The 53,829-nt window shown below is 64.5% G+C and carries 61 protein-coding genes and 1 riboswitch (1 of these 62 only partly in view); of the genes, 21 read left to right on the plus strand and 40 right to left on the minus strand.

The window, feature by feature from the left end; all coding sequences use genetic code 11:
* Positions 1-296 (minus strand): DinB family protein (locus FJ423_RS13145; RefSeq protein ID WP_140842285.1); only part of this gene is annotated, 296 nt, incomplete at its 3' end.
* Positions 297-357: 61 nt separating this feature from the next.
* Between FJ423_RS13145 and FJ423_RS13150 the strand changes: the two genes are divergently transcribed.
* Together FJ423_RS13150 and FJ423_RS13155 are read left to right on the plus strand one after the other, a co-directional pair.
* Complete coding sequence (locus FJ423_RS13150) at positions 358-1,050, plus strand: glutathione S-transferase family protein (RefSeq protein ID WP_140842287.1); 693 nt, start codon at positions 358-360, stop codon at positions 1,048-1,050.
* Between the two features lie 24 nt (positions 1,051-1,074).
* Positions 1,075-1,371: a DUF1905 domain-containing protein gene (locus tag FJ423_RS13155; protein ID WP_140540923.1), complete on the plus strand. Its 297-nt coding sequence runs from the start codon at positions 1,075-1,077 to the stop codon at positions 1,369-1,371.
* A gap of 53 nt (positions 1,372-1,424) precedes the next feature.
* Here the strand turns inward: FJ423_RS13155 and FJ423_RS13160 are convergent, their stop codons facing one another.
* Entirely contained in the window at positions 1,425-1,658 is a 234-nt protein-coding gene (locus tag FJ423_RS13160; protein WP_140842289.1) for a hypothetical protein, read from the minus strand.
* A 158-nt stretch (positions 1,659-1,816) separates the two neighbouring features.
* Here FJ423_RS13160 and ndk point away from each other — a divergent pair, with 158 nt between their 5' ends.
* Both ndk and FJ423_RS13170 read left to right on the plus strand, forming a co-directional pair.
* Positions 1,817-2,239, plus strand: coding sequence for a nucleoside-diphosphate kinase (gene ndk / locus FJ423_RS13165; protein WP_027165590.1), 423 nt, complete (start codon positions 1,817-1,819; stop codon positions 2,237-2,239).
* A gap of 163 nt (positions 2,240-2,402) precedes the next feature.
* A complete protein-coding gene (locus FJ423_RS13170) occupies positions 2,403-2,651 on the plus strand; it encodes a hypothetical protein (RefSeq protein WP_140842291.1) in 249 nt (82 codons plus the stop codon).
* Here FJ423_RS13170 and FJ423_RS13175 read toward each other — a convergent pair.
* The 10 genes from FJ423_RS13175 to FJ423_RS13220 all read right to left on the minus strand — a co-directional run bounded on the left by FJ423_RS13175 (position 2,626) and on the right by FJ423_RS13220 (position 9,789).
* Entirely contained in the window at positions 2,626-2,970 is a 345-nt protein-coding gene (locus tag FJ423_RS13175) for a DUF190 domain-containing protein (protein WP_140700021.1), read from the minus strand. The genes FJ423_RS13170 and FJ423_RS13175 overlap by 26 nt on opposite strands.
* A 32-nt stretch (positions 2,971-3,002) precedes the next feature.
* Positions 3,003-3,425, minus strand: coding sequence for a fluoride efflux transporter CrcB (gene crcB / locus FJ423_RS13180; RefSeq protein WP_246680161.1), 423 nt, complete (start codon positions 3,423-3,425; stop codon positions 3,003-3,005).
* Between the two features lie 18 nt (positions 3,426-3,443).
* Positions 3,444-3,899 (minus strand): fluoride efflux transporter CrcB, encoded by a 456-nt coding sequence (gene crcB / locus FJ423_RS13185; RefSeq protein ID WP_140842293.1) that lies wholly within the window; start codon positions 3,897-3,899, stop codon positions 3,444-3,446.
* A 98-nt stretch (positions 3,900-3,997) separates the two neighbouring features.
* Positions 3,998-4,060: riboswitch (Fluoride riboswitch) on the minus strand.
* Between the two features lie 222 nt (positions 4,061-4,282).
* Positions 4,283-4,552 (minus strand): hypothetical protein, encoded by a 270-nt coding sequence (locus FJ423_RS13190; protein WP_095767050.1) that lies wholly within the window; start codon positions 4,550-4,552, stop codon positions 4,283-4,285.
* A gap of 181 nt (positions 4,553-4,733) precedes the next feature.
* Positions 4,734-5,144 carry a YbaY family lipoprotein gene (locus FJ423_RS13195; RefSeq protein ID WP_140842295.1) on the minus strand — a complete coding sequence of 137 codons (411 nt, stop codon included), beginning with the start codon at positions 5,142-5,144 and terminating at the stop codon, positions 4,734-4,736.
* Positions 5,145-5,278: 134 nt separating this feature from the next.
* Complete coding sequence (locus tag FJ423_RS13200) at positions 5,279-5,758, minus strand: molybdenum cofactor biosynthesis protein MoaE (protein WP_140842297.1); 480 nt, start codon at positions 5,756-5,758, stop codon at positions 5,279-5,281.
* 1 nt (position 5,759) lies between these two features.
* Positions 5,760-6,017 carry a molybdopterin converting factor subunit 1 gene (moaD, locus tag FJ423_RS13205; protein ID WP_095767047.1) on the minus strand — a complete coding sequence of 86 codons (258 nt, stop codon included), beginning with the start codon at positions 6,015-6,017 and terminating at the stop codon, positions 5,760-5,762.
* Positions 6,018-6,026: 9 nt separating this feature from the next.
* Positions 6,027-6,623: a CDP-diacylglycerol--glycerol-3-phosphate 3-phosphatidyltransferase gene (gene pgsA, locus FJ423_RS13210; protein WP_095767046.1), complete on the minus strand. Its 597-nt coding sequence runs from the start codon at positions 6,621-6,623 to the stop codon at positions 6,027-6,029.
* Between the two features lie 314 nt (positions 6,624-6,937).
* Positions 6,938-9,028, minus strand: coding sequence for an excinuclease ABC subunit UvrC (uvrC, locus tag FJ423_RS13215; RefSeq protein ID WP_140842299.1), 2,091 nt, complete (start codon positions 9,026-9,028; stop codon positions 6,938-6,940).
* A complete protein-coding gene (locus tag FJ423_RS13220) occupies positions 9,025-9,789 on the minus strand; it encodes an SDR family oxidoreductase (RefSeq protein ID WP_140842301.1) in 765 nt (254 codons plus the stop codon). Before FJ423_RS13220 ends, uvrC begins: the two co-directional genes overlap by 4 nt.
* Positions 9,790-10,202: 413 nt before the next feature.
* Here FJ423_RS13220 and FJ423_RS13225 point away from each other — a divergent pair, with 413 nt between their 5' ends.
* Positions 10,203-10,856: an outer membrane protein gene (locus FJ423_RS13225; RefSeq protein WP_095767043.1), complete on the plus strand. Its 654-nt coding sequence runs from the start codon at positions 10,203-10,205 to the stop codon at positions 10,854-10,856.
* Positions 10,857-11,009: 153 nt separating this feature from the next.
* Here FJ423_RS13225 and FJ423_RS13230 read toward each other — a convergent pair whose 3' ends face one another.
* The 5 genes from FJ423_RS13230 to FJ423_RS13250 form a co-directional block, all read right to left on the minus strand.
* Positions 11,010-11,423: a GFA family protein gene (locus FJ423_RS13230; protein ID WP_095767042.1), complete on the minus strand. Its 414-nt coding sequence runs from the start codon at positions 11,421-11,423 to the stop codon at positions 11,010-11,012.
* Positions 11,424-11,509: 86 nt separating this feature from the next.
* Entirely contained in the window at positions 11,510-11,881 is a 372-nt protein-coding gene (locus FJ423_RS13235; protein ID WP_140842303.1) for a TfoX/Sxy family protein, read from the minus strand.
* Between the two features lie 256 nt (positions 11,882-12,137).
* Positions 12,138-12,734, minus strand: a complete 597-nt coding sequence (locus tag FJ423_RS13240) for a glutathione S-transferase (RefSeq protein ID WP_095767040.1) — start codon at positions 12,732-12,734, stop codon at positions 12,138-12,140.
* A gap of 273 nt (positions 12,735-13,007) precedes the next feature.
* A complete protein-coding gene (locus FJ423_RS13245) occupies positions 13,008-13,385 on the minus strand; it encodes a hypothetical protein (protein ID WP_181174787.1) in 378 nt (125 codons plus the stop codon).
* A gap of 411 nt (positions 13,386-13,796) precedes the next feature.
* Positions 13,797-14,327, minus strand: a complete 531-nt coding sequence (locus tag FJ423_RS13250) for a DinB family protein (RefSeq protein ID WP_140842305.1) — start codon at positions 14,325-14,327, stop codon at positions 13,797-13,799.
* A 104-nt stretch (positions 14,328-14,431) separates the two neighbouring features.
* Between FJ423_RS13250 and FJ423_RS13255 the strand changes: the two genes are divergently transcribed.
* Positions 14,432-15,022, plus strand: a complete 591-nt coding sequence (locus FJ423_RS13255; protein WP_095767038.1) for a TetR/AcrR family transcriptional regulator — start codon at positions 14,432-14,434, stop codon at positions 15,020-15,022.
* Positions 15,023-15,303: 281 nt separating this feature from the next.
* On the opposite strand, the gene FJ423_RS13260 is transcribed toward FJ423_RS13255, so the two are convergent.
* The 3 genes from FJ423_RS13260 to FJ423_RS13270 form a co-directional block, all read right to left on the minus strand.
* Positions 15,304-15,756, minus strand: coding sequence for a hypothetical protein (locus tag FJ423_RS13260; protein WP_095767037.1), 453 nt, complete (start codon positions 15,754-15,756; stop codon positions 15,304-15,306).
* 164 nt (positions 15,757-15,920) lie between these two features.
* Complete coding sequence (locus tag FJ423_RS13265; protein WP_140842307.1) at positions 15,921-16,283, minus strand: DoxX family protein; 363 nt, start codon at positions 16,281-16,283, stop codon at positions 15,921-15,923.
* Positions 16,284-16,319: 36 nt separating this feature from the next.
* Positions 16,320-16,742, minus strand: a complete 423-nt coding sequence (locus FJ423_RS13270; RefSeq protein ID WP_140842309.1) for a VOC family protein — start codon at positions 16,740-16,742, stop codon at positions 16,320-16,322.
* Between the two features lie 181 nt (positions 16,743-16,923).
* On the opposite strand from FJ423_RS13270, the gene FJ423_RS13275 reads away from it, so the two are divergent.
* On the plus strand, positions 16,924-17,679 hold the full coding sequence (locus tag FJ423_RS13275; RefSeq protein WP_140842311.1) for a helix-turn-helix domain-containing protein: 756 nt from the start codon (positions 16,924-16,926) through the stop codon (positions 17,677-17,679).
* A 13-nt stretch (positions 17,680-17,692) separates the two neighbouring features.
* On the opposite strand, the gene FJ423_RS13280 is transcribed toward FJ423_RS13275, so the two are convergent.
* From FJ423_RS13280 to FJ423_RS13290, 3 genes are read right to left on the minus strand one after another with little or no spacing between them, the layout of a single operon-like run.
* Positions 17,693-18,541: a 23S rRNA (adenine(2030)-N(6))-methyltransferase RlmJ gene (locus FJ423_RS13280; protein WP_140842313.1), complete on the minus strand. Its 849-nt coding sequence runs from the start codon at positions 18,539-18,541 to the stop codon at positions 17,693-17,695.
* A gap of 58 nt (positions 18,542-18,599) precedes the next feature.
* On the minus strand, positions 18,600-19,226 hold the full coding sequence (locus FJ423_RS13285) for a hypothetical protein (protein ID WP_140842315.1): 627 nt from the start codon (positions 19,224-19,226) through the stop codon (positions 18,600-18,602).
* Positions 19,227-19,877: a TetR/AcrR family transcriptional regulator gene (locus FJ423_RS13290; RefSeq protein ID WP_224627610.1), complete on the minus strand. Its 651-nt coding sequence runs from the start codon at positions 19,875-19,877 to the stop codon at positions 19,227-19,229.
* 132 nt (positions 19,878-20,009) lie between these two features.
* Here FJ423_RS13290 and FJ423_RS13295 point away from each other — a divergent pair, with 132 nt between their 5' ends.
* The 4 genes from FJ423_RS13295 (at position 20,010) to FJ423_RS13310 (ending at position 24,071) form a co-directional block, all read left to right on the plus strand.
* Positions 20,010-20,483 (plus strand): carboxymuconolactone decarboxylase family protein, encoded by a 474-nt coding sequence (locus FJ423_RS13295; RefSeq protein ID WP_140842319.1) that lies wholly within the window; start codon positions 20,010-20,012, stop codon positions 20,481-20,483.
* Positions 20,484-20,821: 338 nt separating this feature from the next.
* Positions 20,822-21,739, plus strand: coding sequence for a lysylphosphatidylglycerol synthase domain-containing protein (locus FJ423_RS13300; RefSeq protein WP_140842321.1), 918 nt, complete (start codon positions 20,822-20,824; stop codon positions 21,737-21,739).
* Between the two features lie 5 nt (positions 21,740-21,744).
* Positions 21,745-22,821, plus strand: a complete 1,077-nt coding sequence (locus tag FJ423_RS13305; RefSeq protein ID WP_140842323.1) for a glycosyltransferase family 2 protein — start codon at positions 21,745-21,747, stop codon at positions 22,819-22,821.
* A gap of 92 nt (positions 22,822-22,913) precedes the next feature.
* Positions 22,914-24,071 carry a hypothetical protein gene (locus tag FJ423_RS13310; protein WP_140842325.1) on the plus strand — a complete coding sequence of 386 codons (1,158 nt, stop codon included), beginning with the start codon at positions 22,914-22,916 and terminating at the stop codon, positions 24,069-24,071.
* A 222-nt stretch (positions 24,072-24,293) separates the two neighbouring features.
* Here FJ423_RS13310 and FJ423_RS13315 read toward each other — a convergent pair whose 3' ends face one another.
* The 7 genes from FJ423_RS13315 to FJ423_RS13345 all read right to left on the minus strand — a co-directional run bounded on the left by FJ423_RS13315 (position 24,294) and on the right by FJ423_RS13345 (position 31,362).
* On the minus strand, positions 24,294-25,289 hold the full coding sequence (locus tag FJ423_RS13315) for a Rieske 2Fe-2S domain-containing protein (RefSeq protein WP_140842327.1): 996 nt from the start codon (positions 25,287-25,289) through the stop codon (positions 24,294-24,296).
* On the minus strand, positions 25,286-26,431 hold the full coding sequence (locus FJ423_RS13320; RefSeq protein ID WP_140842329.1) for a GNAT family N-acetyltransferase: 1,146 nt from the start codon (positions 26,429-26,431) through the stop codon (positions 25,286-25,288). The genes FJ423_RS13315 and FJ423_RS13320 overlap by 4 nt, the downstream gene beginning before the upstream one ends.
* The gene (locus FJ423_RS13325; protein ID WP_140842331.1) at positions 26,428-27,684 is read right to left on the minus strand and encodes a F390 synthetase-related protein; all 1,257 of its coding nucleotides are present in this window, start codon (positions 27,682-27,684) and stop codon (positions 26,428-26,430) included. Before FJ423_RS13325 ends, FJ423_RS13320 begins: the two co-directional genes overlap by 4 nt.
* The gene (locus tag FJ423_RS13330; protein ID WP_140842333.1) at positions 27,681-28,505 is read right to left on the minus strand and encodes an MBL fold metallo-hydrolase; all 825 of its coding nucleotides are present in this window, start codon (positions 28,503-28,505) and stop codon (positions 27,681-27,683) included. Before FJ423_RS13330 ends, FJ423_RS13325 begins: the two co-directional genes overlap by 4 nt.
* Positions 28,502-29,485, minus strand: a complete 984-nt coding sequence (locus FJ423_RS13335; RefSeq protein ID WP_140842335.1) for an NAD(P)-dependent oxidoreductase — start codon at positions 29,483-29,485, stop codon at positions 28,502-28,504. The genes FJ423_RS13330 and FJ423_RS13335 overlap by 4 nt, the downstream gene beginning before the upstream one ends.
* 3 nt (positions 29,486-29,488) lie before the next feature.
* Positions 29,489-30,478: a 3-oxoacyl-[acyl-carrier-protein] synthase III C-terminal domain-containing protein gene (locus FJ423_RS13340; protein WP_140842337.1), complete on the minus strand. Its 990-nt coding sequence runs from the start codon at positions 30,476-30,478 to the stop codon at positions 29,489-29,491.
* 86 nt (positions 30,479-30,564) lie between these two features.
* Positions 30,565-31,362 carry an alpha/beta fold hydrolase gene (locus tag FJ423_RS13345; protein WP_140842339.1) on the minus strand — a complete coding sequence of 266 codons (798 nt, stop codon included), beginning with the start codon at positions 31,360-31,362 and terminating at the stop codon, positions 30,565-30,567.
* Between the two features lie 114 nt (positions 31,363-31,476).
* Here FJ423_RS13345 and FJ423_RS13350 point away from each other — a divergent pair, with 114 nt between their 5' ends.
* Complete coding sequence (locus FJ423_RS13350) at positions 31,477-32,373, plus strand: LysR family transcriptional regulator (protein ID WP_140842341.1); 897 nt, start codon at positions 31,477-31,479, stop codon at positions 32,371-32,373.
* Here FJ423_RS13350 and FJ423_RS13355 read toward each other — a convergent pair.
* Both FJ423_RS13355 and FJ423_RS13360 read right to left on the minus strand, forming a co-directional pair.
* Positions 32,370-32,819, minus strand: coding sequence for a DNA polymerase III subunit chi (locus tag FJ423_RS13355; protein WP_140842343.1), 450 nt, complete (start codon positions 32,817-32,819; stop codon positions 32,370-32,372). The genes FJ423_RS13350 and FJ423_RS13355 overlap by 4 nt on opposite strands.
* Before the next feature lie 9 nt (positions 32,820-32,828).
* Positions 32,829-34,331 (minus strand): leucyl aminopeptidase, encoded by a 1,503-nt coding sequence (locus tag FJ423_RS13360; protein ID WP_140842345.1) that lies wholly within the window; start codon positions 34,329-34,331, stop codon positions 32,829-32,831.
* Positions 34,332-34,360: 29 nt separating this feature from the next.
* Between FJ423_RS13360 and FJ423_RS13365 the strand changes: the two genes are divergently transcribed.
* The 8 genes from FJ423_RS13365 to FJ423_RS13400 all read left to right on the plus strand — a co-directional run bounded on the left by FJ423_RS13365 (position 34,361) and on the right by FJ423_RS13400 (position 42,961).
* Complete coding sequence (locus FJ423_RS13365) at positions 34,361-34,723, plus strand: hypothetical protein (protein ID WP_140842347.1); 363 nt, start codon at positions 34,361-34,363, stop codon at positions 34,721-34,723.
* The gene (gene lptF / locus FJ423_RS13370; protein WP_095767018.1) at positions 34,710-35,906 is read left to right on the plus strand and encodes an LPS export ABC transporter permease LptF; all 1,197 of its coding nucleotides are present in this window, start codon (positions 34,710-34,712) and stop codon (positions 35,904-35,906) included. Before FJ423_RS13365 ends, lptF begins: the two co-directional genes overlap by 14 nt.
* Before the next feature lie 2 nt (positions 35,907-35,908).
* Entirely contained in the window at positions 35,909-36,991 is a 1,083-nt protein-coding gene (gene lptG, locus FJ423_RS13375) for an LPS export ABC transporter permease LptG (protein WP_140842349.1), read from the plus strand.
* Positions 36,991-39,405: an LPS-assembly protein LptD gene (locus FJ423_RS13380; RefSeq protein ID WP_181174789.1), complete on the plus strand. Its 2,415-nt coding sequence runs from the start codon at positions 36,991-36,993 to the stop codon at positions 39,403-39,405. Before lptG ends, FJ423_RS13380 begins: the two co-directional genes overlap by 1 nt.
* Before the next feature lie 236 nt (positions 39,406-39,641).
* The gene (locus FJ423_RS13385) at positions 39,642-40,562 is read left to right on the plus strand and encodes a peptidylprolyl isomerase (protein ID WP_140842353.1); all 921 of its coding nucleotides are present in this window, start codon (positions 39,642-39,644) and stop codon (positions 40,560-40,562) included.
* Positions 40,563-40,690: 128 nt separating this feature from the next.
* Entirely contained in the window at positions 40,691-41,746 is a 1,056-nt protein-coding gene (gene pdxA, locus FJ423_RS13390) for a 4-hydroxythreonine-4-phosphate dehydrogenase PdxA (RefSeq protein WP_224544069.1), read from the plus strand.
* Positions 41,747-41,753: 7 nt separating this feature from the next.
* Positions 41,754-42,599, plus strand: coding sequence for a 16S rRNA (adenine(1518)-N(6)/adenine(1519)-N(6))-dimethyltransferase RsmA (rsmA, locus tag FJ423_RS13395; protein ID WP_140842357.1), 846 nt, complete (start codon positions 41,754-41,756; stop codon positions 42,597-42,599).
* A 68-nt stretch (positions 42,600-42,667) separates the two neighbouring features.
* Positions 42,668-42,961, plus strand: a complete 294-nt coding sequence (locus FJ423_RS13400; RefSeq protein ID WP_140842359.1) for a DUF1330 domain-containing protein — start codon at positions 42,668-42,670, stop codon at positions 42,959-42,961.
* 455 nt (positions 42,962-43,416) lie between these two features.
* Here FJ423_RS13400 and gmk read toward each other — a convergent pair whose 3' ends face one another.
* The 7 genes from gmk to fabD form a co-directional block, all read right to left on the minus strand.
* The gene (gene gmk / locus FJ423_RS13410) at positions 43,417-44,091 is read right to left on the minus strand and encodes a guanylate kinase (protein ID WP_095767013.1); all 675 of its coding nucleotides are present in this window, start codon (positions 44,089-44,091) and stop codon (positions 43,417-43,419) included.
* 4 nt (positions 44,092-44,095) lie between these two features.
* Positions 44,096-44,986: a YicC/YloC family endoribonuclease gene (locus tag FJ423_RS13415; protein WP_140842361.1), complete on the minus strand. Its 891-nt coding sequence runs from the start codon at positions 44,984-44,986 to the stop codon at positions 44,096-44,098.
* A gap of 247 nt (positions 44,987-45,233) precedes the next feature.
* On the minus strand, positions 45,234-46,424 hold the full coding sequence (gene mltG, locus FJ423_RS13425) for an endolytic transglycosylase MltG (protein WP_224709854.1): 1,191 nt from the start codon (positions 46,422-46,424) through the stop codon (positions 45,234-45,236).
* Positions 46,425-46,665: 241 nt separating this feature from the next.
* A complete protein-coding gene (fabF, locus tag FJ423_RS13430; RefSeq protein ID WP_095767010.1) occupies positions 46,666-47,928 on the minus strand; it encodes a beta-ketoacyl-ACP synthase II in 1,263 nt (420 codons plus the stop codon).
* 34 nt (positions 47,929-47,962) lie between these two features.
* The gene (locus FJ423_RS13435; protein WP_006203723.1) at positions 47,963-48,199 is read right to left on the minus strand and encodes an acyl carrier protein; all 237 of its coding nucleotides are present in this window, start codon (positions 48,197-48,199) and stop codon (positions 47,963-47,965) included.
* Positions 48,200-48,397: 198 nt separating this feature from the next.
* Positions 48,398-49,135 carry a 3-oxoacyl-[acyl-carrier-protein] reductase gene (gene fabG, locus FJ423_RS13440; protein ID WP_140783695.1) on the minus strand — a complete coding sequence of 246 codons (738 nt, stop codon included), beginning with the start codon at positions 49,133-49,135 and terminating at the stop codon, positions 48,398-48,400.
* A 302-nt stretch (positions 49,136-49,437) separates the two neighbouring features.
* Positions 49,438-50,391: an ACP S-malonyltransferase gene (fabD, locus tag FJ423_RS13450; protein ID WP_140842368.1), complete on the minus strand. Its 954-nt coding sequence runs from the start codon at positions 50,389-50,391 to the stop codon at positions 49,438-49,440.
* 277 nt (positions 50,392-50,668) lie between these two features.
* On the opposite strand from fabD, the gene FJ423_RS13455 reads away from it, so the two are divergent.
* A complete protein-coding gene (locus tag FJ423_RS13455) occupies positions 50,669-52,594 on the plus strand; it encodes an LTA synthase family protein (protein ID WP_181174790.1) in 1,926 nt (641 codons plus the stop codon).
* 205 nt (positions 52,595-52,799) lie between these two features.
* Here FJ423_RS13455 and FJ423_RS13460 read toward each other — a convergent pair whose 3' ends face one another.
* Positions 52,800-53,829 carry the 3' portion of an NAD(P)/FAD-dependent oxidoreductase gene (locus FJ423_RS13460; RefSeq protein ID WP_246680162.1) on the minus strand. It continues 233 nt past the right edge of the window, so the window shows 1,030 of its 1,263 coding nt (coding positions 234-1,263); its start codon lies off the right edge, out of view — the gene reads right to left on this strand; the stop codon is at positions 52,800-52,802.

The raw sequence follows: 53,829 nt of genomic DNA on the forward strand, positions 1-53,829 counted from the left end.
ATCCCGCCCACCCAGTCGACGATCCTCCTGTCCTCGGCCTCGCGCGCCAGCCTCAGGGCCGGCAAGGCGTGGTAGAGCATGGCGGCGGTGTTCGAAGGCGCGTCGCCCTCGCCGGTGAAGCGCTTCATCCATACGCGGTCGACGGCGAGCAGATGGTTGAGCGTGCCGAGCATCGAGCCGAAGACGGCGCCGACGTCGCGACCGAGCTCTTCTTCGGCAAGATCGGCGGCGGCATCATAGAGACGGCCATTGGCCCATTGATTGTAGGCCGCAAACATCATGAAATGCTGCTTCATTCTTCCCACCCGGCTTGACCCGAATCCGGGCCCTTCGTAACCCGCAGCAACGGACCCGCCAATGACCATTCTGCTCTATGACCTCGTCGGCCATGACGTCGCCCGCCCGTTCAGCCCGCATTGCTGGAAGACCAAGATGGCACTGGCGCATAAGGGACTTGCCGCCACCGACGTGCCGACGCGCTTCCTGGAGGTGCCGAAAGTCGAAGGCGGCGTGTCGAAGACGGTGCCGGTGATCCGCGACGGCGAGCGGGTTGTCGCCGATTCCTTCGCCATCGCGCTCTATCTCGACGAAGCCTATCCGGAACGGCCGACGCTGTTTTCCGGCGAAGGCGGCAAGGCGATGGCACGCTTCATCGAGCGCTGGTCGCAGCTCACCATACACCCCTACATCGCGACGGTGGCGCTGACCGATCTGCATGCGATGCAGGACGAACCGAACGCTGCCTATTTCCGCGAGAATCGCGAGCAGCGCTATGGCAAGCGCCTGGAAGACGTCGTGGCCAACCGCGATGCCGGGCTCCCGGCCTTCCGCGCTGCGCTGGAGCCGCTGCGCTCGACCCTCGCCTACCAGCCTTTCATCGGCGGCGAGGCGCCGCTGTTTGCCGATTACATCGTGTTCGGCGCGCTGCAATGGGGCCGCATCGCCTCGCCTTTCCGGTTGCTCGACGACCGCGATAGTATCGCCCGCTGGTTCGAGCGCTGTCTCGACCTGCATGGCGGGATCGGCCGGCAGGTCGCGGCGGCGGCGTGAAGTCTACGAGTGTTGGGGGCTGGCATGTTGCGCTATGAGATGCGAGCCGAGATTTGGGTCTACCCGGGCAAGGGCGGCTGGCATTTCGTGACACTACCGGTGGAGTTCGCGGCACGGATCAAGGCGGCGATGGCGGGGCTGGCGCGCCCTTGGGGCTCGCTCGGCATCACGGCGGCGATCGGCAAGACCAGGTGGCAAACATCGCTCTTTCCCGACAAGGCGTCCGGCAGCCTTCTGTTGCCCGTCAAGGCCTCGGTGCGCCAGCGCGAAGGTCTCAAGGCAGGGGATTCGCCGACGCTGACCATTGAGGTCGAGCTTTAGATCAGAGCCGACTGAAGCCGACCGGTCAAAATCCTGTGCAGTGCCATTCGCGTCTACTTTGACGTGTCCTTGTCGCGCGCGTCCCCGTTCGGCGCATTGCCGTCGGCCAGCCTCACGCAGATCGGATCGCCCTGTTCCATGCGCACGCACTGCCATTCCGGGCCGAAGCCGAAATTCTGCTCCGCGCGCTGCGGGAAGAACAGCAGGGCGAAGACAGCCAAGGCAAGAACCACGGCCACTAAGACAATGCCCGCCATGTCGCCGCGACTGAGGTAGGGCCAGTTCATTTGCCTCAGCTCCAAGCTGCGTCCAGCGCGTTCGCAGCCGTCCAATTATCCCGCAAAGCGCTCGCCTTGACCAGAAGCCGCCTCCCCTTGGCAAGCCGCCGGGCGGCTTGTATAGAGCCCGCCACTCCAGTTTCCATTCCCACAACAAGGACGACCCTATGGCGATCGAACGCACCTTCTCCATGATCAAGCCGGACGCGACCAGGCGCAACCTGACGGGCGCCATCACCAAAATGCTGGAAGACGCCGGCCTGCGCGTCATCGCATCGCGCCGCGTGTGGATGAGCCGCCGCGAGGCGGAAGGGTTCTACGCCGTCCACAAGGATCGCCCGTTCTTCGGCGAACTGGTGGAATTCATGTCGTCGGCGCCGACCATCGTGCAGGTGCTGGAGGGCGAGAACGCCATCGCCAAGAACCGCGAAGTGATGGGCGCCACCAATCCGGCGAACGCCGCCGAGGGCACCATCCGTAAGGTACATGCACTGTCGATCGGCGAGAATTCGGTGCATGGCTCGGACGCGCCCGAAACCGCCGCGCAGGAGATCAAGTACTGGTTCTCGGACACTGAGATCGTCGGCTGAGGCGCAAGCTCGAGTTTCACGGAACGGCCCGCTCCAGCGGGCCGTTTTTGTTTGCAACGGGTGGTCACATCCGCCGCCTGCCCTAGGTTCAGCGAAATTGGCAAAGTAGCGCTGGGCGTCGACGGCTGTGAGCCGCGCTTCCGCCGAACCGAGGGAGGGAGGCATGATCAAGCCTCATGTTTCTGAAAGTGGCCTTGCCTATCCGGATGACCTCGCCCTGTTGAAGCGTATTTATGACGAGGTCTGCGAGGAGCGCGGCATCGTCTTAGGCAGTCCCGAGGCGTCGGACTTGGCGATAGAGGCGATGAGACTGTTTTCCGCCGGTGTCTTCGATGAAGCTGCGATCGGCCGCCGTCTCCGAGGCGGTGACGGGGAGACCGGGGAGTTCAATCCCCGTCACCGTAGCGGATGACTTCCACCTTCTCCCGGGTGATCAGGCAGCTCTTCGTCCTGGTCAGTGCCTTGATCTCTGGGATCAGCGCATCGATCTTCTCCGGCGCGTCGACGATCTCGACGACGATGGGCAAATCCTGCGACAGGCGCAGGATCTTGGCGGTGTGGAGCACGCTGGAGCGGCCGAAGCCGAGTGGGCCCCTCAGCACCGTGGCGCCGGCCATGCCGGTCTCGCGCGCCTTGATGACGATTGCTTCATGCAGCGGCTTGCCGTCGGCCGCCCTGTCGTCCTCGCCGAAGAAGATCCTGAGCAGCGCGCATTGCGCGGGAAGTTCCATGTTCTCTTCTCCCTGATCACCTGTGTGGCCCATCACCTATTGGCCGACTGCCTGTCGACCGGCAGGCGATTGAGCCTGGACGCCATGAGATAGCCCAACCACGCGGCGGCGAGCGACAGGCCGACCACACTGATGAGATAGGTCGCGGCCAGCGGCAAGTCGCCCTCGAACAGCAGAGTGAAGGTGTCGAGGCTCATCGCTGAAAAGGTGGTGAGGCCGCCGCAGAAGCCCGCCATGACGAAATTGCGACTGGCGGGACCGACCATCATGCGGCCGTCCGGCCCGGTCAGCGTGGCGAAGACCATGATGACCCAGGAGCCGACGACATTGACGAAAGCGGTCGACCACAGCGCATTCAGACCGAGCAGCGAGACGATGACATAGCCCGACAGGAAGCGGGCCAGCGAGCCGATCGCCGCGCCGCAGCCGACCGCCAGATAAAGTCGCATTGCCATCTGTCTATCCACCATCGCTCAGCCCATAGCCCCGGTGGTTGAGCCAACCACCCAGGTGGTTGACCCAACCACCCAGGTGGCTGACTCAGCCACCCAGACCACCGCCCAAAAGCCGAGTGCGACGAACAGCACGCACAGCACCGACGAAGCGACGATGTTGAAGGCGGCGAGCCGCCCCTCACCGTCGACCGCAAGGTTGACCGTCTGTAGGCAGAAGGACGACACCGTGGTGTAGCCGCCGAACAGGCCGACGACGATCAGGTCGCGCACGAGATCGCTGGCGAAGACGCCGCCGACCGAGCGTGCCGCGCCGGCGAAGGCACCGATGGCCAGGGCGCCGGAAACATTGACCAACAATGTACCCCAGGGAAAGGTCTCGCCGATGGAACGGCCGACCACGCCGGAGAGGAAAAAGCGGGAAATGCCGCCGAAGAAACCGCCGATCAGGACCAGGGCGCAAGCCGCAAGGGTCATCGCTTCAAAGCCTTTCCAAACGCGATCCCAAGCCGGAATCACTTCATAAGAACAGGCACGAAGCGAAGCGGAAAAACAAATCCTGCCGCGCGAGAGCACGCCTGGCAGGAGTCATCAGCCCATAAGGGCGGTTTCGGGGGAACCCCATCCCCATTTTCGAGGGAACCTAGGCGGTCGCAACAACGCGGTCAATTGCGACGTGCTTGAATGACGGGCAGAACCGTCGAGACGGTCAGGCCAGCCAGAGCATGATGCCGAAAAGCGTGAAGCGGCTTTCGGACGACATCATGCTCTGTTGTTTTCGACGCAATTCGGGACGGAAAACCGCGCCCCGTTTTTCCCGGAATTGCTCATAAAACCCGCCGCCCCCCGGCGGGCAGACGTCATTTGGCTTGACGGTCTTTCACATTCGCATGGGCGTTCGCTGCCTCGGTATCGGTAGACGGCGTCTTCGTCTCCTCACCGGTGAACGGACTGCCCTGTCCAGGCGCAAGGTCGCCGCTGTGGCCGGCCTTGTTGGTCTGGAACGGCTGGCTGTCTGGGCTGAGGCCATGCTGCTCGGCATTGAACAGATGATCGTCCGCCCGGGCAACGCCGGCAAAGGCAATCAGCGATACACCCGCGGCTGCGAGGATAAGCGTGCGCTTTTTCATGTCTGGTCTCCTTTGAGTGGCCAGATCGAGCCCGCGCATTCGGTCTGGCGGCTTAAGTGAAGGGACATTGTCCCTTTGCCTGCCCGCCATCTGCATAAGTCAACGCCCGGCGTTGCTGGTTTATTCCGGAGAAAACGGTGTCCAGGCGCAAAAGTTGCGCGGTCGGGGTCGGCGCGCGACGTCAGCGCGCCATTTTCAGCAGAACCGTCTGAGGCTTACCCGCCAGCGGATCGACCTGATGACTTGTAGCGGTGAACATCAGCCGTTCGCCAACGGTAATACGCGCCTGCAGCGTATAGGTCCGGCCCTTCTGGATCGCCTTGGGATCGAAACCGAATTCGAACCTGATCGGCACTTGGCCGGTGGGCGCTATCCTGCGCCTGGCGACAACGGTTGCCGGCGCATCGGCCAGCGAAACATCGGCGAGCTCGACCACGAGCACGGCATCGGGCGGCAGCGCGATGCGCTCGCGGTAAGTCACCTCGCCCGCGATCGTCATTTCGCCGGCGTTGGTCGCTTCCGGCACGGCAAGCACGCCGACCACCAGCGGCACCAGCCCGAAGATGAAGAATTCCGCGATGCGGTCCAGCATGAGATTGCTCCCGCCAAGCAAATCAAACCACCCGGCAGGCTTGGGAAGGATTGCGGTCGTTCGATGGCCGAACGGGAGTTTTTTCTGATGCATGTCGTTGCCCAGAGCTGCTGCACAGTTCTGGGCGACATGCATTATTCGCCCTGTTTCTTCCAACGGTCCGCAGCTTGATCGTCAGCCTCCTTGGCCTCGACCCAGCCGCCCTCGGAGCCGTCGGCGCGGTGTTCCTTCTTCCAGAAGGGCGCACGCGATTTCAGGTAGTCCATCAGGAAATTCGCCGCCTCGAAGGCCGCCTGGCGGTGCGACGAGGCCGCGACCACCAGCACGATATTCTCGCCCGGCGCTATCTTGCCGTGGCGGTGGATGACGGTGAGCCCCTGCAGGGGCCAGCGCCCGGCGGCCTCGGCGGCGATGCGGCCGATCTCGGCCTCCGCCATGCCGGGATAGTGCTCGAGCTCGAGCGCCGAGAGCGCGCCCTGTTCGTCACGGCAAAGGCCGGAAAAAGTGACCACGGCGCCGATATCGGTCCGGCCTTTGGCCAGGCCGGCGATCTCGGCGGCGACGTCGAAGTCCTCGCGCTGGATGCGGATGCCGGGCACGACCGCGCCGGCCATGTCAGCCCCCGGTCATCGGCGGAAACAGGGCGATCTCGCGCGCGCCTTCGATCTTCTCGCGATGGCCGACATGCTCCTGGTTGATGGCGACGCGGATGACGTCAGGGTATTGCAGCGCGTTCTCATACTCCTCGCCGCGCGACTTCAGCCAGCGCAGCAGATCGGCGACCGTCTCGATGCCGGCAGGCAAGTCGACGTCCTCTTCCGGCTTGCCGATCCGCTCGCGCACCCAGGCGAAATAGATGAGTTTCGTCGACATCCGCGCTTCCTACTCGTCCATGATGTGCTTGAGGCCGGCGCGGAAATAGTCGTAGCCGGTGTAGAGCGTGACAAGTGCCGCGACCCACAGCAGCACGAGGCCGATCTGCGTGGTCAGCGGAAAGATCTTGTCGCCGGCCGGGCCGACCAGCAGGAAGGCGATGGCGACCATCTGTATGGTGGTCTTCCATTTGGCGAGCTGGGTCACCGGCACCGACACCTTCAAGGCGGCCAGATATTCGCGCAGGCCCGAAACCAGGATCTCGCGGCACAGGATGATGATTGCCGCCCATAGCGACCAGCCGGCGATGCCGCCATGGCGGTCGGTGTCGGCGGCAAGCAGGAGCAGGCAGGTGGCGACCAGCAATTTGTCGGCGATCGGGTCGAGCATCTTGCCGATGTTGGAAGTCTGCTGCCAGGCGCGCGCGAAATAGCCGTCAAAGTAATCGGTGATCGAGGCAAGCAGGAAAATGACCAGCGCCGACCAGCGGGCGAAGTCGGACGACTTCAGGTGGCCTTCAAGAAAAAAGCACAGCACGACCAGCGGCACCGCGATGATGCGGGCATAGGTAAGGATGTTCGGCAGGTTGAACGCGCGCTGTGCCATGTCGTCTCGGGAAATCTCCACCGCCAGACGTACTCAAATCAGAAGCCAATGTAGGGGGTCAACAGCCGAGATTCGATTGACCAGGGAAAAATGGCGCGAAGGTCGGCGTGAAGCACCCGCTCTGGTCTGGGCATTCCACGTCAGAGGCAGAGATTGGCAACTTCGATGTATACTCTTCTTGCAACGTTGGGATTGGCGAAGCCTAAGCAACTTCGTCATCCACGGGCGGAGCGGGAGCGAAGCGGACGCTCCAAGGTATGGCACCCCTCACCACACCGACGCCTTGGTCAACCTTCCATGCTCGCGACCAGCCCTCAGCTCTCGTGGAAGTGATTGTAGACCAGCTTCGCCACGTGCTCGGAAATGCCGTCGACCTTGACAAGGTCCTCGACCGCGGCGCGGCTGACTGCCTTGGCGGTGCCGAAGGCGTGGAGCAGCGCGCGCTTGCGGCCGGGACCGATGCCGGCGATCTCGTCGAGCGGGCTTTTGACCATCTCCTTCTTGCGGCGGGCGCGGTGGGAGCCGATGGCGAAACGGTGCACCTCATCGCGCAGGCGTTGGACGAAATAGAGCACCGGATCGCGCACCGGCAGCATGAAAGAGTCCCTGCCCTTGACGAAGAAGCGCTCGCGGCCGGCGTCGCGGTCCGGGCCCTTGGCGATACCGATGGCCACCACCCTGTCCTCGACGCCGAGATCGGCAAGAATCTGGCGCACGGCCGTCATCTGGCCCTGGCCGCCGTCGATCAGGATGACATCCGGCCAGGCCGGGAAGCCGCCATTGCCGGCGACCAAATCCTCCTCGCCGGCTTCGTCCTCGACGGCCGAGCCGGGCTGGACGTCCCCATGCTCCTTGAGCAGCCGCGAAAAGCGCCGCTGCATCACTTCGCGCATCATGCCGAAATCGTCGCCCGGCGTGATCTCGGTGGAGCGGATGTTGAATTTCCGGTACTGGTTCTTCACGAAACCTTCCGGTCCGGCGACGACCATGGCGCCGACCGCGTTGGTACCCATAATGTGCGAGTTGTCGTAGACCTCGATGCGCACCGGCGGCTTTGCCAGGCCGAAGGTCTCGGCGAAGCCGGCGAGCAGCCGCGCCTGCGTCGAGGTCTCGGCCAACCTGCGGCCAAGCGCCTCGCGCGCGTTCTGCAGCGCGTGGTCTGTCAGTTCCTTCTTCTCGCCGCGCTGCGGCACCGAAATCGTAATCTTGCGGCCGGCATGTGTGGAGAGCGCCTCGGCGAGCAGTTCCTGTTCCTGCGCGGCCTGGGAAAGCAGCAGCGTGCGCGCCGGCAGCTTGTCGTCATAGAATTGCGCCAGGAACGAGCCCAGCACCTCCGCCGGCTCCAGCGCCGGATCGGCCTTGGGGAAATAGGCGCGGTTGCCCCAGTTCTGACCGGTGCGGAAGAAGAATACCTGGATACAGGTCTGGCCGCCCTCCTGGTGGATGGCGAAGACGTCGGCCTCCTCGACCGTCTGCGGGTTGATGCCCTGATGTGCCTGGACATGCGAGAGCGCCGCAAGACGGTCGCGGTAGATGGCGGCGCGCTCGAAATCGAGTTCTTCGGAGGCCTGCTGCATGGCGGCCGAGATTTCGGTCTTTACCTTCTGGCTGCGGCCGGAGAGGAAGTCCTTGGCCTCGGCGACCAGCTCGGCATAGCCCTGATGCGAGATCTCGCCGGTGCAAGGCCCGGCGCAGCGCTTGATCTGATAGAGCAGGCACGGCCTTGTGCGGTTCTCGTAGAAAGAGTTGGTGCAGCTTCGAAGCAGGAAGGCGCGCTGCAGCGAATTGATGGTGCGCCCGACGGCGCCGGCGGAAGCGAAGGGGCCGAAATAGTCGCCTTTTCGCGAGCGCGCGCCGCGATGCTTGTAGATGCCGGGCGAGACATGGTCGCCGGTCAAGAGGATATAGGGGAAGGACTTGTCGTCCCGCATCAGCACGTTGAAACGGGGCCGCAGCCGCTTGATGAGGTTGGCCTCGAGCAGCAGGGCCTCGATCTCGGTGCGGGTGACGACGAATTCCATTGTCGCCGTCTCGCGCACCATGCGGCCGATGCGGGCGGTGTGGAAGCGCCCCTGCGCGTAATTGGTGACGCGCTTCTTCAGGCTGCGCGCCTTGCCGACATAGAGAACGTCGCCGGCGGCGTTCATCATGCGATAGACGCCGGGCTGGTTGGGCAGCCGCTTGACCAGGGTCTGGATCACCTCTGCGCCGACCATGCCGTCGGCGTCGCCGGCATGCGGCGTCCAGTCGATGGCCGTGAAGGCGACCTCGGGGCCGGACGGCAAAGGCTCGGCCTCGACGATCTCCTCCGTCGCCTCGTCCTCAACGTCCATCTCGGGGTCGATATCGGGCGGCAGATCGTCGGCGGCGCCGTTTCGTTTGTCTCTTTGGGCTACGGGACTCATTCCACCATGCCTGTCACATCGGGCGTCTGCCACGCAAGATGCTGGCCGCCATCGAGCGCGATCATCTGGCCGGTCACCGAGCGCGCTTGCCACAGATAGCGGATCGTGGCGCCGAATTCGGGCAATTGCGGGCCGCGCTTCAGGATCAGGCCCTCGATCTGGCTCTCGAAATCATCGTCATCCTGGCGCTTGTTCTTCAGTGTCGGGCCGGGGCCTATGGCGTTGACGCGGATGCGCGGCCCGAGCGCCTGTGCAAGCATTTGCGTTTGCGTCCACAGAGCCGATTTCGACAGCGCATAGGAGAAATAACGCGGCGTCGGCCGCCAGACGCGCTGGTCGATGATGTTGACGATCAGCCCCTCCCCGTCTTGCGGCAGCGCGCGAGCAAGGTTCTGCGCCAAAAGCGCCGGCGCCTTCACATGGATGGCGAAGTGGCGGTCCCAGGCTTGCCAGTCGAAATCCTCGACGCGATCGTCGACGAACAAGGAAGCGTTGTTGACCAGCAGCGTGACGGGTCCGAGCGCCGCCTGCGCGCGACCGACAAGATCACCCACGGCATCCATGTCGGTGAGATCGGCGGCGACAACGGCGGCGCGGCCGCCACCGGCCACGATCTTCTTCGCCAGCGCCTCGGCCTCGTCGCCGGAGCGATTGGCGTGGATGGCGACCGCAAAGCCATTGGCGGCCAGATCCTCGACGATCGCCTTGCCGATCCGCCTTGCTCCACCCGTCACCAGCGCGACGATCGTGGCTTGTCTCATGGTGTCAATCCTCAATCGGCTTCACGATTCCGGGAAGCCGGCACAATGTGACGGGCCAAGCGTTAAATGCCATTTCCACCTGGGGCAGGAATGTGGCGAAGCGGCCCGGACGCGCCTCCGCCCCATCGGATTCGGGGCGCCGTTCCCGGCAATATATGTCGCCGGACCCCTTGAACCAAGCGGTCTGCGGCGCAACATGACTAGCCTGCTGACATTCGCTGTTGCGAAGATGCAACGTCAACTTTCGGCCTTATTCGCGCCGGGGAATGACCCAAGTTCAGGTTCGCTTCAGCCGCATTTCAGCACGACATTCGGAACCGTTGAGCGCCAAGCCCGTTTATCCCCCCGGACGGGCCGGGGCGTTTCATGAACAAAAAAGCCTAAGTGTCTTGTGGCTTAAGGAGAGTATAACAATGAAGACCAATCTCAAATTCGCGCCGCTTGCCGCTGCGCTCGGGCTGTTCGCCTTTGCTGGCACCGCCTTTGCGGCCGACGTCGTTTCCGAAGAGCCGCCGGCTCCCGCCCCGGTTGCCGAGCTTCCGGTCGCTTCCTGGGCTGGCCCCTATGCCGGTATCAGCCTCGGCTACGGCTTCAGCGGCCATGCCGATGCTCGTGACGCCGGCGTCAATGTGAAGACCAAGGGCTTCATCGGCGGCGTGTTCGGCGGCTACAACTGGCAGCAGGATAACTTCGTCTACGGCGCTGAAGCCGATCTCGGCTACAACGGCGTCAAGGGCGACAGCGCTGGCATCAACGCCAAGGGCGGCCTCGAAGGCTCGCTGCGCGCTCGCCTCGGCTATGCCGTGACCCCGGAAATCCTGCTTTATGGCACCGGCGGTCTCGCCGCCAAGAACCAGAAGATCACGGATAGCGTCACCGCCACTGACGAGAGCAAGGCAATGCTCGGCTGGACGGCCGGTGTCGGCACCGACATCAAGATCACGGACAACGTGTTCGGCCGCGTCGAGTACCGCTACACCGACTACGGCGACAAGGACTTCGGCGCCCTCGGCAACGTCAAGTCGAAGGACAACCGCGTCACCTTCGGCGTCGGTATGAAGTTCTAAGTCGTAGAAGCCACGACACGAAAAAGCCGGGCCTTGAGCCCGGCTTTTTTTGTGTTTGCAATCCTGTCCTTCTGCCCTTGTCGGGAGCTTGCCGGTTTCGAGAAGTTTGAGCGAGCAGGCGACAAAATTCACGCGAGCCGTATCGCCCTGACTTCAGGGAGTCGGCGTCGACGGCGCCTGCTGGAAATCCTCATGGACTGGAATCGACTGCAGCCGGTCGAGCCATTTTGCTCTTGAGCGCATCATGACTTGCGCATCCGCACGGTACTCGCCCGGGTCGTCCAGCGTGGCGGCGTGGACATGGATCTCGGCAGGCCATCGGTCGGAGCGGAAGTAGAGCCTCGCGCCGCAGGACGGGCAGAAACCGCGAAAAGTATTCGGGCTGCTTTCATAGTGCCTGATGTCGCCACTCCAGCTCAGCTTGTCCGGCCTCATTCCCAGAAAGGCCGTGAAGGGGGCGGATGTCGCCCGCTGACAATCGGTACAGTGACAGACCAGGTTGCGCGTGATCTCGCCTGAATAGGTCCAGGCCACAGCACCGCACATGCAATGCCCATTGAGTGCCATTGCTTCCTCCCCTGGCCGTTCGTTCCTCGAGGCCAGCTCAACAACACTGACCCATCGCGGTCCGCAAGGCCGATGCGACGAGCGGCTTACGCGCGTTTCTTTGCGACCTTGGCGGGTTTCGGCGGCAAAGTTTCGACGAATGCCAGCGCAAGGCCGAGCCAGCCACGGAGATCCGCCTCCGTGGCTGTGCCTTCCGGCGCGACATGGACATACCCTTCCATCGAGCGCCCGCCCATTTCCATCGGGCTTGCACGGGGCCGTGCGACTGCGGCCGCATGCGCGGCCTTGCCGACACGCACTAGCAAGCCGCGCTTCGACGTGCCAATCAGCATGTTGCCGTCGATCATGAAGCAGGTGCCGCCGAACATTTTCTGCTCGGTGAAGGCGCGCCGGTCGAGCGCCGCACGCAGACGCTCGACCATAGGGTCGGGCGCGAGGCTGGTTGAGGGCTTTGCCATGTCTCCACTCCGACTTGGGCGGTGTCAGGCAAGCATGGAAACGGACGGGGTTCAAGGCGGTCTTCCCCTTCTCCCCTTGTGGGAGAAGGTGGCCGAGCGAAGCTCGGACGGATGAGGGGTGCTCCAGCTTGACGCATTCATCAGCGATGGACGGCACCGGGTTCGCCAGAGTCCCACTCCGTCCAACACCCCTCATCCGTCTCGGCGCTGCGCGCCGATCCACCTTCTCCCACAAGGGGAGAAGGAGGCGCCGCCGTCACCCCGGCACGCTGCCCTTCAGCTCCGGAAACTTCTCATCAAACCTCGCGGCCCAGCGCACGAGCCGGCTGCGGCCCTTCTCCCATTGGCCGGGAAAGCGCAGCGCCAGATAGCCGAGGCAGGCGCGCAGCGCCATATGGCCGGCGGTGATCTTCTTCGGCAGCTTCGGCGGGTTGGCGTTGATGAGGTCGAGCGCGGCGGTGACCTTCGCCCACTGGCGATCGAGCCAGGGCTGGTAGACCATCGTTTCCGGACGCGTGCGTCGTTCATAGACCATCGACAGCGCGCAGTCGCAGATGCCGTCGGCCAGTGCCTCGAGAACTTCCGCTTCGAGCCGCTTGTCGGGATTGCGAGGGAACAGCGCATTCTTCGACAGCCGGTTGAGATGTTGTGTGATGGCGCGGCTGTCATGGACCGACCGGCCGTCCTCCAGCACCAGCACCGGGATCTTGCCGAGCGGATTGGCCGAGATCAGCTCGGCCGGCTTGTCCTCCGTCTTGACCGGCACGAGATCGATGGCGATCCCGGCATGGAGGGCCGCCATGCGGACCTTCGAACTATAAGGAGACGTGGGCGCGTAAAGCAGCTTCGGCATGATCGGCTTTCCAGTTTGTCTGCGGCACTGTTGACCGAATGGGTCTCCAGGGCAACGGCCCAGCAAGGCCGATCCAGCTTGGCCAATGCATTTTTGACGCCCGGGCGCGGCAACAAAAAAAGCTCCCGGAAGTTTTGCCTGGCAGCAAAATTACCGAGAGCTTTAGGAGGAGCGTGCGCTCCGACTCCGCTCGCCGTGACACCGAATTGGCGAGAGGGGTGCCTGAGTGGCACCCGCCCTCACCTGTTGCGGTTCGCGAGCGAAGCTACGCGATTACTTCTTGGCAGCCGGCTTCTTGGCCGGAGCTGCCTTCTTCACGGCTGCCGGTGCCTTGGCGGCGGCGGCCTTCATCGGAGCCTTGGCGGCGGGCTTGGCCGCGGCCTTCGCTGCCGGCTTCTTGGCGGCGGGCTTGGCCGCCGGCTTTGCCGCTGCCTTGACGGCGGGCTTGGCCGCAGCCTTCGCTGCCGGCTTCTTGGCGGCGGGCTTAGCCGCAGCCTTCGCTGCCGGTTTCGCTGCTGCCTTGGCCGGGGCCTTGGCGGCTGCCTTCGGTGCGGCTGCCTTCTTCACTGCTGCAGGTTTCGCGGCAGCCTTAGCTGCCGGCTTCTTTGCCGGCGCTTTCGCCGCCGGCGCCTTGGTTGTCGTCTTTGCCATGCGATGCCCCTTGCGTTTTGCCAATGGTCGTGAGTGACCCGGCGTGTCTATGCATATCTGACTCGCGACTGTCTAGCCAGCGAAGCAACACAATGATTTTCAGTTATTGAATTTTGGTTACACGAAACGCTTTAAGATGCATCTCATGGAAAAATTGTGAGCGAATCTATCACTTTCGACGTGACGGCCTGGCGCACAGATTTTCGCGCGGCTTCTATCGCCTGATCCTCCATCGACCAGCGGCATAACCTTGCATCACAATGTGAGCAGAGTGCTCATAATAGACAAGAGGCCGTCGAAAGTCGACTTCATCTTGTCCAGCAGAAACATCTACAGACGAACCGGCCAGATGCGACGACCAAAGCTTGAGCGCTTTAAAGTGAGCTTAAAGCTCATATTCACGCGCCGCATTCAAACGCCCGCCGGGTGGCGTCCGCGCCGCAGGCGGCGCGCCGGCTCGGCCTGGTGCAGATGGACGGCGTAGGTGTCCCAGGGCGGCGAGAGCGCGATGGCGGCCAGCATGCGGCCGATTTCGCCGCGATGGTAGCTGCCGTGCAATACGATATGGATCAGCATCTCCTGCCTCGTCATGCAGCCCCTGTCGCCGTCAGTGAAGGTGAAAGCGACAGGATCGGCAAGCCTTTGCTCCGAAACGGCTTCGAGATAGTCGAGATACCAGCCGTCGATCTCGGCCAAGGCGGCGCGCAACGCGCGTGGCTCGGGCGTGTCCGGCGTATTGTCGCTCGCATAGCCATGGGCGACTCCCTTCAGATGCGCGGCAAAAATCCGCGCCACGACATGGATATGGTTCATCAGGCGGATCGCGGCGTGGCGTTCCCCGGCGTCGCGAGACGGATCCATCCCGGCAAGCTTCTCCACCAGCTCGTCGTTCGCCCGGGCCTGGTAGGCGAGCATGCCCTTCAGCAAGGTCTTGGCACTCATCTTTGCCGCCCCATTTGCGTTGGTGAATTGAATGTGAGTATCCTGTCTATATTCTCGGGAGACGGGCCAGCATGTCTACTCGCGTTGCAAAGCCGGCCGCACGCATGCGCAAGCAGCCGCGCCAGGCGCGTTCGATCGCTACCGTCGAGGCGATCATCGAAGCCGGTGCTCACGTTTTGAGCGAGCTCGGCTGGGCAGGTTTTTCCACCAACAAGGTGGCAGAGGCCGCGGGCGTCAGCATCGGCTCGCTCTATCAATATTTCCCCGACAAGCTCGCCCTGGTCGAAGCGATCCGGCGCCGCCACTTCGATCATGTGCTGTCGGTGATTCGCGAAGCGGCGGCCGACGAGAAGCCGCTCAGGCAATTCGCGCGCGAGCTGGTGCGCGGCATGATCGGCGCGCACTCGATCCATCCGACGCTGCACCAGGTGCTGCTGGACGAGGCGCCCGGCGACCGCGGCTCGCGCGCCGCCCATGCCTCGTTCCAGGCGCGCTATCTCGAACATTATGCGGCTGCCGTCGCGCAGTATCGCAAGCGCCGCAAGGATACCGAGACGATGGCGCGCGTGCTCTCCTCGGCGATCGAGGGCGTGATCCACAACGCGGCACGGCGCAACATGCTCGACGCGCCGGAATTGCAGAAGCAACTGGTCGAGCTGATCGAGGCTTACGTATCGGGCCACAAGGCAGCCTGAGTGAGCGGCAGCGGAGCTGGCTGTGAGCGGGAGCTGCTTGCATGGCTCCGGCGGCGACCTCTGAAAACCAGAAGCCAACTTCCGACAGGTCGGCGGGACAGCGCCCCATCTCCCCACAAGGGGGGAAATCAGATGGCGCGCCGGCTTTCGCCAATCACCAAGGCTGCAGAATGCAGCTGGACGCCGAAGCCGCTAATCTCCCCTCTTGTGGGGGAGAGGCCGGCAGGCCAGAGGGGGGCGCCGTAGAGCGCCGACCTCAATGTCTACCAGCCCGCAAAATATTATCGCAGCACGCGGCAGCGGCCGTTGTACACCAGCCACCGGTCGAAGCCGGAGACGCAGAATTCGACATTGTCGCCGATCGAGGCAAAGCCCTGGCCTTCCTCGATCAGGTAGAAGATCGAACGGTCGCGGCCGTCCGTCAGGTTGACGGTGGCGCGGCAATAGTGGCGGCCGATCGGCCATTCATCGCTCGCCGGCTCATAACGATGCTGGCGGATGTTGCGGAAATCAGTGATCGCGACGTCCGGCAGATGCGGCACGTGATGCACCTGATAAGAGAAGCGGTCGGTGATCTTGTTCAGCACCCAGGCCTCGCCGCAGACGCTGCCGTCATCCTCGGTGTAGATGGACAGGTCGGCGGCATGCGCTGCCTGGCTGAAGCCCAGCGATGTGGCCAACGGGGTGCATAGCGAAATCAGCGCGGCAAGGGCGGAATGGGCGAAGCGAGTCATGACAGCCTCTCAAGGTCGGTTCCGCACACTGTGCGGGAGCACTTGGCGGCGGTCAAGCGGTTGCGAAAACAATGGTTTCCGTAAAACTTCGTTCCAGACTTCACCGGCTAATTGGGTTGCATGGAGATTTAGGTCAGCCGGCCTGATCTGAAACCCCATCCAACCTAAACTGTGCCGGCAAGCAGCAGCCCGCCGATGACGGCAATGTTGATCAGGAATGCGTTGCGCAGGACCTGCCTCGCGGGCTCCTCCACGGCCCAGAAGCGTAGCAGCATGACGTTCGTCGCCAGCGTGAAGGTGGCGAGCGCACCGGCGGCAAAGGGCCGAGTTATGCCAACGGCAAGCAGGAAACCGGCAGCGACCTCGACCGTCGAACCGACGGCCAGCATCAAGGCCGGAGCCGGAAATTTCTGCGCGGCCAGATAGTCGCGCATCGCGCCGAATTTCAGGAAATGCTCGATGCCGGCGAAGACGAACACGCCGCCGATGAGGAGAGCGCCAAGCGCTTGAACGGATTGAACGGGCATGACGGCCTCCTCTCTCGACGACGCGCTTCGCTTTGCTCAATCCAGCGGAATGAAGGCCGGGTTGTAGACGACCTCCCACAGATGATCGTCGGGATCCTGGAAATAGCCGGCATAGCCGCCCCAGAAAGTCTTTTGCGCCGGCTTGACCACGCGTGCGCCGGCCTTGACGGCCTCGGCCATCACGGCATCGACCTCGGCCTCGCTGCCGACATTGTGGCCGATGGTGAGCTCGGTCGGGCTGCGGCCGCTCTGCGGCACCGTCGCGTCATGGGCGATGCTGGACCGTTCGAAGATGGCGAACTTCAAGCCGCCGGCGAGTTCGAAGAAAGCGACGGCGCCATGCTCGAATTCCCGGCCGATGATGCCTTCCGTCGGCAGGCCGAGGCCGTCGCGATAGAATTTGAGCGACACTTCCAGATCGTCGACGCCGAGCGTCAATACGGTGATGCGAGCTTTCATTTTCTCTCACTCCTTTCTATATTCGTGACCACAGCCGCAAACGGATGCGGTCTGAGAGCGCGTGAAGCGCGGTGAAGTTGCGTCCGTTTTGCCATGGATGACGTGGCCGGCCTTGAAGATTTCGGCCAAAATGACCGTCACACCGATCCGGCAACTCCCGCTGGAGCAGATCGGAGAGAGAATGGAACCGGTCCTGGCGCAGACCACCGGCTTCTTTCGCGAGCGGCCCGTCGCTGGCGGCCTTGCCGCTGCCTTCTGCGCGGTCTGGGTCCACCGCATGGACAACCGCGCCGTTCCGCCCATCGTCATCACGCCGGATGCGACGATCGACCTGCAATGGATCGACGGCCGCTTCCGCGTGGCCGGCCCCGACAAGGAGCCGCAGATCGAGCGGCCTGCCGCGGGCGCGGTGATCGTCGGCTTCCGCTTCCGGCCCGGCGCCGCCGCCGGTTGGCTGGGCGTGCCGGCCAGCGAAATCGTCGGCGGGCGGCTCGATCTCCAGAAATTATGGGGTACGCGTGCCCGCGAACTATCGGATCGCATCAAGGCTGCGACCGATCTGCCGGCCATGCTGCGGCAGTTGGAAGAGACGGTCGGCATACGCACCGAAGGCCGCGATGCGCTCGACCCGCAGATGGGCCGGGCCTTCGACGTCATCCACAAAGGTTTGCCGCCGGAAACGCCGCTGGTTCCCTTCCTGCAGCGCCAGCTGCATATGAGCGAACGGACGCTGCGGCGCCGCTTCGAGGACGCCTTCGGTTATGGCCCCAAGACGCTCGACCGCATCCTGCGCTTCCATCGGTACCGGCGCTTGCAACGACAGCAAGGCGACGCCTCGACCGCGCTGCTCGCAATCGAGGCCGGCTATGCCGACCAGGCGCATCTGATCCGCGAAAGTCGGCGGCTGACCGGTGTTACGCCCACGGCGCTGGTTTAGGCGATGCGGTCGCCTACTTGCCCGCCAGCCACTCGAGCGACCAGAGCGACTGTTGCCGGAGGGCGAGAACCTTGTGGAGGGCCGGCAACAGGACCTTCAATTCGCTCTCCAGCGTATAGGGAGGATTGACCACCACCAGCCCGCTGCCGTCGAGGCTGGGCTCGTTCGAGGCGGGCCGGATCTCGAAGGCGATGTCGAGCAGCTTCGGAATGCCGGTCTCCGTCAACGCCGTGCGGAAAGCGGTGACCGCCTTGCGGTCCTTGATCGGATACCAGAGCGCGTAGATGCCGCCCGGCCAGCGCCGATGCGCCTTCTGCAGGCCTTCGACAAGCCTGGAGAACTCGCCCTCCTCCTCGAAGGGCGGATCGATGAGGACGAGGCCGCGCTTTTCCTTCGGCGGCAGTTGCGCGCCGAGCGCCAGCCAGCCGTCGAGCTCGATCACCCTTGTCTGGAAATCGCCGGCAAAGACCGATTTCAGCCGCGCGGCATCCTCGGGATGCAGCTCGATCGCCGTCAGCCGGTCCTGGCTGCGCAGGAGATGGCGCACGATCAGCGGCGAGCCGGGATAATGCTTGAGGCCGCCGTCGGGATTTCGCGCGCGTACCGCTTCCAGATAGGGCTGAAGCAGCGCCGCCGCTTGCGGCTCGAGCGCGGACTCTACCAGCCGGCCGATGCCGGTCTGCCATTCGCCGGTCTTGCCGGCCTCGACCGAGGCAAGATTGTAGCGGCCGATCCCGGCATGGGTGTCGATGACGCGAAAAGCCTTGTCCTTCTGCTTGAGATATTCGACGAGGCGCGCGAGCACGGCATGCTTGACGACATCGGCGAAATTGCCGGCGTGGTAGGCGTGGCGATAGTTCATGCGCGCTTATCTCCAGAGAGCATGATGTCGAGCGAGAACCGCTTCACACTTTTCGGCATCATGCTCGTGGCGAACCGTTGCGGCCCCAGCGCGGCGGTGGCGGCTGCGAATTGGGATTTTGCGGGCCACCGCCGCGGCGCCCGAAGACCAGCGAAACCGCCAGTCCGGCAAGGCCGACGCCCATCAGCGTATAGCCGGCCGGCCGCGCGCGTTCGTCGATCGAGCCGGTGTCCGCGCGCAGGATGAGATCGACCGCGCGCATGGCGATGCCGTCGGCATCGCCGGGTCCGACGGTGAAGAGGTAAGGACCGGGCACGACCTTATCGATGACGCCGGCCTCGTCGCGAAAGATCTTGTCGGGCAGTTGCGGGCTGGCCTGGCGCGGATTGTCCGTGTGGTTGAATGAGAGCGCCGAGGCCAGCACCGTACGGCCGCCATGCGCTGCGGTCAGCGTCAGCACCGTGCGCTGCTGGCCCGCGACGCGCTCGGCCCGCGCGGTCAGGTCGACCAGCACCCTTACCGGAGCGTCGCTTGCGGCAAGTTGCACGGTGGCGGGCCGGAAGCGGCCGCCCTCATAGACGCGATACGTGCCGATGGGGTGGCCGGAAAAATTGCTCATCGCCCAGGGATAGAAGATGCCGATGGCGGCACCGGCGATGAGGAGAAGGACACACAGGAAGCGCATTCAGAGCCTTGGTTTCTGAGCGAGATCGCTGCTATTTTTGGCGGGTTCGTTTCGCGCAGCTTCGCGGACCCGCTCCATCTCGTCCAGAAACATTTCCAGGCCAAGCTCGAAAGTCTTGTCGAAGCCGGCGGCGCCGAAATAGGCGCCGGCCTTCACGACGCTCGGATAGTCGCGCGCCAGCTCCTCGTCGCTGACGGTGGTGACCGCCGAAGGCCCCTTGGCATAGCCGGCCGTCTCGTCGAGGATGGCGCCCATCAGATAGTAGCCTGCGGCGCGGAACAGGCGGGCGCTGAGCTCGGGGCCGAAGCCGCCATCCTCGAACAGGCCGATGATGGCGTTGAGCTTGGCGAGGCAGGGCGGCGAGTTCATTCGGTAGACGACGATGAACGGCGCAAAGGCCGGGTGCTCGGTGGCGACGCGCCGGAATTCCTGCATGCCGATGCGGGCCCGCTCGCGCCAGGGCAGCCTATCGTCGGGGATTACAAGCCCGCTCATCTGGCGGTCAACTAGCGCCTCGTAGAGATGCGCCTGCGAGGGGAAGTGGTGATAGATGCTCATCGCTTCGCAGCCGAGCCTGGCGGCGAGCTTGCGCATCGAAAAGCCGGAAAGCCCTTCCCGCTCGATCACCTCGAAGGCGGCGTCCTCGATCATGTCGCGGGAGAGTTTTCCGCGGGGTCGCTTTTTTCTGCTCGGTGCATCCATGGCGCTTGACAACTTACACTGTAAGGTTCATCTTCCACACACCTTACATCGTAAGGCTAACAAAAACCAGAGGAGAATATCATGTCAGTCATTCGCATCATCTCAACCGCGCATTCCTGCCTTCGCTTCGCCTCGCTGATCGCCGCGGCGGGCGTGTCTGCCGCATTGCTCGCCTCCGCGCCGGCCCGCGCCGATGACTATGACGCGGCGCTGAAGGACATCCAGTCGACCATGGGCGGTGTGCCGAGCTTCATCAAACAGTTCCCCAAGGCCGGTCTGCCCGGCGCCTGGGCCGAGGTCAAGGCCATCGAGCTCAGCGACAAGACGGCGCTGACGCCGAAGGAGAAGTCGTTGATCTCGCTGGCGGTCGCGGCGCAGATCCCGTGCAGCTACTGCATCTGGTCGGACACCCAGAACGCCAAGCACGCCGGCGCCACCGACGAGGAGATCCGGGAGGCCGTCACCATGGCGGCGCTGACGCGCCATTGGAGCACCATCTTCAACGGCATGCAGGTCGATTTCGATCAGTTCAAGAAAGAGATGGGCGGAGAGTAAGGCTTAATCGGCTATCGGGCGGGCGCGACGTCCGCCCGCTTTTCGCCGCCTCGATCGAGGCTCCAACCAAGCTTGTGGATTCGCCGCCGCCGCTGCGCCAGAGCGTTTCACCGTTTCACGGAAACGGCGAACCGCTCTATCTCTTTGTTTTGACGCAATTCCGGACGGAAAACCGCTCACACTTTTCCTGAAATTGCTCTATAGGAACAGCGCCTTGAAAAAGCCGGCACGGATCCGATATCGGACCGGCGCCGGCCGGGCCGACATTCGAGAGCGCCCCCTTTGCAGGCCCTCGAATGGCGCTTCCGCCCCGACCGGGCGGCCCGTTGGAGACCTGTTTGAAGCGAGCGATATCGATAATCGTCACTCTGGCGCTGCTGGCATGGCTTGCCAGCGACCAGCGCTGGAAGATGGTCGGCGATGCCTTCGCCTCCATCACGCCGGGCGCCTTTGCAGCGGTCGCGGGGGCGCTGTTCGTCACCTACGTGCTCAGGGCGCTGCGTGTCTGCGACGAGTTCCGCGGCGACGTGAACGGCCGCTTCGGCGCCGTGCTTCGCGTCATCCTGATCCACAATGCGATGATCAACATCGTGCCGTTCCGCGGCGGCGAGACGGCGTTTCCGATCCTTTTGCGGCAGGTGTTCGGCGTGCCGATCGTGCGCGCCAGCGCTTCGCTACTGTGGTTCAGACTGCAGGACGCCTTCGTCGTCGGCGTGCTGGCTTGCCTCGTCTGGCCGGGCCTGCATCCGGCGCTGCGGGCCGCCGGCATCGCGGCGCTGATCGCCGCCGCATGGTACCTGCCGCGCTGGGCGCGCGCGCCGCACAACTGGGCGGCGGGCGGCAGGATCGTCTCGAAGCTCGGCAAATTGCGCGACATCTTCACCGAAGCGACGGGACGCTCGCGCTACGGCTGGTGGTGGACGATGGCCAATTGGGCGCTGAAGCTCGGCGTGCAGGGCTGGCTGCTCGCCATGCTACTTGATACCTCGTTCCAGACCGCCTTTCCCGGCGCGGTCGGGGCCGAGGCGGCCGCCATCCTGCCGGTGCAGGGTGTCGCCGGCTTCGGCACTTATGAAGCGGGCGCGGCCGCCGCACTGCTCTATTCCGGCATTGCCATGAAGGACGGCCTGCAGGCCGCGCTCGCGCTGCATCTCTTCATCCTGTGCTCGGCGGTCGCAACCGGTGCGATCGCCTGGCTGTTCCCCTCGAAATCGACGCTGCCGGAAACCCCGGCGGCGGGGCCGGCAAGGAAATGACCGCCATGAACGTGCTTCCCATTCCGGCTTCCGGATTGCCCGAGGGCGCCATCATGCCCGAGCACAAGCTCTCCATCGTCGTCCCGATGTACAACGAAGCCGACAATGTCGAGCCGCTGCTGGTCCGCATTCATCAGGCGATGGAAAATTACAGCCAGCCCTGGGAAGTGGTGCTGGTCGACGACGGCAGCACCGACGCCACGCCCGCCGAGATCCGCCGGCTGGCTGCCCAATACGGGCCGCATGTGCATGGCGTGGAACTGGTGCGCAACTACAAGCAGACCGCCGCCATGCAGGCCGGCCTCGACGCCGCGCGCGGCGACGTCATCGCGACGCTCGACGGCGATCTGCAGAACGACCCGTTCGACATTCCACGCATGGTCTACCGCCTGCTGACCGAGGATCTCGACCTCGTCGCCGGCTGGCGCAAGGACCGCAAGGAAGGTTTCTGGATGCGCCGCTTGCCCTCGCGCATCGCCAACAGGCTGATCGCCCGCGTCACCGGCGTGCGGCTCAAGGACTATGGCTGCAGCCTGAAAGTGTTCCGCGGCAGCGTCATCCGCAGCGTGCGGCTCTATGGCGAGATGCATCGCTTCATCCCGGCCTGGCTCGCGACGGTGACGACGCCGCGCCGCATCGCCGAGGAGGTGGTGACGCATCACGCCCGCATCCACGGCCAGTCGAAATACGGCATCTCGCGCACCTTCCGCGTGGTGCTGGACCTCGTCTTCATGTTCTTCTTCCTGCGCTACCGCACGCGGCCCGGCCATTTCTTCGGCGGCATCGGCATCGTGTTCGGCGTGCTCGGCTCGCTGATCCTTGCCTATCTCCTCGCTATCAAGGTTTTCTGGGGGCAGGATATCGGCACAAGGCCGATGCTGATCACCGGCTTCTTCCTGGTGATCGCCGGGCTGCAGGCGGTGACCTCAGGCGTGCTCGCCGAGATGCTGTCGCGCGTCTATCTCGAGGCCAATGGCGCGCTCGCCTATGTGGCGCGGCCGCAGGCCGCGCATGGCGAGGGCGAAGGCTGGCATTGGCCGAGCAAGCCGGCGACCGAGAAGGCGAAGCCGCGTAAGAAATGATCTTGCCGCTCCGGCATCGATCGCTGCCCGCGTTGCCAACCAGGCCGATTTCGCGCAACGATTTTTCGCGACGGGAACGACGCGAATGAGCGATGCCGGGGGCTGACGGATCCATCCTGATTACCGGGGCGCGGGCGCCGGTTGCGCTGCATCTCGCGCGCCTTCTCCATGGCGCGGGCCATAGGGTGATCCTGGCCGACACGCCGGCGCGGCCGATCGCGGCGGCGAGCAAAGCCTGCGCGCGTTATCATCGATTGCCGCCGCCGCGTTTCGAGCCGCGGGCCTATGCCGATGCGGTTGAGGAGCTGATCCGGGCCGAGGGCGTCGGCCTCGTCGTCCCGACCTGCGAGGAGGTCTTTCACCTTGCGCTTGCCTGGCGCGGCAGGAGCATGCCGGCGCTTTTGTTCGCACCCGATATCCAGCTGCTGGCGGAGGTCCACAATAAGCACAGCTTCATCCGGCTCGCCGAACGGCTCGGGCTGGAGGTGCCGGAAACGACGCTGCTCAGCTCGCGTGGCGATATGGAGGTCGTGCGCGGCCGCTCTCGCGAGCTGGCGTTCAAGCCGGTCTGGTCGCGCTTTGCCAGCCATGTGCTGCTGCGTCCGCCGCCCGAAGCGCTCGATGCGATCGCGCCCTCGGCCGCCATGCCCTGGGTGGCACAGCATTTTGTCGAGGGCGAGGAGATCAGCGCCTATGCGGTGGCGCGCCAGGGCAGGCTTAAGGCGCTCGCGCTCTACCGCTCGCTCTATCGTGCCGGAAAGGGAGCAGGCATCTTCTTCGAGCGGATCGAGGACGAGGCCGCGCGCGAGCTGGTTGAGCGGATCGTGGCCGGCACCACGTGGACCGGGCAGATTTCCTTCGACCTGATGCGGGAGCCGGGCGGCCGTGTGCTGCCGCTCGAATGCAATCCGCGCGCGGTGAGCGGCCTGCATTTCTTTCGCGACCCCGCGCGCTTCGTGGATGCCGTGCTCGGCGACGGTCAGGAAGTCGCGCCCGACGTCAGCGCCCCGCAAACGGTGCGGCTTGCGATGTGGATTTACGGATTGCCAGCGGCGCTGCGTTCGGGAGGGCTTGGCGAATTCCGAAAGGCGATGCGCGGGGCCGATGAGTTGCTCGATTGGCCAGCCGATTCGGCGCCCACAAGAGCGCAATGGCCGGCGCTGGCGGAGATTGCTGGGGTGGCATTGCGCGAACGCATCAACCTGCAGTCGGCTTCGACGCGGGATATCGAATGGAATGGGCCGGGCTAAGCATGCATATTGTAGAAGCTGACGGGACAGCGCCCCCCTCTGTCCTGCCGGACATCTCCCCCACTTGTGGGGAGATCAGCAGCTCGGTCGCCTCGCTCCTTCTGCCACGCCGGCGATTGGCAAAGCCGGCGCGACATCCAATCTCCCCCCCTCGTGGGGGAGATGGCCGGCAGGCCAGAGGGGGCGCGAAGGAACGCGACCTGCCGCCTTATCGGCAAACAATCACAGCTCAATCTCATGCACCCTCGCCTCAGTCGCAGCCGCTGGCATCTTCCCATCCATGATCGCGGCGATGTCGCGGCGCAGGAAATCGAGCGGGCCGATCACCGGCAAGGCTTGGGGCGGTAGCCGGGCATTGTCGCTGGCCGATTTCAGCACCCGGCGATCCTGATGCAGCGCGATGTTGAAAAGCGGCTTGAAGGCCAGCGCCTTCAGCTCGCCGAGCAGGCCTTGGCGCCGGCCGATCAGCCAGCCGATACCCTCGATGGTGCGCTCGTCGGCCTGGCGCAGATGGAAGGTGGTGGCTAAGACCAGCCCGTCCCTGCCCCAATATTCGAGCTCGGCGATGCCGGGATGGCGGAAGCGGCCGATGGTCTTCGCACGCTCGCCTTCCAAGAGCCGGCTGATCAGGCCCTGCTGACGGTCCTCGCCGGTATAGCAGGCCTCGACCCAGCCCTCGCCGCCGGTCACCTCGACCCGCACCAGATGGCGCTTCGAGGTCAATCCGCGCAGCAGGCCTTTATGGGTGAAATGGGTATGGGTGGCATCGAGGATGTTTTCCGCCGCATCGATGACCGTCGACTGCGTCGACGAGCGCACCCGCCGCACGATGACATCCTTGCCCTGCATGCAGTGCAGGTAAGGCTCGCTCGTCGGCGAGCCGGAAGAAATGAAGACGATGCCGTCGCGCTCGATCGCGGCAAAGCGGCGGACCCGGTAATGCGGCATGGCGCCGACATGGCCGGGGATCGCGGTGCAGCGTCCCTCGCCGTCATAACGCCAGCCATGATAGGGGCATTCGATCTCCCCGCCGACGATCCTGCCGGTCGACAGCTCGACCAGCCGGTGCGGGCAACGATCGAAAAGTGCCGCAATGCCGTGCGCCGAGCGGAACAGCACCACGGGCGCGCCGTCGAACAGGATGCGCTTCGGCCGCTTGACGATGTCGGTCGACAACGCCACCGCCTGCCAATGGGCTTCCCCGCCGCGCTCGCTCACAGTTCGAACCTCCTGAGCAGGGGGATGCCGACCCATGCCAGCACGGCCTCCATGACGCGGATCGCCATGCGTCGGCGAAGCGCAAGATGCCCGGCATAGACGGCGTTGTATTCGATCGCGGCGACCGCGCCGCGCCGGCGTTTGAAATCGGCGGCGCCCGCGCTCATGTTGAAGAACAGGCCGCGCAAAGTCGCGTGGTCCTGCGCCACCGCCATCATCATGCGATAAAGCCCGTCGGCGACCGGCATGCTGGTGTCATAGCCGACGATGGGCTGGGTCAGCGTGCCGCCGTTCTCGAACAGGCCGGTGACGGCGACCAGCTCGCCGCGCGGCCGGCGCAACCCCGCCAGGCTGATGATGCCACGCCGGTGCATTTCGGCGATGTAGCGTGCCGTGTAGTGAGGATTGAGCGGAGTGTATTTGTCGAGGTAGAGCATGGTGTAGAGCTGCTCGGCGCGCGCATAATCGGCCTCGGTGAAATCTTCATTGCCCACTCGCTCGAACGGCGTTGTGCGCAGGCAGGCGCGATCGCGCTTCATGTCGCGCGTCATTGCGGGCGCGGCGCTGCGATCGGCGAAGATGTAGATCTGGCGGGCCGCCAGCATGCGGAACCCCTCGGCCCTCAAGGCGGCCATGGTCGCCGGATCGGCGATATCGTTCAGCGAACGGATAACGATGGCGCGATCTGGGAAACGCGCGGTCAAGGCCGCGCGCAACGACACGGCTGTCGGCCGGTCGAGCAGCGGCACCGGATTGGTCGAATAGAGCCAGTTGTTGACCTGCGCCTGACGGTCGAGGCCGCTCGCCCTGACCAGCGGCGCGCAGGCGCCGATCAGGGTACTCAGCGCGCGCCGCAACAGAGGATGGGCGGCGAAGTTGCGCGTCTCATCCATCGCATAGTCGATGTAGGCGCTGGTCGGGCAGCAGATATAGCAATTGTGCGCCTCACTCCCGTCGTTCAACGTCAGCGGAAAAACCTGCCCGGCGATTTCGAGCGTCTCGACTTTCGTGTCCAGATTGGCGACGAGATCGCAAACCGATACCTCGTTGAAAAGCCTTACAAAAGCCTCGATCTTTGCCGGCTTATTCTCGACCCGGTCGGCCTGCTGCGTGGGCTTTTCCATCACCGCCGCGCCGCTCATCGCGCGCGCTCCAGGCGGGCTTCGACGCGACGCAGCTTGCGGCCTGTTTCCAGCGGCAGCGGCGCGCGGACGAGCGTGACGGTGGCGACCGCCTTTCGCGCATCCAGCAACGCTTGCACCGCTTGATGCGCGGCCGCCGCCGCATCATCCGCGAACGTTGGCGGAAGGCTGAGCTCGACCCTGTCCGGGCCGGTCTGGACAAGACGAAAATCGTCGATGCGGCGATCGGCCTTGAGCACGGCGTTGCGCAGCACATCCGGCGTGACGAGGACCGGGCCGTCCGGCGAGATGAGCCGGAACACATCATCCATGCGGCCGACGATCTCGTCGACGCAGCGCAGCGGCGAACCACATCGGCAAGGTGCTTTGGACAAGCGCAACAGGTCGTTCATCCTGTAGCGCGCCATGATCTGTGTCCGGCGACGAAAGGTTGTCACCAACGGCGTCACCAGCCCCTCGCCCGCCGGCTCGAATTCGAAGAAGACGGAGTCTTCGGCAAGATGCAGTCCGCCCCGGCGGCAGGTGACCGCGAACAAGCCTTCGGTCGCCATGTAGATCTGATCGAGCGGCAGCCGGAAGAAATCCTCTATAACCGGACGATCGACCGGATCCAGCGTTTCAGCCGCCGAGAAGACACGCTTCGGACGAAGACGGAAACCCTCGCTTGCGAAATGCCGCAGGATTTTCGGCGGCGCGATAATCACCGTCGGATCGAAGGCTTCGAGCGCGCCGCGCCAGCTTTCCGGGCCCGAGGTCAGATCGAAGAAGGCGAGCTTTATCAGGCGCGATTTGCGGGCGCTGTCGTAAAGCCCGGTGTTCTGCGGCAGGATGACGGCGACGCGCATGCTGCGCCAGAGGAGATCGGGCGCCGCCTTGGCCAGGATCGCGCCCAGCCAGCGGTATTTTTCGGCCTCGGAAATCACGAACAGGCCGCGATTGCCCGATGTTCCGGTGCTGGCGCCGATAGTGAGCGGTCCGGCGCGGCCATCGCCCGCCAGGGCCGCCCAGGCTTGCGCGGCGGTGAGACGGTGGATGTTGAATTCGTCGAAGCGCGCCATCAGCAGCGCCTTTTCGGCGACCGGCAGATCGATGAGGCGCGCCGGCGCCTTGCCGTAAAACGGCGCACGCGGCAGGTCGCGATCGAGGAAGCGCCGCAAGGCGGCCGCCTGCCAGCGCTCGAAATCCGCGCGGCTCTTCCGCGAGACCCAGCGCGTCAAGGCGAAGGAGCCTGCCGCTTCCGCCAGCCCGTTCATGCGGCCTCCGGTGCGAGGTCGTAAGATGTCGGGGCGGGATCATGGCAGAGCATCACTTCGCCGCCTGAGGCGAGGAAGCGACGCAGCATGGCGCTGGTCGGCTCGATCGCCGCGGCATCCTCGGCGATCAACGTGGCCGGGAAACCCGGCGTGCGGTTATGGGTCAAGGCATTGAGCAGCCATTGCGCATCGACGGCGTAGAGCAGCGGCCGGACCGGTCCGGTAAACAGCAGGCCGAACTGGCCGTCGGCATGTCCTGGAAGATCGACCGCGATCACGCTGCCGTCGCCGAAGAGATCGGCGCCGCCGGGGATGGCGCCCTGCGGCGTTACGCGGGGCTTCGCGGAGATGCCCTCCAGCCGCGCCTCGAAATCCGGCGGGAAGAGTTCGGTGAAGACGCCGCGGCGCAGATTCTGCCTCAGGCCTCGCGCCTTGACCCGCGCCCAAGCGGCATCGCTGGCGATGAAGCGGGCGCTGCGAAACAGCGACAGGCCCGAAATGTGGTCGGCGTGGAAATGGGTGACAATGATCGTGCGGATGTCGTCGGGCGACAGGCCGAAACTCTGCAGCAGCGGCAGAACCTGCTCGGCCGCATTGAGCTCGGGTTTCAGCAGCGCACCGTAGAGCCGCAGCATCCGGCTGCGTCGCGCCCCGCTCAAAGCTTCCTGCGTATAGCCAGTATCGATGAGCACCGGCCCGGCAGTTGGGTGAAAGAACAGCCCGTAGCGGACACGCAGCTTGACACTTTGCCAGCCGCCGCCGCGCAGGATCAATCGCTCGGCGGCGCTCACCCAGGCGCTGTTGGCGAAGACGATCCTCATGGCTGCGCACCACCGGAAAACGTGCGGTCAAGCCCTTGCTCGAACGAGATCTTCGGTGCCCAGCCAAGCATCCGCTTCGCCTTGGAAATATCGAGGCTTTGCGCATAGGCGAAGAGACCGAGCCCATAGCGGGTGACCGGCGGCTCGGGGCGGCCAGGCAACCGGAGCGCCACTGCTTCCATCAGGCCCGCCGCCAGCATCGCCGGCATGAGCGGCGTCGGCCGCCAGCGCGCCTCGAGACCGGCGCGGGCACAGGCCTCGTCGGCAATGCGGCGGACCGGCAGCACCTCGCCGCCGGAGATGTTGAAGATTTGGCACTCCGCTTCCCCGGGCGCGGTAAGCGCCGCCATGACCGCGTCGACGACATCGTCGACATAAGTGAGGTCGATGGCCGCCCGGCCATTGCGAAACAGCGGCAGCGGCCGGCTTTTGGCCGTCTTGATCAGGCGCGGCAGCAGCGCGTGGTCGCCTTTGCCGTAGATGCCGCGCGGCCGCAGCGCCAGCGGATGGATGGCCGGCTGGGCGAGCACGATCTTTTCGGCCTCGCGCTTGGTGCGGGCATAGTGATTGACGGGCTCCGGCAAGGCCACGTCCTCGCTGAGCCCAAGCTGGTCGCGGAAGGCAAAGCAGACGGACGGGGTGGAGATGTGGACGAAGCGGCTGACGCCTTGCCGCTGCGCGAAATCGACAAGGTTGCGCGTTGCCGTGACGTTGGCCGCCTCGAAATCAGCGAGGCGTCCGAAAGGCGAAGAGAGCGCCGCGCAATGGATGATCCGTTCGACCCTGCCAAGCCTCGGATCGAGCGCGGCGTCGAGCGGCTGCGCGAGATCGTGGCGGACGATGCGATGGCCGGCGGCCTCCAGCGCGGCGCAGCACGCTTCATCGCGGCCGAGCCCGAGCGCCAGCGTGCCGGACGCAGCCAGCCGCTCTAGCACATGCGACCCCAAGAAACCGCTGGCGCCGGTGACGAGCACGGCCATTCCTCAGACCTCCAGCGCCATGCCGCCGAAGGAGACGCCGGCCGACGTGCCGAGGATGAGCAGCTTCATGCCCGGCGCTACGCGGCCCTCGCGGCGCGCGACGTCCAGCGCGAAGGGAATGGACGCCGCGATCTGGTTGCCGAAGCGGGCGGAAATGTCGACGAGCTTTTCCGGCGCAAAGCCGGTCTGGCGCGCCATATGGGCAAGCGCGAACGGGCTCGCCTGGTGCGGCACGACGAGATCGACATCGCCATGCCGCCAGCCGGCGCGCTCAAGCAGAGCGGCGACGAAGCCGTTGAAATGGCGCGCGGTGAGCCGGAACAATTCCTTGCCGTCCATGTGGAACAGGCTGTGCGCGGCGAACGCTTCCTGCTCCTTGCGGAAATCGAAGCGCGTGCCGCCCGAACCGATGCCGCAGGCTTCCCAGCCCGACGGATAAGTGCGCATCAGGCTGGCCGCCACCTTGCCCTCGCCTTGGCCGCCTTTGCGCAGCACGGCGGCCGCGGCGCCGTCGCCGAAGAGCGCGGCGATCTCGGGCGCATCCTGCCACGGCAAGGCGCGCGAGGCGATCTCGGAGGAAAACACCAGCGCCGTCTCGCATTGCCCGGCCTCGATCATGCGGCCCGCGGTCTCGAAGGCGGTGAGGAAGCCCAGGCATGTGCTGTTGACGTCGAAGGCGGCAGCCGAGCCGTCGGCCAGCCCAAGGCGCTGCATGACCAAGGGCGCGGTCGCCGGCAGCGGCTGATAAGGCACGCCGCAGCCGCCGATGATCAGGTCGACGGCGCCGGGATCGAGGCCGGCATCCTCAAGCGCCAGCGTCGCCGCCGCGCAAGCTAGATCGATTTGCGATTCGCCCTCGCAGACATAGCGCTCGACGACGCCGGTCGCGGTTTCGAGCGCGCCCTCGCCGAGGCCAAGCCGCTCCTCCAGCGTCCGCGTCGTGACGCGCTCAGCCGGTACCGCCCTGCCGGTTCCGACGATCCTGATCCGCATTCTCCCCCCGCCGCATGAGCTTGGCCCCTATCTAACGCAAAAAGCGATCGATAGCGACGTTTCCAAGCTCATGCGGCACTGCCAGATCATCGCTTCCGAAGGAAGCCCGTCACCGCTTCCATGAACTCCGCTGGACGCTCGACATTGAGCAGGTGGACGCCGGGCAAAAGCAGGAGTTCCGCGCCGGGGATCGCCGCCGCGATCGCCTCGCTGTGGCTTGCCAGCGTCACCTTGTCGTCCTCGCCGCCGATGACCAGCGTCGGCGCGGCGATGAGGGAAATCGGGCGGCGCAGATCGGCGTCGCGGACCGCGGCGAAGCATCCCGCCAAGCCTTGCGGCGACATGGCGAGGATCGCGGCGTGGAATGGCTCGACTGTCTTGTTTTGACCGGCAAGCATGGAGGCAGGGAACCAGTTTCGCATGAACATGTCCGCCGTCGCCGACAGGTCGTCGGCCGCAAGCACGTTGCGTATCTGCTCGTCGAAATAGGATGCCGGCCCGAGATGTGGCGAGGTGTTGGAAAGGATCAGGCGCTCGATGCGCTCCGGTGCATGGATGCCCAGCCACTGGCCGACGAAACCGCCCAGCGACAGGCCGAGGAAATGCACGCGGGCAAGCCCGAGGAAATCGAGCAGTTCCAACACGTCGCGGCCGAGACGGTCGAGCGAATAGGCGCCGGCCGGCGCGTCGGAGCCGCCATGGCCGCGAAAATCATAGCGCAGCACGCGGAAGGATTTGGCGAGTTCCGGAACCTGGCCGTCCCACATGTGGAACGTCGTCGCGATGGAGTTGGAGAGCATCAGCACCGGACGGTCTTCCGGACCGTCCAGCCTATAGCCGATGCGGGCGCCATCGCCCGCAGTGAAGTGCAGCGTGTCGGTCATTTTGGATCCTCATCCTTTCGGCGCTTTTGGAAGGCTTTCGATGAGGCAAAGTAAGCATCGTAACCATCGAAGAAAATTACTATGATGTGACAATCTTTGTAGGATCTGTCGACTATGGATGGCGTGAAACTTCACGATCTCAGATGCTTCGATGCCGTCGCCCGCCGAGGCAGCTTCCAGGCCGCGGCACAGGCCTTGCACCGGACGCATCCCTCGGTGTTCGCGGCCGTCGCCCGGCTCGAAGAGCAACTTGGCCTGAGGCTGCTGGACCGCAGCGGCTACCGGGTGAGCTTGACCGACGAGGGCCGCCTGTTCCATGCGCGGGCGCAACTGACGATCCGCGAGTTCGAGCATCTTCGGACCTATGCCGGCCAGCTGGCGAGCGGCGAGGAAACCATGCTGCGCCTCGTCATGGGCGACGTCTGCCCTCGGCCCAGAATACTCGGCCTGCTCAGCTGCTTCTTCGCCGAGCGGCCGCGCACGCGCCTGCATCTCGACTATGAAGCAATCGGCGGGCCGGTCGAGCGATTGATGGACGGCGAAGCGGACCTCGTCTTCCACCGCGCTAACTCGTCCGATCCGCATCTTGAGAGAATCAACCTGTGCGAAGTCGCCTTCGTGCCGGTGGTGGCGCCTGGCTTCCTGCCGTTCGACCCGAGGAATGACGTCACGCCAGAAGCGATGCGGCCCTTCACCCAATGCGTGATCCGAGACACGGCGCGGCGCCCCTCATCCGAAAACTTCTTCGTTATCGACGGCGCGCATTCCTGCTCGGTGCCCGACCATATGATGAAGAAGGAGCTGATCCTGCACGGGCTTGCCTGGGGCCACCTGCCCGACTGGTTGATCGAGGACGACTTGCGCGAGGGACGGCTGATCTCGATTGCCGGCCGGCACATTCCCGGCCGCACCGAAACCGTCGCCGCGGTGCGGCGACGCGACAAGCCGCACGGACCTGTGGCCGAGGCGTTGTGGCGGCATCTTCAGGATAGTGCCGGACTTGCGAGCTAAGCCTTGCGCTCCCACCGCCGGTCGGCGGTCTGCTGCCAGTAGGTCACGGCGTGGCCGGCTTCCTTCATCGTCTTCCAGTGGCCGCGGGCGGCTTCGAGCTGTGCCGCGTCATGGCCGTCGAACAGGAAGACGGCGCGCTCGTAGCCGGACAAGTCGGGAGGCGTCGCGCCGTCGACCAGGAAACGGATCTGCGCGGCATTCTGGTTGCCCTCGCCCGTGGTGAGCAGGATCGGCTGCTCGGCCGGATAGGCTTCGCGGTCGGTGGCATGGGCCAGGAAGGAATCGTCGCGAAAAATCCACAGATGCTGATCAAGCGCGTCGCGGCGATCTTCCGTGCCGGTCTGCACCACCGCGCGCCAGCCGCGCTCGACGCTGCGCTCGAGCAGGCCCGGCAGCGCCTCCTCGAGCGTCGATTCGGTCAAATGGTAGAACAGGATGTCGGTCATCCCGGAAACCTAACCCTCATAGTGATCGCGGACCAGGCGGTCGAGCAAGCGCACGCCAAAGCCCGAGCCCCAGGACTGGTTGATCTCGCTCGACGGCGCGCCCATCGCGGTGCCGGCGATGTCGAGATGCGCCCAGGGCGTGTCCTTGACGAAGCGCTGCAGGAACTGCGCGGCGATGATGGCGCCGCCATAGCGGCCGCCGATGTTCTTCATGTCGGCGTTCTTGGAATCGATCAGCTTGTCGTATTCAGGCCCGAGCGGCATGCGCCACAGCCGCTCCTGCGATGCCTGCCCGGCGCCGAAAAGCCGGCCGGCAAGCTCGTCATTGTTGGAGAAAAGGCCGGCATAATGCTGGCCTAGCGCCACCATGACGGCGCCGGTAAGCGTCGCCAGGTTGATCATGAATTTCGGCTTGAAACGGTCGTTGGCATACCAGAGCGCATCGGCCAGAACGAGGCGGCCTTCCGCATCGGTGTTGAGCACCTCGATCGTCTGGCCCGACATCGAGGTGACGATGTCGCCGGGACGCTGGGCATGGCCGTCGACGGCGTTCTCGACAAGGCCGATGACGCCGACCACATTGGCCTTCGCCTTGCGCGCAGCGAGCGCACGCATAAGGCCGGTGACGGCGGCGGCGCCACCCATGTCGCCCTTCATGTCCTCCATGCCCGAGGCCGGCTTCATCGAATTGCCGCCGGTGTCGAAGGTGACACCCTTGCCGATGAAGGCGAGCGGCGCGTCCTTGGCCTTGCCGCCGTTCCAGCGCATCACCGCCAGGCGCGCGCCGCGCGGCGAGCCTTGCGCGACGCCGAGCAGCGAGCCCATGCCGAGCTTCTTCATCTCCTTTTCGGCAAGGATCTCGACCTCGACGCCGAGCTGTTCCAGCGCCTTGACGCGCTCGGCGAATTCGACGGGCCCAAGCGCATTGGCCGGCTCGTTGACCAGATCGCGCGCAAGCAGCACGCCGTCGACCACCGCTTCCTCGCCGGCGAAAGCCTTTTTCGCGGCAGCGGGATCGGCGCAGTGAACGGTTACCCTGGCGGGCTTGCCCGACTTCGTGTCGGATTGGCCGTCTTCCTTGTCTTTCCTGGTCTTGTATTTGTCGAAGGAATAGCTGCGCAGCAGGATGCCGGCGGCAAGGCTCGCCGCCTGGCGACCGTCGGGCTGATACTCCGGCAGATCGAGGATGACGGCCACCTCGGTCGCTTTGCGCAGCGAAGCGGCAACGGCGCCACCGAGCTTCAGCCAGGCATAGTCGTCGAGGCTCGAGACCTTGCCGGCGCCGACCGCCACCAGCCGGTCGACCGGCGTTCCTTCCGGGGCCAGCACCTCGGCCGAGCTTGCGAATTTGCCGGAGAAATCGGCGACCGGAAAGGCGCGAGCCAATGCACCAGCCGGATCGCAGGCCTTCGCCGCCTCGCCGAGCCCGCCATCATCGGCCGCGAAGACGAAGACGCTGCCCTTTTTGGGCGCGGCGAATTTGGCGAAGGAAATGGATGGTCTCGACGTCATCAGGTCCTGCTTTCGGGGATGGCCGTAGGGTGCCGGCAAAGGTAATTTTCAACGGGCGAGAGGTTTGGCAAGAGTGCGCGACATTTGGTCGTTTTCCGCCATTTGGCAAGACTTTGGCCGAAATCGCGGTCTATATCGGCCGCCACCATAGACAAAGGATTCGCCTCGGCACGGCCTTAGCTTGCTGCCGCAACCTGCTGTTAACCATCGATGTTTTGCATTTCTTATTCATTGGCGCGGAGACTCCGCCACGCCGGGGCACGTGGCGTGGGGCGACAAACCGGAGCGAGCCGCCCATGACGCAGTTGTGCGGGCGCCGCCGGATCACTACCTTGTCGGCGGGCATGATGCCGTTCGGCAAAATCGAGAAAAGCCTTCATGAAGGTCGTTGAACGCTACATCATGCGCCGCGCGCTGACGATGTTCCTCGCGGCGCTGGTCTGGACGCTGGCGATCGTGTGGACCACGCAGGTGCTGGCCAAGATCGACCTTGTCACCGACAATGGCCAGTCGGCGCTGACTTTCTTCGAAGTCGCGGCACTCATCATCCCCTCGATCATCCCGATCGTGGTGCCGTTCGCCCTGGTGGTGGCGGTGGCGCAGACGCTGAGCGCCATGAACACCGATTCGGAACTCGCCGTGCTCGGCGCCGCCGGCGCCTCACGCTGGACGATCGCGCGGCCGATCCTGCTGCTCGCGATAGCGGCTTGCGCGTTTTCCTTCATCGTCGACAACGCCATCGATCCCTATGCCAGGCAGAAGAACCGCCAGCTGGTGGCAGCATCGCGCGCCGACCTTCTGTCGCTGATCATCCAGGAAGGCACGTTCCGCAAGATCGACGAAGGCCTGTTCCTGCAGGTCGGCGAGCGGCTTCCCGGCAACCGGCTCGGCGGCATCTTCGTGGCCGATTCACGCGAGGAAGGCGCCAGCCTGACCTACTACGCCAAGACCGGCAGCATCGTCGAAAAGGGCGACGAGAAGGTGCTGATGATGAATGACGGCGTCATCAACCGCAAATCGGTGACCGGCGACCTCTCCGTCATCCGCTTCACCTCCTATGCCTTCGACATGTCGGCGTTCATGTCGGCGGCGAACGACATCACGCTTTTGCCCAAGGACCGCACGACGCAATATCTGCTCAGCCCGGATCCCAACGACAAGATGTTCCAGCGCGAACCGGGCAGCTACCGGGCGGAGCTCAACCAGCGTCTCGCCGAATGGTCCTATTCGCTGGTGTTCGCGCTGATCGCTCTTGCCGTTGCGGGTGACGCGCGCTCGCACCGGGAGGCGCGTATCAATCCGCTGATCACGGCAATCGCGATAGCACTTTTCGTGCGGTGGCTGGGCTTCTTCGCCGCAGGCAAGGCCGACAGGGTCTGGTACTATGTCTACCTGCTCTACGCCATACCGCTCATCGCCTCCGCGGTTTCGATCTGGTTCATCGTATCGTCGCGCACCATGGAATTGCCGGTCAGTTGGGCAGACTGGCTGACGGGCCTCGCCAAGCGTGCCGGCGACAACTGGACAACATTCAAGCTCTGGCTCGTCCGGCGCACTTCCGGCCAGGGAGCCTGACCATGGGCTGGACGCTGGGCCGTTATTTCTTCTTCCGTTACGTCTCGATCACCTTCTGGTTCTTCCTCGGCCTGCTGGCGCTGGTGTTCCTGATCGACTTTACCGAGCTTTCGGGCCGCACGACCGGGCTGCCCGGCTTCACCTACGGCACAGCCTTCGCCATTTCGGCGCTCAGGATGCCGATGATCATGCTGCAGACGGTGCCGTTCGTCGGATTGTTCTCGGCAATGGCGACGCTGGTGTCGCTCAACCGCCGTTACGAGCTGGTGATCGCCCGCTCGGCCGGCGTCTCGGCCTGGCAGTTCCTGTTTCCGTGCTGCGTCGGCGCGCTGATGTTCGGCGTGCTGTCGGTCGCCGTGATCAATCCGATCGCAGCGCATGGCTTTTCCTGGTCCGAGCAGATGGAGAACGACCTCAGGGCCGGCAAGTCGAATGCCGTCACGACCAACGTCACGCCCTGGCTCAGGCAGAAGACCGAATCGGGCGACACCATCATCGGCGCCCGCGCCATCCTCAATCAGGGGCTGGAGATGGCGGAGGCGGTGTTTTTCATCCTCGACCCGCAGGGCAACATCGCCGAACGCAAGGATGCAGCCAAGGCCTTCCTGCGCGACGGCTATTGGGAATTGCAGGACGTAAAGGTCTTCAAGGGGGGCAATATCCAGACGCTGGCGTCCGACAGGGTGCCGACCAATCTCAAGCCGGAATTCGTGCAGGAGCGCCTGGCGCGCCCGGAAACCATCCCCTTCTACGAGCTGCCGCGCAAGATCGAGGTTGCCCGGTCCTTCGGACTCAAGGCGAATGCCTTCGCCATGCAGTTTGATTCGCTGGTGGCCTTGCCGTTCCTTCTCGTCGCCATGACGCTGATTGCTGCAACGGTTTCAATGCGATTTGCGCGAATGGGACAGTCGGCAACGATGATTCTGGGTGGCGTCGTGGCCGGCTTTCTGCTTTATGTCGTTTCGGTACTGGTCAAGGCATTCGGTGTAGCCGGATTCGTGCCTACTGTGGTGGCTGCATGGGTTCCGGTTGTCGTGGCTATGTTCTTTGGGGTGACGTTTCTGCTATACAAGGAAGACGGCTAGTGAGGGAGGCGGTTTTGCGCAGCCATAGGCAGGCCGGTTTGGCACGCCTCTATGGGGCGACTGCCTTGGCGTGTCTGTTCGCTTGCGCGGTGCCGACGGCATCCGCGCTGGCGCAGCAGATCACTGCCAAGTCCGTCCCTTCCGGCACGCAGATGCTGCTGGCCGCCGATACGCTTGTCTATGACAATGACAAGCACACGGTGACGGCCGTCGGCGGCGTGCAGATCGACTATGGCGGCAACAAGCTGGTCGCCCAGCGCGTGGTGTATAACCGCGACACCAAGCGCCTCGTCGCCAGCGGCGCCGTCGAGTTGATCAATAGCGACGGCACCAAGGTCAATTCCGACCATATCGACATCACCGACGATTTCGCCGACGGCTTTCTCAACGCGCTGCGCGTCGAGACGGTGGACAAGGCCTATTTCGCCGCCGAGAGCGCGGAGCGCATGGGCGGCGTGCTCACCACCTTCCACAATGGCGTCTACACCGCCTGTGAACCTTGCGAGGACAAGCCGGACAAAGCGCCGACCTGGCGCGTCAAGGCGCGAAAGATCATCTGGAACGGCGAGAAGAAGACGGTCCGCTTCGAGAACTCGAATTTCGAGTTCTTCGGCTTCCCGCTCGCCTATCTGCCGGCCTTCGAGATCGCCGACCCGACGGTGAAGCGCAAGAGCGGCTTCCTGATTCCCGGCATCGTCTACAACAACCATCTCGGCGTCGGTATCAAAGTCCCTTATTATTTCGCCCTGTCTCCGACCTATGACCTGACCGTCACCGGCAGCGGCTACACCAAGCAGGGTTTCCTCGGCGAGGCCGAGTGGCGCCAGCGCTTCAACAACGGCCAGTACACGCTGAAGATTGCCGGCATCAATCAGCAGGATCCGAACGCGTTCATCGGCACAGGCAACCGTTACACAGTCGATTCGGGCGAGCCCGGCGATCCGAACAAATTCCGCGGCATGATGGGCACCAAGGGCCAATTCGCCATCAATGAGCGCTGGGACTTCGGCTGGGACGTGCTGCTGCAGACCGACAAGAATTTCTCGCGCACCTACAACATCGAAGGCTACAACGACCTCGTCCACCAGTCGTCGATCTACCTGACGGGCTTGAGCGACCGCAATTATTTCGACGTTCGCGCGATGCGCTTCGAGGTGCAGGAAGACACGCTCTCCAGCGACCTGACGGCGCGCTCGGCCAAGCAGCCCTGGGTGCTGCCGTCGCTCGACTACGCCTATATCCCCGACACGTCGGTGGCCGGCGGCCAGTTGTCATTCAATGTCAATACACGCGTGATCAGCCGCAACCGGCTGGATGCTGTGCTGGCCAATCCGATCGACAGCACTTCCATCAACAATGTGCGCGGCATCGAAGGCGAGTCGAGCCGGTTGACGGCGGAAGCCGAGTGGAAGCGCACCTTCACCACGGATGGCGGTCTGCAACTGACGCCTCTGCTCGCCTTCCGCGGCGATGCCGGTTACGTCAACGCCAATTCGGCTTCGCTCGCCGCCGTCAACCAGATGGGGACGAATCTCGGCGAGGACGACGACATGCGTTCCTCGCTTGCCCGCTACATGGCCACTCTCGGCCTCGAGGCGCGTTGGCCGCTCCTGTTCTCGATGGCGAACTCCAGCCATGTCCTGGAGCCGACGGCGCAGGTCTTCGTGCGCCCGAACGAGCAATATGTCGGAGGGCTGGCCGTCCCGAACGAAGACGCGCAGAGCTTCGTCTTCGACGCCACCACGCTGTTCGAGCGCGACAAATTCTCGGGCTACGACCGCATAGAAGGCGGCACGCGCGCCAATGTCGGCTTCCGGTATTCAGGCGCCTATGACAATGGCTGGGCCACGAATGCAATTTTCGGCCAGTCATACCAGCTCGCGGGCGAAAACTCCTTTGCCGCGCCCGACCTCGTCAATGTCGGGGCCGAGTCCGGCCTGGACAAGCAGACCTCGGATTATGTCGGCCTTGTCGGCTTCAACAGCCCGAGCGGCTTCTCCGGTTCGCTGAGCGGGCGTTTCGACGAGCAGACATTCGAGGTGAGGCGCGCCGAAGTGAAGGCCGCCTATTCCAGCCTGCCGATATCGCTCAGCGCCAAATATGCCTTCATCGAGGCGCAGCCGCTCTACGGCTTCACCACCGACCGCCACGAGCTCACGCTCGGCGCTTCGACCCATCTGGCGCAGAACTGGCGGCTGTTCGGCACCGGCACCTACGACATCGAGACAAATGTGCTGGTCAAGGACGGCGTCGGCTTCGCCTACAACGATAGCTGCTTCACTTACATCATGACGTATTCGCAGACGCGCGACACCGTCACCAAGGAAGTGTCGCAGAACATCGGTTTCAACCTGTCGTTCCGCACGCTCGGCGATTTCGGTTCGTCAACAAGCGCGGTCGATACCATCCAGTGATCAAGCGGCGGGCGGGCGGTCTCCGAGCCGTGCGCCGGCTGGGGCGCTGATGGGCTTTGGTCTTGATTTGGAGCGTGTTCCTTCGAAAATGGGCGCGTTTCCCAGGGCCATGCGCCGGCGACATCGTTTCGCCGCATAAGATGGGCATGGGGTCGACTGCATCCGGCAGGCGTTCGGAGGACGCGCGGCGCCGCGATGGCGGGAAACTCGAGATGGGGAAAAATTAGGAAGGTAAGATGAGGAAATACCTGTTTTCAGCGGGATTCGCGCTTCTGGTGGCGGCCTCCATTTCGGTCACGGCTGTCGTACGGCCTGCTTTCGCCGCTGAGATCAAGTATGTCGTCAACAACATGCCGATCACCACCGGCGACATCGCGCACCGCGCCGCCTTCTTCAAGCTGCAGCACAAGAAGGGCGATGCCGCGCAGGAGATGATCGACCAGACGCTGCGCCTGGCCGAGGCCAAGCGGCTCGGCATCCACATCACCGACCAGCAGGTCGACGCCGCCTACCAGCGCTTTGCCTCGGGCAACAAGATGCCACTGGCGAAACTCGACGCGATCATGGCGCAGTCGGGCGTCACCAAGGAACATTTCAAGGAATTCATCCGTGCCCAGATGGCCTGGAACCAGGCGCTCAGCTCGCGCTACCGCTCCGGCGAAGGCGGCTCGGTGACCGAGCAGGACGCCGTGCGGCGCATGCTGGACACGGGCGGCGCCAAGCCGACCGCGACGGAATACATGCTGCAGCAGGTGATCTTCGTGGTTCCGGCATCGGAGCGCGCCGGCACGCTCGCCAAGCGCAAGCGCGAGGCCGACGCCATGCGCGCCCGCTTCAGCGGCTGCAACACTACGCGGGAATTCGCCAAGGGCCTGATCGACGTCACCGTGCGCGACCTCGGCCGCGTGCTGGCGCCGCAATTGCCGTCCGACTGGGCCGAGCAGATCAAGGCGACCAAGGTCGGCGCCGCGACGCCGACGCGCGAGACCGAGCGTGGCGTCGAGTTCATCGGCATCTGCTCCTCGCGCGAGGTTTCCGACGACAAGGCCGCGCAGATGGTGTTCCAGGCCGAAGGCAGCAACGACAAGGACGCCGACGAGCTCAGCAAGAAATATGTCGCCGAGCTGCGCCAGAAGGCCAAGATCGTCGAACGCTAGAGCCGGATGATTTCAGGTCGAGTCGACCTGAAATCTGAATCCGGCTCTAAATCAAAGAGATAGGGCATGATGTCGTCCGAAGACCGCTGCACACTTTTCGGCATCATGCTCTGAGCGACAAGCGTGCGATGCCGCAGCCAGCCGACCGCATGAGCACGCAGAAGACCCACGCGCCGCTGGCGCTCAGTGTCGGCGATCCGTCGGGCATCGGGCCTGAGATCGCCATCGCCGCCTGGCAAGCTGGCGACAGCGCCGGTGTGCCGCCCTTCTATCTGCTTGCCGACCCCGCTTTGATCGAAGCCCGCGCCCGCCTGGTCGGCGCGAATGTGACGATCGCCGAGACCTTGCCCGGACAGGCGGCGCACCACTTTGCCCGGGCTCTGCCTGTCGTTCCGCTCGATGCGCGTCATTTCGACAGCCCGGGACAGCCGAACCCGGCCAACGCCGCCGGCACCATCGAGGCCATCGACCGCGCCGTCGCCGACTGTCTCGCCGGCCACGCCGCGGCGATAGTCACCTGCCCGATCTCCAAGAAGCCGCTTTATGATGCCGGATTTGGCTTTCCCGGCCACACTGAATATCTGGCACACCTGGCTTCGCGCCACACCGGCAGGGATGTGACGCCGGTGATGTTGCTGGCGGGACCGGATCTGCGCACCGTTCCGGTGACCATCCACATCGCTTTGGCCGAAGTGCCGAAGGTACTCACGACGGAGCTGATCGTCGCGACCGCGCGCATCACCGCCGCCGATCTCGAGAGCCGCTTCGGCATTGCGCGGCCGAAGCTTGCGATCGCCGGACTCAACCCGCATGCCGGCGAAGGCGGCGCCATGGGCCTGGAGGATGCTGCGATCGTGACCCCGGCCGTCGAGATGCTCAAAGCGGAAGGGATCGACGCGATCGGACCGCTGCCGGCTGACACGATGTTTCATCCGCGCGCGCGCGCTTCCTATGACGCGGCGCTCTGCATGTATCACGACCAGGCGCTGATCCCGGCCAAGACCTTAGCCTTCGACGAGGCGGTGAACGTGACGCTGGGCCTGCCCTTTGTCCGAACCTCGCCCGATCACGGCACCGCTTTCGACATTGCCGGCAAGGGTATTGCGCGCGCCGACAGCCTGATCGCCGCGCTAAGGCTGGCGCGCCGGCTGGCCGACAGCGGACGGCAGGCCACCGCCGCGTGAGGATCCATTGAGCGGGCGCACCACAATCGACGGGTTGCCGCCGTTGCGCGAGGTGATCGAGCGGCATGGCCTGCAGGCCAAGAAGGCGCTCGGGCAGAATTTTCTGCTCGACCTCAACCTGACAAGCAAGATCGCGCGCGCCGCCGGCGATCTCGGCGAGGCGACGGTGATCGAGGTCGGCCCAGGCCCGGGCGGATTGACGCGGGCGCTTCTCTTCAACGGCGCGCGGCGCGTGATCGCCATCGAGCGCGACGAGCGCTGCCTTGAAGCGCTGGCCGAGGTCTCCAGCCACTATCCCGGTCGCCTGGAGGTCATTCCCGGCGATGCGTTGAAGACGGATTTTGCCGCGCTTGCCGGCGGGGCGAACGGCGGGCCGGTGAAGATCGTTGCCAACCTGCCCTACAATATCGGCACCGAGCTTCTGATCCGCTGGCTGACGGTGGCCGATTGGCCGCCCTTCTACCAATCGATGACGCTGATGTTCCAGCGCGAGGTGGCGGAGCGCATCACCGCGGTCCCGGACAGCGACGGCTATGGCCGGCTCGGCATCCTAGCCGGCTGGCGCACCGAGGCGAAGATCGCCTTCGACGTGCCGCCGCAGGCATTCACGCCGCCGCCGAAGGTCACCTCATCGGTGGTGCATCTGGTGCCGCGCTTATCTCCCCTGCCCGTGGACGCCAGAAAGCTGGGCCGCGTCACCGAGGCCGCCTTCGGCCAGCGCCGCAAGATGCTCAGGCAAAGCGTGAAGAGCCTTGGCGGCGAGGCGTTGCTGACGCGGGCCGGCATCGACCCGACGCGGCGGGCGGAGACGCTCAGCGTGGAAGAGTTTGTCAGGCTGACCAACGCGGTTTGACCGCCAGCGTCACTGGAATCCAGACCCCGGCGCCATAGATAGTCAGGCGAAACCAGCCGGAGCCTGCAATGCCTGCCTATGTCATTTCCGATGTCACTATCCGCGACAGGGAGGCGTTCGAAACCTACCGAACTCGCGCCGCGGCCTCCATCGCCGCGCATGGCGGACGCTACCTTGCGCGCGGCGGCGAAGTGGAGGCGCTGGAAGGCAATTGGAAGCCCGGACCGCTGATCGTCGTCGAATTTCCCGATATGGACAGCGCGCGGCGCTGGTATCGTTCAGCCGAATATGCGGCCGCACTTGAAGTGCGCGACACAGCGCTCAGCCGCAACCTCATTCTGGTCGACGGGATCAGATTGTGACGCAGTGAATTGCCCGAAAACGGCCGCGCATGATAATGTGACCTCATGAAAAACAGAGCTGCCGCCTCGCATCTGAGCAAAACCGGTCAATTCGTTTTGACCCGTGATACAGGCGAATAAATCAGTGCTGTCGAAGGCCTTAAACTGTCTTCACGCATGGGTGCCATCTTGAGGGAAAGCGACACCAAACGATTGAGCGGTGACGAACGTAGAGCGTTGATCGGGGAGCAAGCTCAGCACAGCAAAGCATGCGACGTGTGGTTTCGTGCCAAGGTACAAGAAGCGCTCGACGACAGTCGCCCTGGCCAAAGCACATTTTACCGAGAGACGGGCGGTAGCGGGTCGCGAGTGATGATCGTCTAGTTCGCCTTTACGCTTCGCGGGCCGCAGGCCGGCGCTGCCCCTCATCCGACCCTTCGGGCCACCTTCCCCCCGTAAGCGGCGAGAAGGAAAGATCACCCCGTCTTCTCGTCCAGCAATCCCGAAATGAAGTCGAACAGGCCAGGCCGCCTGTCTCGGCGAAGCCGCTCCGCCGTGACGATGGCGCGGACCTCGGCGAAGGCGCGGTCGAGATCGTCGTTGACGATGACGAAATCGTATTCCTTCCAATGCTCGATCTCGAGGCGGGCGTTCTTCAGCCTGGTCTCGATGACCGATTCCTGGTCCTCGGCGCGGCGCTTCAGGCGCGCCTTCAATTCCTTCATCGACGGCGGCAGGATGAAGATCGAGACGATGTCGGCGCGCATCTTCTCCTTGAGCTGCTGGGCGCCCTGCCAGTCGATATCGAACAGCATGTCGCGGCCTTCGGCCAGCGCGATTTCCGCCGGCTCGCGCGGCGTCGCATAGCAATTGCCATGCACTTCGGCCCATTCGAGCAGCGCATCGGAATCGCGCAGCCGCTCGAACTCGCGCATGGTGCGGAAGTGATAGTGGACGCCCTCGATCTCCGAACCGCGGCGCGGCCTTGTCGTGACGGAGACCGAAAGCTCGAGACTTCCATCGCTTTCGAGAAGATTGCGCGCGATCGTCGACTTGCCGGCGCCCGACGGCGACGACAGCACCAGCATCAATCCGCGGCGGCGGATGCGGGACCCCAGATCCCTGGCGGCCGTCGGCTCCTTGGCAACCATCCCGTCACTCCAGATTCTGGACCTGCTCGCGAAACTGGTCGACCACCGCCTTGAGCTCCAGCCCGATCGCGGTAACCGCGGCGGCATTCGACTTGGAGCATAAGGTATTCGATTCGCGATTGAATTCCTGCGCCAGAAAATCGAGCTTGCGGCCAACGGCGGCGCCGCTTTTGAGCAGCGCGCGCGCCGAAGCGACATGCGTCTTCAGCCTGTCGATCTCTTCGCGGATGTCGGCCTTGCTGGCGAGGAAGGCCGCTTCTTGATGCAGCCGGATGGCGTCGAGATTGGCCGAAGCATCCGTCAAGAGGCGCACCTGCTCGGCGATACGCTCGCGGATTGCCGCGGGCTCGCGCGACGGGTCGGCCTCGGCCTTCAGCGTCAGCGCCTCGATGATGTCGACATGGCCGGCAAGAAGCGCGCCCAGCGCCGCGCCCTCGCTGCGGCGCGCCTGCTCCAGCCCGGCGAGCGCCATCTCGAGCGCAGACAGGATCGCGGCGTCGAGAGCGGCCCGCTCCTCCTCCGTCTCCACGGCTTCGGGAATGTCGAGCACACCGCGCAGGGAGAGCAGGCCGTCGGCGGTGGCGGGCTCGGTGCCGAACTGCTCCTGCAAACGCCTGGCCAGCCCTGCCAGGTCCTTGAGGAACGCCTCGTTGACCACCGGCTGGATTTGCCTTGCGGCGGCGCGGCCGACGGTCAACGTCGCCTGGAAATTGCCGCGCGCGAAACGCTTCTGAACGGTCTGCCGGACGGCCGTCTCCAGCCGGTCGAAACCCTGCGGCAATCTCAGCCTCACCTCGGCGCTCTTGCCGTTCACCGATTTCACCTCCCAGGCTATCGAGGTGCCCTCGCTGTCAGCGGCGCACCGCGCAAAACCGGTCATGCTTTGCAGGCTCATTGCCCTGTCGTCCCCCTGTCGCAGCCAAGGCATGCGTTGCCCAGCGCTGCGCGCCCAAAAATCGCCGGATGATCGGCCGGCGTCCCCTCAAAACATGAATATGGCCTCGCGTCAAAGGACGCGTTCTTCTGCGTGGTGCATGTCGTTTCCCAAAACCGCTGGCGCACTTTTGGGCGACATGCAGTGAGTTTCGATGCATGTCGTTTTCCCAAAACCGCTGTGCGCTTTTGGGCGACATGCATTGCGCCTATTGCGCGTCGTCACCGCCGGCGTCGCCATTCTCGCCATTGGCCCCGGCGTCGCTGCTGTCGGCGTTGCCATCGGGGGCTGCCGGCGCCGTCGTCTGGCCCGAGGCCTTGGCGGCGGCATCAGCCTGCTTCTTCTGCAGCGCCCGGTAACGGGCGACGTTCTGGTTGTGCTCTTCCAGCGTTGCCGCGAAGACATGGCCGCCATTGCCGTCGGCGACGAAATAGAGGTCGTCGGTCTTGGACGGATTGGCGACCGCTTCAAGCGCCGCTCGGCCCGGATTGGCGATCGGCGTCGGCGGCAGGCCCTTGATCATGTAGGTGTTGTAGGGCGTCTGCTTGTCGAGGTCGGACTGGTAGATCGGCCGGTCCGCCGGCTTTCCCTTGCCGCCGAACAGGCCGTAGATGATGGTCGGGTCGGATTGCAGCCGCATGCCCTTGGCCAGGCGGTTGAGGAACACCGCGGCGACGCGGGAGCGCTCGTCGCTCCTGCCCGTTTCCTTCTCGACGATCGAGGCGAGCGTGACGAAGTCGTCGATGTTGGCGATCGGCAGGTCGGCCGCGCGATGCGACCAGACATCCTCGACCAGCTTCTTCTGGTCGGCAACCAGCTTGTCGACCATTTGCTGCCTGGTGGCGCCGCGGGTGAAGCGCAGCGTGTCGGTGGCGATGGTACCTTCCGGCGGCAAGGTCGGCGGCATGTCGCCGGTGAGCGCCTCCTGATCGGCGACGCGCTGCAGCGCCTGCTCGACCGTCAGCCCTTCAGGAATGGTAAGCGAGTACATCACCGACTTGCCGCTCTTGAAGAGCTCCATGATGTCGCGCATCGAGGCGCGCGGCTTGATGGCATATTCGCCGGCCTTGAGCGCCGACTCATTGCCCGTGGCGCGCACGCCGAGCCGGAAGATGCGGGCATCGCTGATCAGGCTGCGGCGTTCCAGCTGGTCGGCGATCTCCTGCACGCCGGTGTTCGGCTTGATCATGAAGGTGTCGCCATTGGTGGACGGGCCGGGCTCGACGAAAGCCTGCATGCCGAAATAGAGCGCGGCACCCGAGGCGATGACCGCAAGGATAACCATGGAGAGGAAGAAGTTCAGGAACACGACGAACTGGCTGCGCGAAGCGCGCGAGCGCTTCGACGGCGGCGGCGTGCCGGCTTCCGGGCGCAACGCCTCGGCCGCAGTCTTCGGCATGATCGGCACCTTTGTGCCCTGCCGTGCGAAATCCCCGTCGCCGCCCGGATTTGTGCTCCCAGGATTTGTGCTCATGGCGCCCTACCGTCTGATCTTGCAACGAATCCCCTAGCTACAAACTAGGGGAGAATTTGGCAAAAATGACGGCAGGTGGCGGGACTGCCGGCTGGTTGTCTTTTTCTGAGCAATCCCGGGGCGGAAAGCGCTGAGCACTCTTTCCGGGATTGCTCCCGTTGGCCTTTCAGCCATTGTAGCGCTGGAACACGAGCGAGGCGTTGGTGCCGCCGAAGCCGAAGGAATTCGACAGCGCGACATCGATCTGACGCTGGCGCGGCTTGTTCGGCACGAGATCGATCGCCGTCTCGCGTTCCGGATTGTCGAGATTGATGGTTGCCGGCGCGACGTTGTCGCGGATGGCGAGGATCGAGAAAATCGCTTCCGCGGCACCCGCGGCGCCCAGCAGATGGCCGATCGACGACTTGGTCGACGACATCGAGATCTTCGAGGCGGCATTGCCGACCAGCCGCTCGACGGCGCCGAGCTCGATCGTATCGGCCATGGTCGAGGTGCCGTGCGCGTTGATGTAGTCGACGTCGGCCGGCGAGAGTTTCGCCCGGTTCAGCGCCGCCATCATGCAGCGGAAGGCGCCATCGCCATCTTCGGCCGGCGCGGTGATATGGTGGGCATCGCCGGTCAGGCCATAGCCGGTGACCTCGGCATAAATCTTGGCACCGCGGGCCTTGGCGTGCTCCAGCTCTTCCAGGACGACGACGCCCGCGCCCTCGCCCATGACGAAGCCGTCGCGGTCGCGATCATAAGGACGCGACGCTGTTTCGGGGCTGTCATTGCGCTCGGTGGACAGCGCCCGGCAGGCCGCGAAGCCGGCAATCGACAGCCGGGTCACCGGCGCCTCGGCGCCGCCGGCCAGCATCACATCGGCATCGCCCCACATGATCAGCCGGGCGGCGTCGCCAATGGCGTGCGCGCCGGTCGAGCATGCAGTGACCACCGCATGGTTCGGGCCCTTCAGGCCGTGGCGGATGGAAACCTGGCCAGAAACCAGATTGATGATCTGTCCGGGGATGAAGAAGGGGCTGATGCGGCGCGGGCCGCGTTCCTTCAGGATCATCGCGTTCTCGGCGATGCCGTCGATGCCGCCGATGCCGGAGCCGATCAGAACGCCGGTGGCGCACTGGTCCTCATGTGTCTCAGGCTTCCAGCCGGAATCGGCCAGCGCCTCGTCGGCGGCCGCGATGCCGTAGAGGATGAACTCGCCGATCTTGCGCAGTTCCTTCGGCTCGAGCACAGCCTCCGGATTGAAGGTGCCGTTCGAGCCGTCGCCGCGCGGAATGATGTGGGCGATCTTGCAGGCAAGATCGTCCACCTCGAATTCGGTGACGCGCCGGCAGGCGCTGCGGCCGGAGAGCAATTCCCGCCAGCTATGCTCGACGCCCATGCCGAACGGCGAAAGCAGGCCAAGGCCCGTGACGACGACACGCCTCATCGCAGGTCCTCCCCGGTTATGCCTGCGAAAGAACTCAGGCCGAGGCCTTGTCGATATACTTGACGGCGTCGCCGACGGTGAGGATGGTCTCGGCCGCATCGTCCGGAATCTCGACGCCGAACTCTTCTTCGAACGCCATGACGAGTTCAACCGTGTCGAGGCTGTCCGCGCCCAGATCGTCGATGAAGCTCGCCTGCTCCGTCACCTTGTCGGCATCGACGCCGAGATGCTCGATGACGATCTTCTTGACGCGCTCTGCGGTGTCACTCATTTGGGGCAATCCTCGTCTTAGGTTGTCTATCTTCGTTAGCGGGCGGAATGCCGCTAATCAAGCTGAAAGATGGTCTTGCGGGCAACGCAACGCCACAGGACCGGTTTTTGCCCGAACCGCCGGGTTGCGGGCCGCATTACACGAAAAATGACGGGCGTCCAAGCCGAAATGGCTGTTTTCACAGGCGCCCGCCCCGCCTCAGATCATTGCCATGCCGCCGTTGACGTGAATGGTCTGGCCGGTGACATAGGCCGCCTCGTTGGAGGCGAGATAAGCGACGGCGGACGCCACTTCAACGCTGGTGCCCATGCGCCGGGTCGGGATCGCGGCCATGATCGTCTCTTTCTGCTTGTCGTTGAGCTTGTCGGTCATGGCCGATTCGATGAAGCCCGGGGCGACGCAGTTGACGGTGATGTTGCGGGTGGCGATCTCCTGCGCCAGCGACTTGGAAAAGCCGATCATGCCTGCCTTGGAGGCGCAGTAGTTGGTCTGGCCGGGATTGCCGGTGACGCCGACCACCGAGGTGATGTTGATGATGCGGCCATGGCGGCGGCGCATCATCGGATGGGTCAGTTCGCGGGTCAGCCGGAACACAGCGGTGAGGTTGACCTCGATCACCGAATCCCAGTCGGCGTCCGACATGCGCACGAACAGGCCGTCCTTGGTGATGCCGGCATTGTTGACCAGGATGTCGACGCCCTCGAGATCGGCCTCCGCTTTCTGGCCGAGCGCCTTGACCGCGTCGCGGTTCGTCAGGTCCGCCGGAAACAGTTTTACGCGGTCGCCCAATTCGCCCGCCAAGGCTTCCAGCTTCTCCACACGGGTGCCGTGCAGGCCGACGATCGCGCCCTGGCTGTGCAGCACCCTGGCGATCGCCTCGCCGATGCCTCCCGATGCGCCGGTGACGAGCGCCTTCCGGCCGGTCAGTTCGAACATATCTTCAACCTCATTTTTCCAGACGGCTGCAAGCAGTCGCGTTCCGTATACGTCATATCGTCCAAGTCACGCTAGACAAGCGTCGGACATTGGCGAAGGCCTCCTTCCCGTCGTCATCCACGGGCGGAGCGGGAGCGAAGCGGACGCGTAGACCCGAGGATCCATGCCGTGACATTGGCCGAAGGATGCAACGGAGCAGAATTCTGCACCGCGGCGGCACTTCCAAGTCACGGCATGGATTCTAGGGTCTGCGCTGCGTCGCTTCGCTCCTTGCTCCGCCCTAGAATGACGAAAACGGGGCCTCACCCCAAAGCCGCCAGCGCGGCCTCGACTTCCGCCGCCGTGCCCACGGCGCCGGTGGCGATGTCGCGGTTGATGCGGCGCGCCAGGCCCGACAGCACCTTGCCTGCGCCGACTTCATAGAGGCTCGCGACGCCGTTGGCGCCAAACCATTCCACCGTCTCTCGCCAACGTACGCGGGCGACCACCTGCTCGACCAGGCGGCGGACGATCTCATCGGGGTCGCTGGTCGGGGTTACGGTGACGTTCGAGACGATCGGAACCACCGGCGCGGATTTCGCGACACCGGCCAGCGCCTCGCGCATTATGTCGGCGGCAGGCGTCATCAGCGCCGAATGAAAGGGGGCGGAAACCTGCAGCATCAGCGCCCGCTTGGCGCCTTTTTCGGTGCACAGCTTCGCCGCCAGCTCGACCGCCGGCCTGGCGCCGGAGATCACCAGCTGGCCGCCGCCATTGTCGTTGGCGACCTGGCAGACGGAGCCGTTGCCGACCTCGCGAGCTGCCTCGGCGCAAGCGGCCTCGACGTCGGCCTGTTCCAGCCCGATGATCGCGGCCATGGCGCCCTCGCGGGCCGGCACCGCAGCCTGCATGGCGTTGCCGCGGGTGCGCAAGAGCCTGGCGGCGTCGCCCACCGAAACGAAGCCGGACGCGGCAAGCGCGGAATATTCCCCCAGCGAATGGCCGGCCACATAGGCCACCTTGTCCTTCAGCGAGAAGCCGCGCGCCTCGAGCGCCCGCATCGCCGCCAGCGACACCGCCATCAGCGCCGGCTGGGCGTTGGCGGTCAGTGTCAGCGTCTCTTCCGGCCCTTCCCAGATCAATTTCGACAGGCTTTCGCCGAGCGCGGCGTCCACTTCCTCGAAGACGCGGCGCGCTTCCGGGAATTGATCGGCGAGATCCTTGCCCATGCCGACGGCCTGGCTGCCCTGTCCCGGAAAGGTGAATGCGACGGCCATTGAAGTCACTCCAGAGGCTGATTTTTCCCTGCCTCTGGCGCAAGGCGGACGGCCAAGTCAAGCCCGCGGGCGCCTCTTCGGCCCTCATTTCAGCCGGAAAAGGTAGCCGACTCCCTGTTCCGAAAGGCTTTTTGGCGATCACACCTGATGAAAACCGCTCACGTTTGGTTTGCTGGCTCTTCTTATTTCCGCCACAGGCGCTAGCTTTGCGTGACACTTCGATGACAGAAGCGTGACGGGCGTGGAAGGCGTGTTGCGTGGGCCGGGGGAAAACAGAGTGGCAAGGATCAGAAAAGGCGCGGCCAAGCCCGTGCCGGGCTTTTTGGAAGACGATCCGTCCACCGGCTATCTGCCCGGACGAGCCTGGCCGACCGTACGTTACGGCCTGACTACAGTTCTGGCGGCGGCCCTGCTCGTCTTCGCGATCGAATGGATCGTGCGCGGCGATTTCTTCGGTACGGTCGATTTCTTCCTGCAGCCCTTCAAGCCGGGCTGGACCACCATCATCGTCTTCGCCCTGGTGCTGCTCGGGCTGGACGCCATACTCGGCCGAAGCCACCAGAGCCTGATGATCGTGGCGCCGCTGACGCTGGCGCTGGCCTTTGTCGGCCACCAGAAATCGCGTTACCTCGGCGACCCGCTCTATCCCACGGATTTCCTGTTCGCCCGCCAGATCATGGCGCTGATGCCGCTCCTGGTGCGCGAGCGCCCGTGGACGGCCGTCATGCTGGCGGTCGGCATCGTCGGCGGTCTGACGCTGCTCGTCTACGGCTGGCGGACCTGGCGCCGGCGAGTGCCCATCCTCAGCCGCAAGGGCCGCCTGGCGCGGCTGGTGCTTGCCGTGCCGCTGCTCGCCTTCTTCGTCTCGATCATGGACTACGCCACCTTCTCGTGGACGCGCGACCGGCTGCAGATCATCCCGATCATGTGGGACCAGAAGGAGAACTACGCCTCCAACGGCTTTGCGCTGGCCTTCGCGATGAACGTGCCGATGGCGCATGTCGCGGCGCCGCCCGGCTATTCCGAGAAGACGATGGCCGCGATCCAGCGCCCCGACGCCGCCGCTTCCATGCCGGACGAGAAGCCGGATATCGTGGTGGTGATGAGCGAATCCTTCTGGGATCCGACGCACCTGCCCGGCGTCACCATCAAGCCCGACCCTATCCCGACGGTCAGGGCGTTGCGCTCCGGCTCGATGTTCTCGCCCGAGTTCGGCGGCATGACCGCCAATATTGAGTTCGAGGCGCTGACCGGCTTTTCCAACGCCTTCCTGCCGGCCGGCTCGATCCCCTATCAGCAATATGTGCGCACCCCGACCCCGTCGCTGGCGACCTTCCTGAAGAGCCAGGGTTACCGGGCGCGCGCCATCCATCCCGGCACCAACTGGTTCTGGAACCGCGGCGCCGTCTATGCCGATTTCGGCTTCAACGACTTCCGCTCCGAAGAGACGCTGCCGCCGATGGAAAAGCGCGGGCCGCTGGCTTCCGACGCGGCGATGACCGACGAGATCATCCGCGAGGCCGACACCAGCGACGATCCGGTGTTCCTGTTCGCCGTCAGCCTGCAGAACCACGGTCCTTACGAGCCCTACCGCTACTACAACCCGACGCATTCGATCGACGCGCCGATCAGTTCCTGGGCGCGGGAATCGCTGCTTTCCTATGCCGAGGGGTCGGCCGACGCCGACCGCGGCCTGCAGCGCCTGATCGACTGGGCGAAGGCCCGCCAGCGGCCGACCATCATCGCCTTCTTCGGCGACCATCTGCCGCCGCTTGGGCCCGTCTATGTCGAGACCGGCTTCCTCAAGGACAATGTCGCGCCGCGCAAGGAGCCGGCGGTCGCCGCGCTCGAACACCACGATACGCCTTTGGTTATCTGGTCGAACCGCTCCGGTCCGGTCGAGAACATCGGCTCGGTGAGCCCGGCCTTCCTGCCCTATCATATCCTGACCACGGCAGGCATCAGCCACCCCTATTACACCGGCTTCCTCGGCGCGCTGCGCGAACACTACCGGGTGGTCGACCGCAACCTGCTCCTGTCGCCCGTGGGCGAAGCAACGCCGGATTGGGCGAGGCAGAAGCAGATCGATCCGAAGATCAACGATTTCCGGCTCATCCAATACGACATGATGTTCGGAAAGCGGCTCTCGGCGCCCGACTTCTTCCCCGAGACGGTGAACAGGCTGGTTGCGCATACAAGCTGAGCTGAGCGGCGGTCACAGCCGATCGCGGCTATCCCGGTCCGTGGCGGGAAACGATGCTCCGATGCCGTGCCTTGGAAAGATTTCGTCGCTGCGATTTAGAGCAATTCCAGGAAAAGTGTGAGCGGTTTTCCGTCCGGAATTGCATAAAAAACAAAGAGATAGGGCGTTTCGCCGTTTCCGTGACACGGGTGAAACGAACTAGACGTCAAAAGCCTGGAACGGGCTGGACCTTTCCACTCAGCCGAGCGCCAAGCGTCAAAGCGGCCGGAAAATTCTTGATCACGGCGCGCATGGCCGACGCGCCACCTGGCCCAAGCGCTATTTTGGCAATCAAGGCCGCGGCACGCAGACGGGTCGAGAATTGCCGACGCCATTCGCGTTCGTAGCGATGCCCAGCGGCGTCGCGGTCCTCGTGACCTTTGCCCGATGCGATCAGTTCTCGCGCAAGCAGCCAGCCCGATTGCAGCGCCATCGAAATCCCTTCGGCGATGACAGGATGCGACTCGCCCGCGATGTTGCCGACACGGAAGATGCCCTGATCGTAGCCGGCCCGGATGCCCGGATGAATCGGTCCCGCAGCCAGCCATGGGCCATCCAATTCGGCACCTGCCAGCGCAGTTCGCACGCCTCGGCACGAGGCCAGAACGTGGCGCGAGACCGCATCCGCCGCCGCAATATTCCCAAAGCGCCGGCGCAGCCCGGATAGAACATCGCGGCGGATACAGCAGGAGATTGAAACCCGGCCATTGTCCGCAGTTACCATCCCGCCATATCCGCCTGGGAATACCAGCAGCGGCATCAGATCGGGCGCCAGCGCGGCGCCGGTAAAATGCGCCTTGAAGCCGAAAAGGTCGGAGGGTTGGCTGGTTCTTTCAAGCTGGCTCGGAAGTTTCCCGGTTTCCCAGGATCCGTGCGCGGCAATGATGACGGGTGTGCTGAGCAGCTTCTGTTGCTGGTCGGATTCCACAGTCAGAAATTGCAAGTCATCGCGCCGGCGGATGGCGACTGCCTTGCAAGGCTGGAGGATCTCGACACCCGCACGTTCGGCAGCCTGCAGCAGGATGGTGTCCAGACGATCGCGGCCGAGCGCGCGGCCGAGACCCGTCTTGGCGCTCGGCATTCGCGCCTGCGCCGAGACATCGCCCGAAAAGAACCCGACGCGCCTTATCTCGGGGCCGGCTTCCGCGCGCCAGCTCTCGCCGACGCCCAGCTGATCGAGCAAGGCAAGGCTGGTG

The sequence above is a fragment of the Mesorhizobium sp. B2-8-9 genome (assembly GCF_006439475.1).
In the GTDB taxonomy this organism is placed as follows: Bacteria; Pseudomonadota; Alphaproteobacteria; order Rhizobiales; family Rhizobiaceae; genus Mesorhizobium.

What these genes read in the sequence shown, in the direction of transcription:
- FJ423_RS13240 (WP_095767040.1), bottom strand. Translation starts at nt 12,734, where the DNA reads ATGCCGAAGCTGCTTTACGCGCCCACGTCTCCTTATAGTTCGAAGGTC.
- fabG (WP_140783695.1), bottom strand. Translation starts at nt 49,135, where the DNA reads ATGTTCGAACTGACCGGCCGGAAGGCGCTCGTCACCGGCGCATCGGGA.
- FJ423_RS13310 (WP_140842325.1), top strand. Translation starts at nt 22,914, where the DNA reads ATGCCGGGGGCTGACGGATCCATCCTGATTACCGGGGCGCGGGCGCCG.
- FJ423_RS13175 (WP_140700021.1), bottom strand. Translation starts at nt 2,970, where the DNA reads ATGGAACTTCCCGCGCAATGCGCGCTGCTCAGGATCTTCTTCGGCGAG.
- FJ423_RS13415 (WP_140842361.1), bottom strand. Translation starts at nt 44,986, where the DNA reads ATGAGCCTGCAAAGCATGACCGGTTTTGCGCGGTGCGCCGCTGACAGC.
- FJ423_RS13230 (WP_095767042.1), bottom strand. Translation starts at nt 11,423, where the DNA reads ATGGCACTCAATGGGCATTGCATGTGCGGTGCTGTGGCCTGGACCTAT.
- FJ423_RS13400 (WP_140842359.1), top strand. Translation starts at nt 42,668, where the DNA reads ATGCCTGCCTATGTCATTTCCGATGTCACTATCCGCGACAGGGAGGCG.
- fabD (WP_140842368.1), bottom strand. Translation starts at nt 50,391, where the DNA reads ATGGCCGTCGCATTCACCTTTCCGGGACAGGGCAGCCAGGCCGTCGGC.
- FJ423_RS13200 (WP_140842297.1), bottom strand. Translation starts at nt 5,758, where the DNA reads ATGGCCGGCGCGGTCGTGCCCGGCATCCGCATCCAGCGCGAGGACTTC.
- fabF (WP_095767010.1), bottom strand. Translation starts at nt 47,928, where the DNA reads ATGAGGCGTGTCGTCGTCACGGGCCTTGGCCTGCTTTCGCCGTTCGGC.
- FJ423_RS13235 (WP_140842303.1), bottom strand. Translation starts at nt 11,881, where the DNA reads ATGGCAAAGCCCTCAACCAGCCTCGCGCCCGACCCTATGGTCGAGCGT.
- FJ423_RS13275 (WP_140842311.1), top strand. Translation starts at nt 16,924, where the DNA reads ATGGAACCGGTCCTGGCGCAGACCACCGGCTTCTTTCGCGAGCGGCCC.
- ndk (WP_027165590.1), top strand. Translation starts at nt 1,817, where the DNA reads ATGGCGATCGAACGCACCTTCTCCATGATCAAGCCGGACGCGACCAGG.
- FJ423_RS13260 (WP_095767037.1), bottom strand. Translation starts at nt 15,756, where the DNA reads ATGACTCGCTTCGCCCATTCCGCCCTTGCCGCGCTGATTTCGCTATGC.
- crcB (WP_140842293.1), bottom strand. Translation starts at nt 3,899, where the DNA reads ATGACCCTTGCGGCTTGCGCCCTGGTCCTGATCGGCGGTTTCTTCGGC.
- FJ423_RS13320 (WP_140842329.1), bottom strand. Translation starts at nt 26,431, where the DNA reads ATGAGCGGCGCGGCGGTGATGGAAAAGCCCACGCAGCAGGCCGACCGG.
- FJ423_RS13270 (WP_140842309.1), bottom strand. Translation starts at nt 16,742, where the DNA reads ATGAAAGCTCGCATCACCGTATTGACGCTCGGCGTCGACGATCTGGAA.
- FJ423_RS13355 (WP_140842343.1), bottom strand. Translation starts at nt 32,819, where the DNA reads ATGACCGACATCCTGTTCTACCATTTGACCGAATCGACGCTCGAGGAG.
- FJ423_RS13435 (WP_006203723.1), bottom strand. Translation starts at nt 48,199, where the DNA reads ATGAGTGACACCGCAGAGCGCGTCAAGAAGATCGTCATCGAGCATCTC.
- uvrC (WP_140842299.1), bottom strand. Translation starts at nt 9,028, where the DNA reads ATGAGTCCCGTAGCCCAAAGAGACAAACGAAACGGCGCCGCCGACGAT.
- FJ423_RS13350 (WP_140842341.1), top strand. Translation starts at nt 31,477, where the DNA reads ATGGATGGCGTGAAACTTCACGATCTCAGATGCTTCGATGCCGTCGCC.
- lptG (WP_140842349.1), top strand. Translation starts at nt 35,909, where the DNA reads ATGGGCTGGACGCTGGGCCGTTATTTCTTCTTCCGTTACGTCTCGATC.
- FJ423_RS13335 (WP_140842335.1), bottom strand. Translation starts at nt 29,485, where the DNA reads ATGGCCGTGCTCGTCACCGGCGCCAGCGGTTTCTTGGGGTCGCATGTG.
- FJ423_RS13285 (WP_140842315.1), bottom strand. Translation starts at nt 19,226, where the DNA reads ATGCGCTTCCTGTGTGTCCTTCTCCTCATCGCCGGTGCCGCCATCGGC.
- FJ423_RS13330 (WP_140842333.1), bottom strand. Translation starts at nt 28,505, where the DNA reads ATGAGGATCGTCTTCGCCAACAGCGCCTGGGTGAGCGCCGCCGAGCGA.
- FJ423_RS13170 (WP_140842291.1), top strand. Translation starts at nt 2,403, where the DNA reads ATGATCAAGCCTCATGTTTCTGAAAGTGGCCTTGCCTATCCGGATGAC.
- FJ423_RS13340 (WP_140842337.1), bottom strand. Translation starts at nt 30,478, where the DNA reads ATGCGGATCAGGATCGTCGGAACCGGCAGGGCGGTACCGGCTGAGCGC.
- lptF (WP_095767018.1), top strand. Translation starts at nt 34,710, where the DNA reads ATGAAGGTCGTTGAACGCTACATCATGCGCCGCGCGCTGACGATGTTC.
- FJ423_RS13290 (WP_224627610.1), bottom strand. Translation starts at nt 19,877, where the DNA reads ATGATCGAGGACGCCGCCTTCGAGGTGATCGAGCGGGAAGGGCTTTCC.
- FJ423_RS13360 (WP_140842345.1), bottom strand. Translation starts at nt 34,331, where the DNA reads ATGACGTCGAGACCATCCATTTCCTTCGCCAAATTCGCCGCGCCCAAA.
- FJ423_RS13190 (WP_095767050.1), bottom strand. Translation starts at nt 4,552, where the DNA reads ATGAAAAAGCGCACGCTTATCCTCGCAGCCGCGGGTGTATCGCTGATT.
- FJ423_RS13150 (WP_140842287.1), top strand. Translation starts at nt 358, where the DNA reads ATGACCATTCTGCTCTATGACCTCGTCGGCCATGACGTCGCCCGCCCG.
- FJ423_RS13385 (WP_140842353.1), top strand. Translation starts at nt 39,642, where the DNA reads ATGAGGAAATACCTGTTTTCAGCGGGATTCGCGCTTCTGGTGGCGGCC.
- FJ423_RS13160 (WP_140842289.1), bottom strand. Translation starts at nt 1,658, where the DNA reads ATGAACTGGCCCTACCTCAGTCGCGGCGACATGGCGGGCATTGTCTTA.
- FJ423_RS13280 (WP_140842313.1), bottom strand. Translation starts at nt 18,541, where the DNA reads ATGAACTATCGCCACGCCTACCACGCCGGCAATTTCGCCGATGTCGTC.
- FJ423_RS13265 (WP_140842307.1), bottom strand. Translation starts at nt 16,283, where the DNA reads ATGCCCGTTCAATCCGTTCAAGCGCTTGGCGCTCTCCTCATCGGCGGC.
- FJ423_RS13325 (WP_140842331.1), bottom strand. Translation starts at nt 27,684, where the DNA reads ATGAACGGGCTGGCGGAAGCGGCAGGCTCCTTCGCCTTGACGCGCTGG.
- FJ423_RS13255 (WP_095767038.1), top strand. Translation starts at nt 14,432, where the DNA reads ATGCGCAAGCAGCCGCGCCAGGCGCGTTCGATCGCTACCGTCGAGGCG.
- mltG (WP_224709854.1), bottom strand. Translation starts at nt 46,424, where the DNA reads ATGCCGAAGACTGCGGCCGAGGCGTTGCGCCCGGAAGCCGGCACGCCG.
- FJ423_RS13195 (WP_140842295.1), bottom strand. Translation starts at nt 5,144, where the DNA reads ATGCTGGACCGCATCGCGGAATTCTTCATCTTCGGGCTGGTGCCGCTG.
- moaD (WP_095767047.1), bottom strand. Translation starts at nt 6,017, where the DNA reads ATGTCGACGAAACTCATCTATTTCGCCTGGGTGCGCGAGCGGATCGGC.
- FJ423_RS13305 (WP_140842323.1), top strand. Translation starts at nt 21,745, where the DNA reads ATGAACGTGCTTCCCATTCCGGCTTCCGGATTGCCCGAGGGCGCCATC.
- FJ423_RS13295 (WP_140842319.1), top strand. Translation starts at nt 20,010, where the DNA reads ATGTCAGTCATTCGCATCATCTCAACCGCGCATTCCTGCCTTCGCTTC.
- FJ423_RS13155 (WP_140540923.1), top strand. Translation starts at nt 1,075, where the DNA reads ATGTTGCGCTATGAGATGCGAGCCGAGATTTGGGTCTACCCGGGCAAG.
- crcB (WP_246680161.1), bottom strand. Translation starts at nt 3,425, where the DNA reads ATGGCAATGCGACTTTATCTGGCGGTCGGCTGCGGCGCGGCGATCGGC.
- pgsA (WP_095767046.1), bottom strand. Translation starts at nt 6,623, where the DNA reads ATGGCACAGCGCGCGTTCAACCTGCCGAACATCCTTACCTATGCCCGC.
- FJ423_RS13245 (WP_181174787.1), bottom strand. Translation starts at nt 13,385, where the DNA reads ATGGCAAAGACGACAACCAAGGCGCCGGCGGCGAAAGCGCCGGCAAAG.
- FJ423_RS13225 (WP_095767043.1), top strand. Translation starts at nt 10,203, where the DNA reads ATGAAGACCAATCTCAAATTCGCGCCGCTTGCCGCTGCGCTCGGGCTG.
- pdxA (WP_224544069.1), top strand. Translation starts at nt 40,691, where the DNA reads ATGCCGCAGCCAGCCGACCGCATGAGCACGCAGAAGACCCACGCGCCG.
- gmk (WP_095767013.1), bottom strand. Translation starts at nt 44,091, where the DNA reads ATGGTTGCCAAGGAGCCGACGGCCGCCAGGGATCTGGGGTCCCGCATC.
- FJ423_RS13250 (WP_140842305.1), bottom strand. Translation starts at nt 14,327, where the DNA reads ATGAGTGCCAAGACCTTGCTGAAGGGCATGCTCGCCTACCAGGCCCGG.
- FJ423_RS13220 (WP_140842301.1), bottom strand. Translation starts at nt 9,789, where the DNA reads ATGAGACAAGCCACGATCGTCGCGCTGGTGACGGGTGGAGCAAGGCGG.
- FJ423_RS13345 (WP_140842339.1), bottom strand. Translation starts at nt 31,362, where the DNA reads ATGACCGACACGCTGCACTTCACTGCGGGCGATGGCGCCCGCATCGGC.